56 protein-coding genes and 2 tRNA genes (2 of these 58 cut by a window edge) are annotated in these 54,703 nt (G+C 62.6%); 27 read left to right on the plus strand and 31 right to left on the minus strand.

From position 1 onward, the window contains the following. The 3 genes in view from AB4Z25_RS10040 to AB4Z25_RS10050 are tightly spaced (at most 15 nt apart) and all read right to left on the minus strand, a layout consistent with a single transcriptional unit that may run on beyond the window. Nucleotides 1-892: the 5' portion of a metal ABC transporter solute-binding protein, Zn/Mn family gene (locus AB4Z25_RS10040; protein ID WP_112386440.1), read on the minus strand. 8 nt of this gene lie to the left of the window's left edge; 892 of the gene's 900 nt are visible here — the first part of the coding sequence; the start codon lies at nt 890-892; the stop codon falls past the left edge of the window. Between the two features lie 15 nt (nt 893-907). Beyond that, nucleotides 908-1,780, minus strand: a complete 873-nt coding sequence (locus tag AB4Z25_RS10045; protein ID WP_112386439.1) for a metal ABC transporter permease — start codon at nt 1,778-1,780, stop codon at nt 908-910. Then, the gene (locus tag AB4Z25_RS10050) at nt 1,777-2,517 is read right to left on the minus strand and encodes an ABC transporter ATP-binding protein (protein ID WP_112537355.1); all 741 of its coding nucleotides are present in this window, start codon (nt 2,515-2,517) and stop codon (nt 1,777-1,779) included. The genes AB4Z25_RS10045 and AB4Z25_RS10050 overlap by 4 nt, the downstream gene beginning before the upstream one ends. A 243-nt stretch (nt 2,518-2,760) precedes the next feature. Here AB4Z25_RS10050 and AB4Z25_RS10055 point away from each other — a divergent pair, with 243 nt between their 5' ends. After that, entirely contained in the window at nt 2,761-2,889 is a 129-nt protein-coding gene (locus tag AB4Z25_RS10055; protein WP_442207960.1) for a type II toxin-antitoxin system ParD family antitoxin, read from the plus strand. 338 nt (nt 2,890-3,227) lie between these two features. Here the strand turns inward: AB4Z25_RS10055 and AB4Z25_RS10060 are convergent, their stop codons facing one another. After that, nucleotides 3,228-3,713, minus strand: coding sequence for a peroxiredoxin (locus AB4Z25_RS10060; protein WP_112518223.1), 486 nt, complete (start codon nt 3,711-3,713; stop codon nt 3,228-3,230). A gap of 66 nt (nt 3,714-3,779) precedes the next feature. After that, entirely contained in the window at nt 3,780-4,616 is an 837-nt protein-coding gene (locus AB4Z25_RS10065) for a protein-disulfide reductase DsbD domain-containing protein (protein ID WP_112537173.1), read from the minus strand. Nucleotides 4,617-4,758: 142 nt separating this feature from the next. Between AB4Z25_RS10065 and AB4Z25_RS10070 the strand changes: the two genes are divergently transcribed. The 3 genes from AB4Z25_RS10070 (at nt 4,759) to AB4Z25_RS10080 (ending at nt 6,814) form a co-directional block, all read left to right on the plus strand. Then, on the plus strand, nt 4,759-5,364 hold the full coding sequence (locus tag AB4Z25_RS10070; RefSeq protein ID WP_112386436.1) for a YqgE/AlgH family protein: 606 nt from the start codon (nt 4,759-4,761) through the stop codon (nt 5,362-5,364). An 87-nt stretch (nt 5,365-5,451) separates the two neighbouring features. Then, a complete protein-coding gene (locus AB4Z25_RS10075; protein WP_112386435.1) occupies nt 5,452-5,643 on the plus strand; it encodes a CsbD family protein in 192 nt (63 codons plus the stop codon). 85 nt (nt 5,644-5,728) lie between these two features. Beyond that, the gene (locus tag AB4Z25_RS10080) at nt 5,729-6,814 is read left to right on the plus strand and encodes a putative zinc-binding metallopeptidase (RefSeq protein ID WP_112537174.1); all 1,086 of its coding nucleotides are present in this window, start codon (nt 5,729-5,731) and stop codon (nt 6,812-6,814) included. On the opposite strand, the gene AB4Z25_RS10085 is transcribed toward AB4Z25_RS10080, so the two are convergent. Further along, the gene (locus tag AB4Z25_RS10085) at nt 6,811-7,404 is read right to left on the minus strand and encodes a TetR/AcrR family transcriptional regulator (protein WP_442207961.1); all 594 of its coding nucleotides are present in this window, start codon (nt 7,402-7,404) and stop codon (nt 6,811-6,813) included. The genes AB4Z25_RS10080 and AB4Z25_RS10085 overlap by 4 nt on opposite strands. Before the next feature lie 196 nt (nt 7,405-7,600). Between AB4Z25_RS10085 and AB4Z25_RS10090 the strand changes: the two genes are divergently transcribed. Then, nucleotides 7,601-7,999: a RidA family protein gene (locus AB4Z25_RS10090; protein WP_112518163.1), complete on the plus strand. Its 399-nt coding sequence runs from the start codon at nt 7,601-7,603 to the stop codon at nt 7,997-7,999. A 68-nt stretch (nt 8,000-8,067) separates the two neighbouring features. Here the strand turns inward: AB4Z25_RS10090 and AB4Z25_RS10095 are convergent, their stop codons facing one another. From AB4Z25_RS10095 to thrC, 5 genes are all read right to left on the minus strand, one after another. Then, nucleotides 8,068-9,168 carry a porin gene (locus tag AB4Z25_RS10095; RefSeq protein ID WP_112537176.1) on the minus strand — a complete coding sequence of 367 codons (1,101 nt, stop codon included), beginning with the start codon at nt 9,166-9,168 and terminating at the stop codon, nt 8,068-8,070. A 277-nt stretch (nt 9,169-9,445) separates the two neighbouring features. Continuing rightward, complete coding sequence (locus AB4Z25_RS10100) at nt 9,446-12,358, minus strand: sensor domain-containing phosphodiesterase (RefSeq protein ID WP_112537177.1); 2,913 nt, start codon at nt 12,356-12,358, stop codon at nt 9,446-9,448. Then, a complete protein-coding gene (locus AB4Z25_RS10105) occupies nt 12,355-12,969 on the minus strand; it encodes a GNAT family N-acetyltransferase (protein ID WP_112537178.1) in 615 nt (204 codons plus the stop codon). Before AB4Z25_RS10105 ends, AB4Z25_RS10100 begins: the two co-directional genes overlap by 4 nt. A 28-nt stretch (nt 12,970-12,997) precedes the next feature. Beyond that, entirely contained in the window at nt 12,998-14,296 is a 1,299-nt protein-coding gene (locus AB4Z25_RS10110; protein WP_112537179.1) for a M16 family metallopeptidase, read from the minus strand. A gap of 24 nt (nt 14,297-14,320) precedes the next feature. Then, entirely contained in the window at nt 14,321-15,721 is a 1,401-nt protein-coding gene (gene thrC / locus AB4Z25_RS10115) for a threonine synthase (RefSeq protein WP_442207962.1), read from the minus strand. A 198-nt stretch (nt 15,722-15,919) separates the two neighbouring features. Between thrC and AB4Z25_RS10120 the strand changes: the two genes are divergently transcribed. Both AB4Z25_RS10120 and AB4Z25_RS10125 read left to right on the plus strand, forming a co-directional pair. Further along, nucleotides 15,920-16,618 carry a hypothetical protein gene (locus AB4Z25_RS10120; RefSeq protein ID WP_310293753.1) on the plus strand — a complete coding sequence of 233 codons (699 nt, stop codon included), beginning with the start codon at nt 15,920-15,922 and terminating at the stop codon, nt 16,616-16,618. 60 nt (nt 16,619-16,678) lie between these two features. Beyond that, the gene (locus AB4Z25_RS10125; RefSeq protein WP_112537180.1) at nt 16,679-17,596 is read left to right on the plus strand and encodes a diacylglycerol/lipid kinase family protein; all 918 of its coding nucleotides are present in this window, start codon (nt 16,679-16,681) and stop codon (nt 17,594-17,596) included. On the opposite strand, the gene AB4Z25_RS10130 is transcribed toward AB4Z25_RS10125, so the two are convergent. Further along, nucleotides 17,597-18,286 carry an HAD family hydrolase gene (locus tag AB4Z25_RS10130; RefSeq protein WP_112386425.1) on the minus strand — a complete coding sequence of 230 codons (690 nt, stop codon included), beginning with the start codon at nt 18,284-18,286 and terminating at the stop codon, nt 17,597-17,599. It lies immediately after the preceding gene. A gap of 180 nt (nt 18,287-18,466) precedes the next feature. Here AB4Z25_RS10130 and AB4Z25_RS10135 point away from each other — a divergent pair, with 180 nt between their 5' ends. Further along, the gene (locus AB4Z25_RS10135) at nt 18,467-19,132 is read left to right on the plus strand and encodes a GntR family transcriptional regulator (protein WP_112537181.1); all 666 of its coding nucleotides are present in this window, start codon (nt 18,467-18,469) and stop codon (nt 19,130-19,132) included. A gap of 5 nt (nt 19,133-19,137) precedes the next feature. On the opposite strand, the gene AB4Z25_RS10140 is transcribed toward AB4Z25_RS10135, so the two are convergent. After that, nucleotides 19,138-19,824, minus strand: coding sequence for an ArsR/SmtB family transcription factor (locus AB4Z25_RS10140; protein ID WP_112537182.1), 687 nt, complete (start codon nt 19,822-19,824; stop codon nt 19,138-19,140). A gap of 72 nt (nt 19,825-19,896) precedes the next feature. On the opposite strand from AB4Z25_RS10140, the gene AB4Z25_RS10145 reads away from it, so the two are divergent. The 5 genes from AB4Z25_RS10145 (at nt 19,897) to AB4Z25_RS10165 (ending at nt 24,075) form a co-directional block, all read left to right on the plus strand. Continuing rightward, a complete protein-coding gene (locus AB4Z25_RS10145) occupies nt 19,897-20,226 on the plus strand; it encodes an NIPSNAP family protein (protein WP_112537183.1) in 330 nt (109 codons plus the stop codon). Further along, nucleotides 20,223-20,579: an antibiotic biosynthesis monooxygenase family protein gene (locus AB4Z25_RS10150; protein WP_112537184.1), complete on the plus strand. Its 357-nt coding sequence runs from the start codon at nt 20,223-20,225 to the stop codon at nt 20,577-20,579. The genes AB4Z25_RS10145 and AB4Z25_RS10150 overlap by 4 nt, the downstream gene beginning before the upstream one ends. 203 nt (nt 20,580-20,782) lie before the next feature. Further along, complete coding sequence (locus AB4Z25_RS10155) at nt 20,783-22,156, plus strand: pilus assembly protein TadG-related protein (protein ID WP_112386420.1); 1,374 nt, start codon at nt 20,783-20,785, stop codon at nt 22,154-22,156. Nucleotides 22,157-22,304: 148 nt separating this feature from the next. Continuing rightward, on the plus strand, nt 22,305-23,435 hold the full coding sequence (locus tag AB4Z25_RS10160) for a site-specific DNA-methyltransferase (RefSeq protein WP_112518152.1): 1,131 nt from the start codon (nt 22,305-22,307) through the stop codon (nt 23,433-23,435). Nucleotides 23,436-23,604: 169 nt separating this feature from the next. After that, nucleotides 23,605-24,075, plus strand: a complete 471-nt coding sequence (locus AB4Z25_RS10165; protein WP_112537185.1) for a DUF6790 family protein — start codon at nt 23,605-23,607, stop codon at nt 24,073-24,075. Nucleotides 24,076-24,150: 75 nt separating this feature from the next. Here the strand turns inward: AB4Z25_RS10165 and AB4Z25_RS10170 are convergent, their stop codons facing one another. The 4 genes from AB4Z25_RS10170 to mutY form a co-directional block, all read right to left on the minus strand. Continuing rightward, nucleotides 24,151-25,071 carry a hypothetical protein gene (locus AB4Z25_RS10170; protein WP_112537186.1) on the minus strand — a complete coding sequence of 307 codons (921 nt, stop codon included), beginning with the start codon at nt 25,069-25,071 and terminating at the stop codon, nt 24,151-24,153. 254 nt (nt 25,072-25,325) lie between these two features. After that, nucleotides 25,326-25,691 carry a nuclear transport factor 2 family protein gene (locus AB4Z25_RS10175; RefSeq protein WP_112537187.1) on the minus strand — a complete coding sequence of 122 codons (366 nt, stop codon included), beginning with the start codon at nt 25,689-25,691 and terminating at the stop codon, nt 25,326-25,328. A gap of 2 nt (nt 25,692-25,693) precedes the next feature. Next, nucleotides 25,694-26,302: an HAD family hydrolase gene (locus tag AB4Z25_RS10180; protein WP_112537188.1), complete on the minus strand. Its 609-nt coding sequence runs from the start codon at nt 26,300-26,302 to the stop codon at nt 25,694-25,696. Between the two features lie 3 nt (nt 26,303-26,305). Further along, on the minus strand, nt 26,306-27,397 hold the full coding sequence (gene mutY, locus AB4Z25_RS10185) for an A/G-specific adenine glycosylase (RefSeq protein ID WP_112537189.1): 1,092 nt from the start codon (nt 27,395-27,397) through the stop codon (nt 26,306-26,308). 95 nt (nt 27,398-27,492) lie between these two features. Here mutY and AB4Z25_RS10190 point away from each other — a divergent pair, with 95 nt between their 5' ends. The 5 genes from AB4Z25_RS10190 (at nt 27,493) to ppdK (ending at nt 35,656) form a co-directional block, all read left to right on the plus strand. Continuing rightward, nucleotides 27,493-27,978, plus strand: coding sequence for a DUF721 domain-containing protein (locus tag AB4Z25_RS10190; RefSeq protein ID WP_112537357.1), 486 nt, complete (start codon nt 27,493-27,495; stop codon nt 27,976-27,978). 101 nt (nt 27,979-28,079) lie between these two features. Further along, a complete protein-coding gene (locus AB4Z25_RS10195) occupies nt 28,080-28,202 on the plus strand; it encodes a hypothetical protein (RefSeq protein WP_442207963.1) in 123 nt (40 codons plus the stop codon). Between the two features lie 128 nt (nt 28,203-28,330). After that, complete coding sequence (locus AB4Z25_RS10200) at nt 28,331-29,023, plus strand: DsbA family protein (protein ID WP_112518146.1); 693 nt, start codon at nt 28,331-28,333, stop codon at nt 29,021-29,023. Between the two features lie 90 nt (nt 29,024-29,113). Then, nucleotides 29,114-32,575 (plus strand): chromosome segregation SMC family protein, encoded by a 3,462-nt coding sequence (locus AB4Z25_RS10205; protein WP_112537190.1) that lies wholly within the window; start codon nt 29,114-29,116, stop codon nt 32,573-32,575. A gap of 414 nt (nt 32,576-32,989) precedes the next feature. After that, nucleotides 32,990-35,656: a pyruvate, phosphate dikinase gene (gene ppdK / locus AB4Z25_RS10210; RefSeq protein ID WP_112537191.1), complete on the plus strand. Its 2,667-nt coding sequence runs from the start codon at nt 32,990-32,992 to the stop codon at nt 35,654-35,656. An 8-nt stretch (nt 35,657-35,664) separates the two neighbouring features. Here ppdK and AB4Z25_RS10215 read toward each other — a convergent pair whose 3' ends face one another. After that, the gene (locus AB4Z25_RS10215) at nt 35,665-35,940 is read right to left on the minus strand and encodes a hypothetical protein (RefSeq protein WP_112537192.1); all 276 of its coding nucleotides are present in this window, start codon (nt 35,938-35,940) and stop codon (nt 35,665-35,667) included. Nucleotides 35,941-36,039: 99 nt separating this feature from the next. Then, the gene (locus AB4Z25_RS10220) at nt 36,040-36,429 is read right to left on the minus strand and encodes a hypothetical protein (RefSeq protein ID WP_112537193.1); all 390 of its coding nucleotides are present in this window, start codon (nt 36,427-36,429) and stop codon (nt 36,040-36,042) included. Between the two features lie 256 nt (nt 36,430-36,685). Here AB4Z25_RS10220 and AB4Z25_RS10225 point away from each other — a divergent pair, with 256 nt between their 5' ends. Then, nucleotides 36,686-37,594 (plus strand): DUF1499 domain-containing protein, encoded by a 909-nt coding sequence (locus AB4Z25_RS10225; protein WP_112537194.1) that lies wholly within the window; start codon nt 36,686-36,688, stop codon nt 37,592-37,594. On the opposite strand, the gene AB4Z25_RS10230 is transcribed toward AB4Z25_RS10225, so the two are convergent. From AB4Z25_RS10230 to AB4Z25_RS10245, 4 genes are read right to left on the minus strand one after another with little or no spacing between them, the layout of a single operon-like run. Then, entirely contained in the window at nt 37,546-39,279 is a 1,734-nt protein-coding gene (locus tag AB4Z25_RS10230) for an SDR family oxidoreductase (protein ID WP_112537195.1), read from the minus strand. The two genes, AB4Z25_RS10225 and AB4Z25_RS10230, sit on opposite strands and share 49 nt — an antisense overlap. After that, nucleotides 39,276-39,737 carry a thiol-disulfide oxidoreductase DCC family protein gene (locus tag AB4Z25_RS10235; protein ID WP_442207964.1) on the minus strand — a complete coding sequence of 154 codons (462 nt, stop codon included), beginning with the start codon at nt 39,735-39,737 and terminating at the stop codon, nt 39,276-39,278. Before AB4Z25_RS10235 ends, AB4Z25_RS10230 begins: the two co-directional genes overlap by 4 nt. Then, nucleotides 39,734-40,648 (minus strand): MBL fold metallo-hydrolase, encoded by a 915-nt coding sequence (locus AB4Z25_RS10240; protein WP_112537196.1) that lies wholly within the window; start codon nt 40,646-40,648, stop codon nt 39,734-39,736. Before AB4Z25_RS10240 ends, AB4Z25_RS10235 begins: the two co-directional genes overlap by 4 nt. A 3-nt stretch (nt 40,649-40,651) precedes the next feature. Continuing rightward, on the minus strand, nt 40,652-40,948 hold the full coding sequence (locus AB4Z25_RS10245; RefSeq protein ID WP_112386405.1) for a cupin domain-containing protein: 297 nt from the start codon (nt 40,946-40,948) through the stop codon (nt 40,652-40,654). A 161-nt stretch (nt 40,949-41,109) separates the two neighbouring features. On the opposite strand from AB4Z25_RS10245, the gene AB4Z25_RS10250 reads away from it, so the two are divergent. Next, nucleotides 41,110-41,184 (plus strand) — tRNA-Gln (locus AB4Z25_RS10250). A 160-nt stretch (nt 41,185-41,344) separates the two neighbouring features. On the opposite strand, the gene AB4Z25_RS10255 is transcribed toward AB4Z25_RS10250, so the two are convergent. Further along, on the minus strand, nt 41,345-41,758 hold the full coding sequence (locus AB4Z25_RS10255) for a hypothetical protein (protein WP_112386511.1): 414 nt from the start codon (nt 41,756-41,758) through the stop codon (nt 41,345-41,347). A 271-nt stretch (nt 41,759-42,029) separates the two neighbouring features. On the opposite strand from AB4Z25_RS10255, the gene AB4Z25_RS10260 reads away from it, so the two are divergent. From AB4Z25_RS10260 to AB4Z25_RS10270, 3 genes are all read left to right on the plus strand, one after another. After that, nucleotides 42,030-42,106: transfer RNA gene (locus AB4Z25_RS10260), tRNA-Pro, on the plus strand. Nucleotides 42,107-42,170: 64 nt separating this feature from the next. Beyond that, complete coding sequence (locus AB4Z25_RS10265) at nt 42,171-42,407, plus strand: hypothetical protein (protein ID WP_162698651.1); 237 nt, start codon at nt 42,171-42,173, stop codon at nt 42,405-42,407. Nucleotides 42,408-42,650: 243 nt separating this feature from the next. After that, on the plus strand, nt 42,651-43,685 hold the full coding sequence (locus AB4Z25_RS10270; protein WP_112537198.1) for a LacI family DNA-binding transcriptional regulator: 1,035 nt from the start codon (nt 42,651-42,653) through the stop codon (nt 43,683-43,685). 32 nt (nt 43,686-43,717) lie between these two features. On the opposite strand, the gene cysN is transcribed toward AB4Z25_RS10270, so the two are convergent. The 3 genes from cysN to AB4Z25_RS10285 all read right to left on the minus strand — a co-directional run bounded on the left by cysN (nt 43,718) and on the right by AB4Z25_RS10285 (nt 47,012). After that, entirely contained in the window at nt 43,718-45,199 is a 1,482-nt protein-coding gene (gene cysN, locus AB4Z25_RS10275; protein ID WP_112537199.1) for a sulfate adenylyltransferase subunit CysN, read from the minus strand. Between the two features lies 1 nt (nt 45,200). After that, the gene (cysD, locus tag AB4Z25_RS10280) at nt 45,201-46,154 is read right to left on the minus strand and encodes a sulfate adenylyltransferase subunit CysD (RefSeq protein ID WP_112537200.1); all 954 of its coding nucleotides are present in this window, start codon (nt 46,152-46,154) and stop codon (nt 45,201-45,203) included. 114 nt (nt 46,155-46,268) lie between these two features. Then, nucleotides 46,269-47,012: a phosphoadenylyl-sulfate reductase gene (locus tag AB4Z25_RS10285; protein ID WP_112537201.1), complete on the minus strand. Its 744-nt coding sequence runs from the start codon at nt 47,010-47,012 to the stop codon at nt 46,269-46,271. A gap of 420 nt (nt 47,013-47,432) precedes the next feature. Here AB4Z25_RS10285 and AB4Z25_RS10290 point away from each other — a divergent pair, with 420 nt between their 5' ends. After that, on the plus strand, nt 47,433-47,879 hold the full coding sequence (locus AB4Z25_RS10290; protein ID WP_112537202.1) for an RrF2 family transcriptional regulator: 447 nt from the start codon (nt 47,433-47,435) through the stop codon (nt 47,877-47,879). Here AB4Z25_RS10290 and AB4Z25_RS10295 read toward each other — a convergent pair. Beyond that, entirely contained in the window at nt 47,876-49,225 is a 1,350-nt protein-coding gene (locus AB4Z25_RS10295) for a chloride channel protein (protein ID WP_112537203.1), read from the minus strand. The two genes, AB4Z25_RS10290 and AB4Z25_RS10295, sit on opposite strands and share 4 nt — an antisense overlap. Nucleotides 49,226-49,508: 283 nt before the next feature. Here AB4Z25_RS10295 and AB4Z25_RS10300 point away from each other — a divergent pair, with 283 nt between their 5' ends. Next, a complete protein-coding gene (locus AB4Z25_RS10300) occupies nt 49,509-49,781 on the plus strand; it encodes a YlcI/YnfO family protein (RefSeq protein ID WP_112537204.1) in 273 nt (90 codons plus the stop codon). Then, nucleotides 49,778-50,077, plus strand: coding sequence for a type II toxin-antitoxin system RelE/ParE family toxin (locus AB4Z25_RS10305; RefSeq protein WP_112537205.1), 300 nt, complete (start codon nt 49,778-49,780; stop codon nt 50,075-50,077). Before AB4Z25_RS10300 ends, AB4Z25_RS10305 begins: the two co-directional genes overlap by 4 nt. 6 nt (nt 50,078-50,083) lie before the next feature. Here AB4Z25_RS10305 and betA read toward each other — a convergent pair whose 3' ends face one another. The 3 genes from betA to betI all read right to left on the minus strand — a co-directional run bounded on the left by betA (nt 50,084) and on the right by betI (nt 54,101). After that, nucleotides 50,084-51,736: a choline dehydrogenase gene (gene betA / locus AB4Z25_RS10310; RefSeq protein ID WP_112537206.1), complete on the minus strand. Its 1,653-nt coding sequence runs from the start codon at nt 51,734-51,736 to the stop codon at nt 50,084-50,086. A 221-nt stretch (nt 51,737-51,957) separates the two neighbouring features. Then, nucleotides 51,958-53,421 (minus strand): betaine-aldehyde dehydrogenase, encoded by a 1,464-nt coding sequence (betB, locus tag AB4Z25_RS10315; protein WP_112518131.1) that lies wholly within the window; start codon nt 53,419-53,421, stop codon nt 51,958-51,960. A gap of 2 nt (nt 53,422-53,423) precedes the next feature. Continuing rightward, on the minus strand, nt 53,424-54,101 hold the full coding sequence (gene betI, locus AB4Z25_RS10320; protein WP_112518130.1) for a transcriptional regulator BetI: 678 nt from the start codon (nt 54,099-54,101) through the stop codon (nt 53,424-53,426). Nucleotides 54,102-54,242: 141 nt separating this feature from the next. Between betI and AB4Z25_RS10325 the strand changes: the two genes are divergently transcribed. Continuing rightward, on the plus strand, nt 54,243-54,703 hold the 5' portion of the coding sequence (locus tag AB4Z25_RS10325; RefSeq protein WP_112537207.1) for an HdeD family acid-resistance protein. It continues 91 nt past the right edge of the window; the window shows 461 of its 552 coding nt (coding positions 1-461); it begins with the start codon at nt 54,243-54,245; the stop codon falls past the right edge of the window.

The following is a 54,703-nucleotide window of genomic DNA, read 5'->3' on the forward strand; positions in this document are numbered from 1 at the left end:
ACTTTGCGATCGCCGCGGTGATCTGGTCGACATTGTAGCGGAACATCTTCTCGTAGGTCGGAGCCGGTCCCTTGGCGTCGGAGAGAGACTCGACATAGAGCTCGCCGCCCGGCTCTGCGCCGGTTGCCTTGGCCACCTGCTTGACGAGACGCGGATCGTTGGAGTTCTCGAAGAAATACGTCTTCACATGCTCGGTCTTGATCTGTTCGATCAGCTTGGCAACGTCGGCGGCCGACGCTTCTGTTTCGGTGGAGACGCCGAGCGGTGCCAGGAAGCTCACCTTGTATTCGCGGCCGAAATAGCCGAAGGCGTCGTGGCTGGTCAGCACCTTGCGCCGGTCTTCAGGCATCGCGTCGAACTTCGCATGCGCATAGCTGTTCAGCTCGTCCAGCGTCCTGGTGTAGCGCTCGGCGTTGGCCTTGAAGGCTGCGGCATCGGCAGGATCGGCATCCGAGAGCGCCTTTTCGATGTTCTTTACCCAGATCTTCACGTTGACCGGGCTGTTCCACACATGCGGATCGGTCACGGTCTTGCCGTCCTCTTCCATGGTGCGGGTATCGATACCTTCGGAGACGGTCACCGGCGTACCCTTGTAGCCGGAGGCGGTGATCAGCCGGTCCATCCAGCCTTCCAGGCCCTCGCCGCTGACGAAGGTGACTTGCGCTGCCTTCAGATGCTTGGCATCGGCCGGCGACGGCTCGAATTCATGGGGGTCGCCATTCGGGCCGACCAGACTGGTCACTGTCACATGATCGCCGCCGACCTGTTTGACGACGTCGGCAAGCACGGTGAAGGAGGCAACGGTCTTCAGCGTTTCCGCCGAAGCCGGCATCGCCGAAGCGGCAATCAGCGCGGGCAATGCGGCTGACAGAAGCAGGGTTTTGGATCTCATGATGGTCTCCTTGGTTCAGCCCTTGAGATGTGGGCGGGGAAAATAGCGCCGGGCGAGGCCGGACGGTGCGAAGAAGATCGAAAGCGCGTAGAAGCCCGCCGCCGTCATGATGATCGTCGGCCCCGAGGCGAGTTCGAGATGGTAGGAGGCGACAAGGCCGAGATAGCCGGATGCCGTGGCGCTGACCGCGGCAATGGTCATCATCCGGGGCAGGCTGCGCGACCAGAGCTGCGCGATCGCCGCCGGCAGCATCATCAGCCCGACTGCCATCAGCGTGCCGAGTGCTTGGAAGCTCGCAACGAGATTGAGCACCACAAGCAGCAGAAACAGGAAGTGATAGAGCAAGCCGCGCCCGCCGACGGCGCGCAGATAGCCGGGATCGAAACACTCGGCGACCAGCGGCCGGTAGATGATCGCAAGCGCGAGCAGCGTCACCGACGTGATCGCACCGATTTGCGTCAGGGCAGGGGTGTCGATCGCCAGGATCGTGCCGAACAGCACATGCAGCAGGTCGATATTCGAGCCGCGCAGCGAGACGATGAGCACGCCGAGCGCCAGCGAAATCAGGTAGAAGCTCGCAAAACTGGCATCCTCCTGCAGCACCGTCACGCGGCTGACGACGCCTGAAAGCAGCGCCACCGAAAGCCCGGCGACCAGCCCGCCGATGCCCATCGCCGTGAGCGACAGGGATCCGGCAACGAGATAGCCGATCGCCGCCCCCGGCAGCACCGCATGGCTCATCGCATCGCCGACAAGGCTCATGCGCCGGAGCATCAGGAACACGCCGATCGGCCCGGAGCCGAGGCCGAGGCAGAGGCAGGCGACGAGCGCGCGGCGCATGAAACCGTAATCGGCGAAAGGTGCCAGAAAGATATCGTAGGCGGTCATGCGGCGGGCTCGCAGATCGCGGCGTCTTCGTCCCAGCGCTCGGCCATCGCCCGCGCCGTCATCAGGTTCGCTGCCGACATCACCTCCGGGGTCGGCCCCCAGCCGATCAGCTCGCGGGCGATCAGCATCGTCTCGGGGAAATGTGCCCGAACCTGCTCGAAATCGTGCAACACCGCGATCACCGTCCGCCCGTCGCCATGCCAGCGCGCCACAATGTCGAGAAGGTCCCGGGTGGTGCGCGCGTCGATCGCCGTGAATGGTTCGTCGAGCAGGATAACCTTGGCGTCCTGAAGCAGCAGCCGGGCAAACAGCACGCGCTGGAACTGCCCGGCGGACAGCGCGCCGATATGCCGGTTCTCGAAACCTTCGAGCCCGACGGCCGACAGCGCCTCGAGCGCCTTCTGCAGCTCGTTCGCGGCTACCCGTCCGAAGGCCCCGGCCTGCCGCCAGGCGCCCAGCATCACCGTATCCACAACCGAGATCGGAAAGCGCCGGTTGATATCGGCAGCCTGCGGCAGATAGCCGAAATCGAGCCGCGCCAGCCGGTGACGAATCTGCCCCGCCACCGGCCTGATCTCGCCGATGAGCGCCTTCAGGAGCGTCGATTTACCCGCCCCATTCGGCCCGGCAATCGCCGTCAGGCTGCCCTCGCGAAGGCTGCCGGAAACATGATGCACCGCCGGATGCCGGTCGTAGCTGACCGTCAGGTTATCGAGCTCGATGAGAACGGCACTCACGGCAGGATCACCGCCCAATGGATCGCCAGCCACAGCGCGGCGATCATCAACAAAACGAAACCGGCACGCACGGCAGCGGATTGCCGGAGCAGGTTGGGAAAGGGGCGGGGCATCGAAGTGCTCTCTAAAATGTAATAACGTAACAGTTATGTTATAACGAATATGGCAAAAGCACGGCGGATGCAAGCGGGAGGGCGCGGCGCCAACGACTTTCTATTAGCCTGTCAGAAAGGGAGCTTCGCCATGAAGGTATCGATCGAAAAGCAGTGGGAAGATTTCGTCGAGAGATTGGTTACCGAGGGGCGCTACCGGTCAGCCGAACAGGTCGTCACCGTAGGATTGAGCCTCGTCGCTCAGAGGAAGCGAAGCTGAAAAAGCTGCGCGATGTCATCGAGGCTTCCATCGCAGCAGGCGGAGACATCGGCGACGAAGAGCTAGGTGTTGTGTTGGAAACTCGGATCGCCGACCTGAGGGCTCAAGGGTAACTCCTTCATTCCTGTGCTCGTCACAGGAATCCAGTCACCGCGCGTCGGCGCGGTGGGGAGAGTCTTTCAGCCCAAGGACTTGGGCTGGCTGGATGCCTGTGACAGGCACAGGCATGAGGGATATGTCTTGCCAAGGGACACCCATCCCTACTGTGGGAGCGATAGCGTAATCGGCATCTTCAAAAAAGAAAGCGGCGGAACCAGCCCGCCGCCAACTGAAATAGCTTACAGCTGCTCGATCATCGCAGCCGCGCCCGACACCGTCGCCTGGCCGGGGCTTTCCTCGACGTTCAGCGACTTCACGACACCATCCTCGACAAGCATCGAATAGCGCTTCGAGCGTACGCCGAGGCCACCGGCGGAGAGGTCGGCTTCCAGGCCGAGTGCCTTGGTGAAACCAGCATCCCAGTCTGCCAGGAAGTGGATCTTGCCGAGGCCGCCGGATTGCTGCGCCCAGGCGCCCATCACGTGCCAGTCGTTGACGGCGACCACGGCGATGTCGTCGACGCCCTTGCCGAGAATTGTATCGCGATTTTCGAGATATCCCGGCAGATGGTTCAGCGAGCAGGTGGGGGTGAAGGCGCCGGGAACGGCGAAGAGCACGACCCGCTTGCCCTTGAACAGCTGTTCGGTCGAGGTCTCGACCGGGCCGTCCGATGTCTTTTCCTTGAAGGTGGCGGCCGGAAGGCTGTCGCCGATTGCGATGGTCATGAAACTCTCCTCGTTCGGATGATCAAGCGGCACAGGCCGCAGGCTGGCGGCGACTATAAAAGCCGCTCATTCAAAGGCAAGCGGTGTCTCCATGGCGCGATCGCCGTCGATGACGAGCGCACTCCAGCGCTTGCCCGAAATGCTGTAGTTCTTCGGCAGTTTGCCGATCGCCACGGAGGTCGAGAAGGTCTTGCCGTCGCGCTTGCTCATCAGTTGCTTGGTGAAGACATAGCCGCTTGGCCCGGTAACGATCACCGCCGGCGCCGTGTCGCCGCCGCCGGGCAGCGCGATGTCGAGCCAGAGTTCCTTCATGTCGGGCGAAAGCCTATGCGACACCACCTTGAAATCCGCGGATGCTGCTTCCGGCAGCGATGCCTCGGCCGTCTTCAGCAACGCTTCCTCCTCCGGCCGCGATTGCTTCGCACTCGACAGCGGCAGAGAAAACGCCGCCTGGAAGGGAACGCAGAGATCCTTGCAGATGCCGATGAAGGCAGTGGCCTTGATCTCGGCGGCCTGGTCTGCCGCCTGGAATGTCAGCGGCAGGATGACGGGTGCGTCATAGGCGATGTCGTCCACTTTGCCGTCATTGATATGCTTCGGCACCGGATAGCGCACCTCCGTCAGCGTGATGCCGCTTCCGGGCGCGACGGTGATCTGCGGCGGAATACCGCTGTTTCCGGGCTCCCGCCAATAGGTGATCCAGCCGGCTTTCGGCTCGATCTGGAGGCCGCCATGAACCGTTCCATCACGCTCCGGCGGCAGCGCGATCAGCCGCATGCGGCCGCCCTCGTTGTCGACCCAGGGGCTCATCTCCGCCCATGCGGTTCCTGCCAGGCAGCCTGAGGCTGCGGCATAAAGACAGAGGAGCCGGGCGCTGCCGGATGCGAAAGAAATAATCGTCATGGAACAAAGGTTTATCGAAAACTGCACCAGCCTGCCACAAGGACAGCAGGTCTATTTCTTCATTTTCGGTTGATTGATTTGTGACATTGCCCCATGTTTCCACTGTCGGGGCCTTTTCACCGGTCTGGCAGCAGGAGGAATTATGTCCTTATCGACGCTGAAGAACAGACGGGAACGTGGCTTTTTCGACGGGCAGTTCCTCATTGCCATGCCTGGCATGGAAGACAGGAATTTTGCGCGCACGGTCGTCTATATCTGCGCCCATTCCGACGCCGGAGCCATGGGTTTCGTCATCAACAGGCCGCAGAGCCTGACATTTACTGATGTGCTGCTGCATCTCGACATGATCAAGGACAGCGATTCCATCGTGCTGCCCGATTTCGCGCGCGATTTCCCGATCCAGACCGGCGGCCCGGTCGAGAGCGGCCGCGGTTTCGTGCTGCATTCCGACGATTATCTGAGCGATTCCAGCATCCCGGTCAGCGACGATATCTGCCTGACGGCAACGCTCGATATCGTTCGCGCCATCTCCAAGGGCGGCGGCCCGAAGCGGGCGACTATGCTGCTCGGCTATTCTTCGTGGGGGGCCGGACAGCTCGAGAGCGAAGTCGGAAACAACGGCTGGCTGACCTGCGCCGCCAACGAGACGCTGATCTTCGATCGCGGCCTCGATGACAAATATGAACGTGCTCTTGCGGGCATGGGTGTGACGGCGGCGATGCTTTCCGCCGATGCCGGCCACGCCTGAATTTCTTCGGAACGAAATCTGACAGGCGGCGTTTCCTCTCCGCAAACCCGGGCAAACCTGCCCGGTGCGATTTAGGAGGCATCTCACATGGGTAGCACCAGCGACAAGATTTCCGGCAAGACCAACGAAATTGCAGGCAAGGCCAAGCAGGCCATCGGCAAGGCCACCGACGATCACAGCCTGCAGGCCAAGGGCGCCGTGCAGGAAGGCAAGGGCAAGGCCCAGGTCGCTGCAGGCAAGGCCAAGGACAAGCTGAAGGGCGCCGTCGATCGGCTCTGATCTTTCAACGATTTCAATGACAATGCCTGTTGCGCCTCCGCGCGGCAGGCATTTTTAGTCCGTCCGGTATGCTTGGGGTAGTGCCATGAGGCTTTTCGACTGCGACAATTGCGATCAGGTCGTCCATTTCGACAATCGCCAATGTGTTCGCTGCAATCACCGGCTGGGTTTCCTGCCCGGCGACATGACGATGCATGCGCTGGAGCCGCGTGACGAGACCGCCTGGCAGCTGGTGGCTCGGCCGGAGCGCATCGTCCGCTTCTGCGCCAATGCCGGCCTCGATATCTGCAACTGGCTTGTCGCATCCGACGATCAGAACCCGTTCTGCATCGCCTGCAGGCACAACCGGCTGGTACCGAACACCAACACCCAAGACGGCATCGACCGGTGGCGGCGCATCAGCCAGGCACAGCGCCACCTGTTCTATTCGCTGCTGCGTCTGAACCTGCCACATCCCGACCGCGAGCAGGATCCGCAGGGCGGCCTCGTCTTCGATTTCCTCGAAGACACGGTTCAGTTCGACGGCAATGTCGTTCCGGCGATGACCGGTCACGAGGAGGGGCTGATCGCCATCCGCGCCGCCGAGGCCGATGACGTGACGCGCGAACTCGCCCGTAGCGCCATGGACGAGAATTACCGCACGCTGCTCGGTCACTTCCGGCACGAGACTGGCCACTTCATCTGGAACAAGCTGGTGCGCGACCGCGGCGCCTTCGATGCCTTCCGTGCCACCTTAGGCGACGAGCGTCAGGATTATAGTGCGGCGCTGCAGAGCCACTATGCCAATGGCGCTACTATCGGATGGCAGGAAAGCTATATCAGCGCTTACGCCGCCTCTCACCCATGGGAGGATTTCGCCGAGTGTTTCGCGCACTATCTCCACATCGTCGACACGCTGGAAACGGCGCGCGCCTTCGGCATCGCCATCGATCCGCGTGGTCATGAGGAGATGGCGGCGGAGGTGGACTTTCAGCCCTACCGTGCAAAGAGCGCCGGACAGCTCATCAGCGCCTGGATCCCGCTCAGCGTTGCCATCAATGCCATTCAGCGCAGCATGGGGCAGCCGGATGCCTATCCCTTCGTGCTGTCACCGCCGGTCGTTGCCAAGCTCGAATATCTCCACGCGCTCATCCAGAGCGCCACGGAAGCATCGCAGCGCTTTGCCGCCTAGGCGGTTTTCAGCAACCCGCCGGTCAGCTGGCGGAAGGCATCGACGACATTGGCGAGCACGGTTTCCGGGTCATCCGCTGCGGCAATCCACAGAGCGGCATTGAGGGCGGCGCCGTTGACGAGCCGCGCCGCAGCCTCGGCATTTACGGGCTTCACGGTTCCGTCGTCGATCAGCGCTTGGATCGTCTGCGCGGTCGTGCGCAGGCAGGCATTCTGGTTTTCCCATTGCGAGGGATCGCCGAGAACGGCGGGCCCGTCGAGCAGCATGATCCGCTGGATCTCGGGCTCCAGCGACATCTCGATATAGGCGATGGCCTCGGCCATGAACCCTTCCCAGGGAGTGGCCGCGGCGGCATGCGCCGCGCGCATCCGCACGAGGATTTCGGCATCCATCTGGTCGATCACCGCCTGCAGCAGACCTTTCTTGTCACCGAAATTGTGATAGAGCGCGCCGCGCGTCAGCCCCGCTTCCGCGGTGAGATCATCCATCGACGATCCGGCGTAACCCTTTGCCGCAAAAGCTTTTCTGGCCGCCTGGATCAGCTTCGCCCGGGTCTCTTCCATCATTTCCGCACGGCGTTTTCCAGCCACGGCATTCTCCTCGAAATTAACATACGCAACGTATGCGTATTGACATACGAAATGTATGCCAAATATATGGACATACGGAGCGTATATCAATTGCGCCCCGCATTGTGAAGCGCGGACCTCGCCGGAGAACACGGCAAATGGAACGGGCAGGCGATCGCGTCTGCCCGAGGGTCCGCTATTGTCATCAGGAGTGAACATGACCAAACGCGAAGCAATCTTCCCGGCCGGCCGCCACGCGCTTTACGCCGAACACCGCTATTCCGCAGCGATCCGCTCCGGAGACCTGCTGTTCGTCTCGGGGCAGGTGGGCAGCCGTGCCGACGGCTCGCCGGAGCCCGACTTCGCCCGCCAGGTAGAACTGGCCTTCGAAAACCTGAAGGCCGTCCTGAAGGCTGCGGGAGCGACGCTCGATGACGTCATCGACGTCACGACCTTCCACACCGACCCGCAAAATCAGTTCGAGACAATCATGGCGGTGCGCAACCGCATCATCGGCGAGGCGCCATATCCAAACTGGACTGCCGTCGGCGTCAACTGGCTGGCCGGCTTCGACTTCGAGATCAAGGTGATCGCAAGGGTTCCGCAGGCGGCCTGAGCAGGGGCCTAAAAGCAAGAGACCCGGCATTGTGCCGGATCTCTCATTTCACATCGATGCGGACAGGCTCAGAAATCCCGCTCCAGCCGGACGAAGCCTTCGACATAATGCGAGTCGTCGGTGCCCGGGAAATCGTGATTTTCAGCCACATAGGTCGCAGCCGTATGCAGTGTCAGGTCGTCGACGATCTTGTAGTCGAACGTCACGCCGCCGCGCCACATGCTGCCATTGTGATATTCGTCGTCGGCCTCACGGATCCTACCGCTATACTGCGCCTCCGGCGTTATGGTGAACTTGTCGTTGATCTTCAGCGCATATTGCGCGATCACCGACCATTCGCTTGCCTGGTAATAGGTATTCGGGCCGCTCGAATAGATGCCGGCAAGCTCGAACAGGCCGGGGCCGATTTCCGCTCCTATGCGGGCTGTGACGGAGCCATCCTGCATAGCAGCGTCATAGCCGCCATAGACCTGCCAGGTGAACCCTCCAGCCTTGCCGCCGACCATCGCGTCGATGCCGAGACCTCTCTCGGCTCCGTCGAAGTCCGCAGGGAGTTCATCCAGCGACAGGCCAGCATTGAAGCTGTCGCTGTCATATTCGTAGCGGATCGCATTCCATTTGGTGTCGTTACCGGTCATCAGATCAGATTCACCGGAGAAGTCGTTGTCCCACCAGCTTGCGAAGCGGCCGGCGCGGATACCGGCAAGCTCCAGATAGGCCTCGTCGATGATCGTATTGTCCGTGCCATAGGCGGCGGCATTCGACCAGCCCACAAACTCGGTGGTACGCGTGGCGGGACCGCCGCCGCCATAGTAGTTGGATTCGAGAACGATGCGGCTCGTCAGCGGGCCGTATTCGGTGTCGCTCTTGGCATCGACGCTCACATGGGCGCGGGTGTGACTTTCCCAGTCCTCGCCACCGGCGCCACCCGGCCCGTTGTTCTCATAACCGTCCCCAAAGCCGTAGCCGACTTCGAAGCGCAGATAGCCGCCGATCTTCAGGCAGGTTTCGGTGCCTGGAATGTAGAAGTAGCCTGTTCCGTACGCGTCGCAGACGCGGACATATTCCACGGATTCCGGCTCGGCGGCGACGATGGCGTCGGCAGCTTGAGCGCCGGAAACTGCTGCAAATGCAGCAGCGGAGCCGAGAAGAAGGCTCTTTATGTTCATGCTGTGTCTCCGTTTTGCAGACCGGCACTGTGGCTGGCCCGTATGTGGCGCGAGGCGTGCGGTGCCGCGAGGGGGACGCCGGAGAGGGAACGCGCCGATTGGCAACGGAAACAGTAAGCTCGCGGAGAACGGGCTCGTCAATTATATGCTAAACGCATATGTATAAAAAGTGGCAAAGCGCCACAAACGTGACGCCTTTGCCACATCGTCCTGTCACAATCTGCAATCGGAAGAATGGCCTGCGCGGGATCGTTTCCCGCATAGGCAATGGAGCGGCTTACGCCCGCTTCGTCAGCGGAAACCGTTCCTTCAGGAGCCGCAGCACCGATTCCGCCGGCATCGGGGGGCCGAAGAGGTAGCTCTGGCCGTAGCTGCAGCCCATCTTCGCAAGCTCGATCGCATCCTCGTTGGACTCGATGCCTTCGGCCACGACCTTCATGTCCAGTTCGCGGGCCATGTTGATCACCGAGCGCAGGATGGTGGCCTTCTTGTCGGTATTGTCGCGCACCAGCGCCTTGTCGAGCTTGATGGTGTCGAACGGGAAGCGCGTCAGGTAGGAGAGGGAGGAATACCCCGTGCCGAAGTCGTCGAGCGCCAGGCCGAGGCCCGCCTCTTTCAGCTTCTGCAGCACCAGGCGCGCCTGTTCCGGGTTCTCCATCACCATCGATTCCGTCAGCTCCAGCTTCAGGCGCGAGGGTTCGCAATGGGTCTTGGCTAGCACCGAGCGCACATCGTCATAGAGCTCGTTGTTGAGCAGCTGCACGCTGGAGAGATTGATCGACACGAAGATCGGCAATTCGCCGGTCTGGTTCTGCCAGCCCATCAGGTCGTTGGTCGCCTGTTCCAGCGCAAACAGCCCGAGCGGGCCGATGATGTCGGAGGCTTCCGCGATCGGGATGAACTCGGATGGCGGGATATTGCCGCGCTTCGGATGCTCCCAGCGCATCAGCGCCTCGAAACCGGCGATCTCGACATCCTCGAGCCGGGCGATCGGCTGATAGACCATCGACAGTTCCTTGCGCTCGATGGCGCGGCGCAGATCCGATTCCAGCTGCAGCCGGTCGGCCCCGAAATCGCGGAATGCCGGGCGGAAAGGCTCGACGCGATTGCCGCCGGCGCGCTTGGCGCGGTACATGGCCAACTCGGCGTCGCTCAGCATGCCGGCCGCATTCTCCTGCTGGTCGACCCAGGAGGAAAGGCCTATCGACGCGGTCAGGACGATCTCGCGATTGGCAAAGTTGATCGGCACCATGATCGCCTTGCTGATCGCATCGGCGAAATCGGCGATCTTCGCCGGATCGCGCTCGGAGACCAGGATCAGGCCGAACTGGTCGCCCGCCAGACGCGCCAGCGTGTCCTGCGCCTTCAACAGACGGCGCAGGCGCCGCGTCAGCGCGATCAGGATATTGTCGCCCGCGGCAACGCCGAGTGCATCGTTGACCAGCTTGTAGCGGTCGATATCGATCACCATCACCGTCGGGCGCAGCGTATCGCCCGAAGGCGCCAGCGCCAGCACCGATTGCAGGCGGTCGATGAACAGCTGGCGGTTCGGCAGGCCGGTGAGGTTGTCGTGCAGCGCGTCGTGCAGCAGCCGCTCGATGGAATTCTTCTGCTCCGTCACATCGACGATCGTGCCGACGCAGCGGATGATTTCGCCGTTGGAGCCGAGCACCGGCCGGGCGCGGATCAGCAGCCAGTGAAAATGGCCGTCCTCGGCGCGGATGCGGAATTCGTGGTTCAGGCGGCCGCGGCGATGTTCGAGCAGCACGTCGAGCGTGGCGCGGAAGCGGTCGCGGTCGTCAGGATGCAGCCGCGGCAGCCAGTTGCGCGCCGCGCCATGCATCGTTCCGGGCGACAGGCCAAGCTTCACGGAAACATCGGGAATGGTGACGACGCGGTCGCGCGCCACGTCCCAGTCCCAGACCATGTCGCCGGAGCCGGTCAGCGCCAGCGACTGGCGTTCGAGATCGGAAAACAGACCCTGCTGGAAAGCGCCGCCCGCAAAGGCGTGCTGCATCACGGTGAAGCCGATCAGCAGCACGATCAGCACCAGACCGCCGCCAAGCGCCGGCTGGATGATGTCGTTGTCGAGCCGGCCGGTGATCGTCAGCCATGCCCCGAATATCCACACCAGGATCAGCGCCCAGGCGGGCACCAGCAGAATGGCGCGATCATAGCGGTTGAGGCCGAGATAGACGATCAGCACCAGGCCCATCGTCGCTGTCAGCGCGAAGGAGAGGCGGGCGATGCCGGCGGCAATCGACGGGTCGTAGATCGCCACGCCGAAGAGCAGGGCAAGGCCGAGCACCCAGGCGAGCGTCGCGTAGCCGAGATGCGTATGCCAGCGGTTGAGGTTCAGGTAGGTGAACAGGAAGATGACGAAACTCGAGGCCAGCGCCACTTCCGCGCAGGCGCGCCATATTCGCTGGTCGGCCGAGGCGATGCTGATCAGCTTGCCGAGGAAGCCGAAATCGACGCAGATATAGCCGAGTACCGCCCAGGCGAGTGCTGCCGTTGCCGGCAGCATCGAGGTTCCCTTGACGACGAACAGGATGGTCAGGAACACGGCGAGCAGGCCGGCAATACCGAGCACGATGCCGCGGTAGAGCGTGAAGGCGTTGATGGTGTCCTTGTAAGCGTCCGGTTCCCAGAGATAGATCTGCGGCAGGTCGGGGCTTGCAAGCTCGGCGACGAAGGTGATGACGGCGCCGGGGTTCAACGTGATGCGGAAGACGTCAGCCTCGTCGCTCGGCTGCCGGTCGAGCGCGAAGCCCTCGCTCGGCGTGATCGCCATGATGCGCTGCGAGCCGAGATCCGGCCAGAAAAGCTTGGAATTTACCAGGCGGAAATGCGGGGCGACGATGACGCGCTCCAGCTGTTCTTCCGAAACGTTGGCGAGCGCGAAAACAGCCCAGTCGCCCTGGTGGTTGTCGGAGCTGGCACGTACCTCAATACGGCGCCGGATGCCATCGGCACCGGCTGCGGTGGACACCTGGAAGGCTTCGCCCTGGTTGGCGTAAATCTCGGTGGTCTTGGTGAGGTCGAGCGCCGTGTCGTCGCGCGAAATCTTCACCGGTTCAGCCGCCTGTGCGGTACCGGCGGCCAGCGCAAGCACCGACAGGAAGAGAGCTGCGATCACCGCGATCAATCGGCCGGACGGTGATGTGTGCAGCATGCGGTTCGTGGTCATCGGCTGTCGGTTTTCCTGCCTGTATCCGTATCGGTGGCGATCAGTGAAAACATCACATGGTCATGCCACTGACCGTTGATTTTCAAGTATCCGCGCAGATAGCCTTCCCGCTGAAACCCGGCTTTCTCAAGCAGGCGAATGCTCCGTGCGTTGTCTGGAATACAGGCTGCTTCGATACGGTGCAACTCAAGCCCTGCGAAGATATAGGGTATAACCAACTGAAGTGCGGCGAACATATGGCCCTGACCGGCGTGTTTCTCGCCCATCCAGTAGCCGATCATGCAGCTCTGCGCCGCCCCGCGGCGGATGTAGCCGATGGTGATGCCGCCGAGCAGTTCCATGTTCGGTTTGGAAAACAGAAAGAGCGGGATCGCCTGTCCGGAGGCATATTCCTGCTTGCCGCGGATGACGCGGGCGCGAAAGGCGCCCTCCGTCAGTTCGTCACGCCGCCAGGTCGGCTCCCAGGGTTCCAGAAACTTGCGGCTTTCGGAACGCAGCTTGTGCCACTGGTTGAAATCCTGATAGCGCGGCAGCCGCAACGCATAGCGGCTGTTCTCCAGCTCGACTGCTTCCGGCTGCCGCGACAGGAACCGAAATACCGATTTGGGCATCGATCACTCCCGGCGGGCTGAAAGCGGTCTAGCGGCTTGCCTGTTTGGATTGCGGCACATGGGCGGAGAGCGAAGCAGTGATGTCTTCCATCGGCGCAAGCTGCTCCAGCGGGCCGATCGCCGACAGCGTCGGAACGGTGTCGAAGAACAGCCGTCCGGCGAGATCGGTCAGACGCTCGACGGTGATGCCCTCGAGACGCTCCATCATCTCCGGATTGGAGATCGGACGGCCATAGAGCATCATCTGCCGGGCAATCTGGCCGGCGCGGGCGGCCGGGCTTTCCTGACCCATCAAAAGCTGGGCGCGGATCTGGGCGCGGGCGCGTTCGATTTCCTTCTGCTCGATCGAACCGGCAGACTTGTGCAGCTCGTCGATGATCACAGGCACCAGCTCCGGCAGGTTCTCGCCGCCGGTCGCGGCATGGATGCCGAAGATGCCGGTGTCGGAAAAGCCCCAGTGGAAGGCATAGATCGAGTAGCAGAGGCCGCGAATTTCGCGCACTTCCTGGAACAGCCGGGACGACATGCCGCCGCCAAGAATGTTGGCGAGGATCTGCGAACAGTAGAAGTCGCGGGCGTGATAGGCCTTGCCTTCGAAGCCGAGCAGGATCTGCGCATCCATGAGATCGCGGGTCTCGCGGATATTGCCGCCGATATAGCGCGCGGGCTCCATGACGGGCGTCGCGATCGGCGCTGTCGGCAGGCCGGCGAAGCGCTGTTCCACCATCTTCACGAACTCGTCGTGATCGACGGCACCGGCTGCGACCACGAACATCCGGTCGGTCGTGTAGTTGCGGCCGAGATAGGTGCGGATCTGCTGTGGCGAGAATGAAACGACCGTCTCCGGCGTGCCGAGAATGGCGCGGCCGAGCGTCTGGTCCTTGTAGGCGGTCTCCGAAAACTTGTCGAAAACCACGTCATCGGGCGTGTCGTTGGCGGCGTTGATTTCCTGCAGGATGACCTGCTTTTCGCGCTCCAGCTCATCTTCCTCGAACGCCGATTCCGTCAGGATGTCGGCGAGGATATCGATGGCGAGCGGCACGTGGTCCTTGAGAACGCGGGCATAGTAGGAGGTCGTTTCGGTCGAGGTTGCGGCATTTACTTCGCCGCCGACATCCTCGATTTCCTCTGCGATATCGCGTGCCGAGCGGCGCGCGGTTCCCTTGAAAGCCATGTGTTCGAGCAGGTGGGCAATGCCATGCTCGTCTTCCGTTTCGTTGCGCGAACCTGATTTGATCCAGACCCCGAGCGCGGCACTTTCAAGGTGCGGCATGGTCTGTGTCACTACTGTCAGCCCGGATTTGAGCCGGGTGCACTCAACTGTCATTGGCTATCTTTCTGCGCTGCCGAATTACGTCCGGGCATGCTTGCCGATAAAGCTTTCAACGGCCTTAAGTTCCGGATCGATGACTTGGAAGCGCTCCTCCTTAAGCATCAGATCAGCAAGCCACGTCGGGAGCGCCGGGTCAATACCGGAGGCCGATTTTACGGCCGCCGGGAACTTAGCCGGGTGGGCGGTGGCAAGCGTCACCATCGGCGTATTCGGCTTCTCGTGCTTGGCGGCAACGAAGACGCCGATCGCCGAATGCGGATCGAGCAGATAGCCCGTCTCGGCAAGCGTTTCCTTGATCGTCTGCGACACCTGCTTCTCGCTGGCGCGGCCGGCGCGGAAGTCCTTCTTGATGGCGGCGAGCGCCTTCGGGGCGATCTCGAAACCGTTCGATTGCTTCAGGCTGTCCATGGCGTGGCGCACCTTGGAAGCGTCACGGTCATAGGCCTCGAACAGCAGCCGTTCGAAGTTGGAGGAGATCTGGATATCCATGGACGGAGAGGTGGTCGCCTTGACCTCCTTCATGTCGTAGCGGCCGGTCTTCATCGTCCGCGCCAGGATGTCGTTCTCGTTGGTGGCGATCACCAGCTTGCCGATCGGCAGGCCCATCTTCTTGGCGGCATAGCCCGCGAAGATATCCCCGAAATTCCCCGTCGGTACGGTGAACGAAATCTTCCGGTCCGGTCCGCCGAGCGCGACCGAGGTGGTGAAGTAATAGACGATCTGAGCCATGATGCGGGCCCAGTTGATCGAGTTGACGCCCGACAGCTTGACCTTGTCGCGGAAGGCGCCGTCATTGAACATCGCCTTCACCAGATTCTGGCAGTCGTCGAAATTGCCGTTGACGGCAAGCGCATGCACGTTCGGCGATGTCGAGGTCGTCATCTGCCGCTGCTGCACCGGTGACACCTTGCCATGCGGGAAGAGGATGAAGATGTCGGTGCGCTCGCGTCCCGCAAAGGCGTCGATCGCCGCGCCGCCGGTATCGCCGGAGGTGGCGCCGACGATCGTCGCGCGCTCGCCGCGCTTTTCCAGCGCATAGTCCATCAGGCGGGCGAGCAGCTGCATCGCCACGTCCTTGAAGGCCAGCGTCGTGCCGTGGAAGAGCTCCATGACGAAGCTGTTCGGGCCGGTCTGCACCAGCGGCGCGATCGCCGGATGGCGGAAGGTGCCATAGGCCTCGTCGATCATCGCCCGGAAGGTTTCGGCCGGAATTTCGCCATTGGTGAAGGGCGAGAGAATCGTGAACGCGATATCCTGATAGCTCTTGCCGCGCAGCGCCCGGATGTCCTTCTTGGAGAACTGCGGCCATTGACGCGGAACGTAGAGACCGCCATCGCGGGCAAGACCCGTCAGAAGCGCATCGCAAAAGCCGAGAGAAGGGGCCTCGCCGCGGGTCGAGATATAGTCCACGTTCTTCATCCTTGACGTTATGGCCGGAAGCGATCCGGAGAAGGAAAGCAAGCGCCTGAAATGCTGCGAGCCGAAATGTGCATCAAAACGGCGCTTACCCAATCGATTTTTGTTTGCGCCGCTGATATAGACCATCGCAAACTGTGACGAAAGGCCTTGCAAACGCGACTTCGGGCCTGCCAAAAAACTTTGTAAGAGGGTGGAATAATCGTGTTCGGCAAAGTCCCGCGTCTCATCGCTTCCGCATCGTTGGCCGCTCTTCTCGCAGGCTGCAGCTCGCTTGGCATGGGCGGCGACAGCAAGCCGGCAGAGGCTTCCGCGCAGACCGGTGGCACCGCGCAGATCATGCCGATGGCACCGCAGAATCCATCTTCGACAGACAAGCCGATCGGCACCGCCACCAATGCGTCAGGTGCCGTGCAGCCGGTCGTTCAGGGCGCTTGCCCGCAGATCTACATGCGCGATCAGGATGCGATCTTCCGCACCTATGCCAAGGGCGGCAAGAAGGCTGTCGTCAACAGCGCCGCAGGCCAGCAGGATGCGCAGCCGACGGATCAGATCGTCTATCAGGCCGCATTCGGCGACTATACGCGCCAGTGCACGCTGAACGACCAGAACCTGACGATGACCATCGTTGCGCAGGTTCGCGTACTCGCCGGTCCGGCAGGCGGCCCTGGTACCGTGTCGCTGCCGATTCGCATTAGCGCTGTCGACAGCCAGGGTGCAATCAACAGCGAGACCGTGCCCTTCACCGCGCAGATACCGGCTGGCCAGACGTCGACGCAGGTCCTGTTCCGCCACGACGGCTTCAAGCTGCCGGTGGGTTCGGGTTCGCTGGTTCGCGTCAATATCGGCTTCGATCAGGGCAACGCCCCGAAGACCAAGAAGAAAGCCAAGAGCTCCTAACAGGCCGCTTGTTTCGCTTCTTCCGTCATGCTTCTGTCATGGCGGGAGAGATTATTCGCGATGAAAATCGGCATCGTTCTCAATCCGGCGTCTGGAAGGCGGGGCAGGCGGGTGTTCTGGTCCGCGTTGCGGCGTGCGCTCGAAGCCCGCTCGGCCGATATCAGCCTGCGTGAAACCAAGGGCTTCGGCGATGCTGGGCGCCATGGGCGGGAACTCGCCGAAGACGGCTGCGATCTAGTGCTGGCCGTCGGTGGCGATGGCACGGTCGGCGAGGTCGCAGGCGGTATCCTCACATCAAGGCGTCCGGGCGCGGTCTTCTCCTTCATTCCGACGGGCACTGGCTGCGATTTCGCCCGCAATTTCGCCATCCCCCGTGAACCCTCGAAGATTGCCGAACATCTGTTGACTGCACCGGTGCGCTCGGTCGATGCCGGGCTGCTGACCTGCAAAAACGAAGACGGCGTGAGCTGCACCCGGCATTTCATCAATATCGCCAGCTTCGGCGTTTCGGGAAAGATCGTCAGCGCCGTCAACGAAGCGCGGCGAGGCAGGCGGCTGCCGGGGCCGATGGTGTTCTTCTATCACAGCCTCATGCAGATCCTGCGCTACAAGCCCTGCAGTATCCGGCTGCGGCTCGATGGCGAGGATGTCTATGACGGGCCGATCACCGCCGTTGCGGTCGCCAACGGTGCCTGGTTCGGCGGCGGCATGAAGGTGGCGCCCGGCGCCGATGTTTCCGACGGGCTCTTCGATGTGGTGATCATCAGGGGTGCCGCGAGGCTGCGCGTGCTGACGCTGATGAACAGCATCTACAGCGGCAAGCATGTGAAAAGCCCGCTGGTCAGCATCCACCGGGCGCGTCTGGTCGAGGTCTGGCCGGCCGGCGAGGCGGCACCTGTCGATAGCGACGGCGAAGCGCCGGGGCATATCCCGGCACGTTTCGAGATACTGCCTGGCGCCGTCAACCTGCTCGTCTGATCAGAGCGCGCCTTCCCATTCGGAAAGTGCGGCAACGACACCCGGAAGATCGCTCATCCGCGAGATCACTGTTTCCGCACCTGCATCCGTCAGATGGTCGGCATGCGAGGGATAGCTGTGCGACGCACCGGTAAAGCCGATGACGCGCATACCGGCACTGCGGGCCGCATGGACGCCATGAACGGAGTCCTCGACGACAACGGTGCGCGACGGCGAAACGCCCATCTTCTCCGCGCCATGCAGGAAAATGTCCGGCTTCGGCTTGGTGCGGTCGGGGCCAAGGTCCTTGGCGGAAAAGATGTTCGGCGCAAACAGCGGCTTGAGGCCGACCTTGCCGAGCATCATGTCGAGGCGTGCAGAGCTCGAATTGGAGCAGATGCAGCGCTGCAGATCGAGCTTGGCGATAGCAGCGGCGACACCGGCGATCGCCTCGACATCCTGCTGGAGCTTGAGATCGAGCAGCTTCTCGGACTTGTCGAGCAGCGAGGCCGAAAGCGGGATGCTGGCATCACGCTCGACCTGTAGAAGAATGTTCTTCCAGGTCAGGCCTGCGAAGCGCTCGGCCATCTCTTCCGGGCTGATCGGGTAACCGGCCTCGGTGAGAAGGGCGGATTCGACTTGCGCCGCGATGATTTCGGAATCGACCAGAACGCCGTCACAGTCGAAGATAATGAGGTCGAAGCCCTGCATGTTCGTCCAGCCTTGTTGGGGATGGCGGCGGTTTACACGATGGCGTTCCAAAGCTCAACGGGGGCGTTGACATGGCAGCGATGCGCGCTGTGGGCGGCTTGTCGCCGCCGAATGCCATTTGCGCCGGAAGGCACCGCAGGATAGCCTCGCCAAGCCGATTCCCGCGCATTACTGGACAGCATGGCCAAGGAACCCGAAGACACGATCGCAAGCCGCATCAGCCGCATCCTGGCGGAGCGTATCGTGCATGGCGAACTGGCCGCCGGCGTCAGGCTCCGGCAGGACCATATCGCCGAGGAATTCGGCACCAGCCATGTGCCGGTGCGCGAAGCCTTCCGCCGCCTCGAAGCGCAGGGGCTGGCGATTAGCGAGCCGCGCCGCGGTGTGCGCGTTGCCTCCTTCGATCTGGAAGAGGTACGCGAAGTCGCCGAAATGCGCGCGGCTCTTGAGGTTCTGGCGCTCCGCCACGCCGCCAAGCATTTGACATCGGCGATCCTCGATGCCGCCGAGCAGGCGACCAGGGATGGCGATGCGGCGGCCGACGTGCATGCCTGGGAAGAGGCGAACCGCCGCTTCCACCGGCTGATCCTCGCGCCCTGCAACATGAACCGCCTGTTGGCGGCGATCGACGATCTGCATGCGGCAAGCGCCCGGTTCCTGTTCTCGGCCTGGCGTTCCGGCTGGGAAAAGCGCACCGACCACGATCACCGCGCCATCCTGCTGGCGCTACGCCAGGGCCGCATCGATGAGGCGGCGGTCGTCCTGCAGAAACATGTGCAATGGATCGGCCGTTCTCCCTCGGCGCGCAAGCCCGGCGAGCCGGAAGCCTTCGCCATCGTCGGCTGATTGGCTCAGGCCTCGACCGGAAAGAGCTGCAGAAACTGCCGCTCGCCTTCGGGCGAAAAGATCACGGAGCGGCTTTCGGCCGTGCGCCGCGCCCAGCCCTTGTCGAAGAAGTTGGACAGCAGCGCCTTGCCGAGGCTGCCCGCCAGATGCGCGCGTCTCTCGCTCCAGTCGAGACACGAGCGGCAGAGCGGACGGCGCGAGGATTTCAGGCCGTGCAGGTCTATGCCGATGCACTGGAACCGGTCCTCGCCCTTTGCCGTCACCGCCAGTCCATCGCCGATGGCCTCGATCGCCCCGGAGGCGACGAGGCTGTCCAGCATCCGCACGCCATAATCGCCGGCCAGATGGTCGTAGCAGATGCGTGCCTTGCGCAGCGCCGGTTCCTTTGGTCCCGGCTGGTGGCGCAGATGCCCACGCCCGGCGGCAAAGCCCATGATGCTTTCAAGCAATTTGCCGACGCCGTCATCGGCAAGCGTGAAATAGCGATGGCGCCCCTGCTTGCGCTGCGAAAGCAGGCTGCCGGTCTCAAGCTTGGCAAGATGCGCGCTTGCCGTCTGCAGCGTGATGCCGCCGGCGGCCGCAAGCTCCGTCGCCGTCAGCGCCTTCCCGCCCATCAGCGCCGTCAGCATGTTGGCGCGGGCGGGATCGCCGATGAGCGAGCCGATTTGTGCGATGTCTGGTCCTTCTTTCATACTTCGATCGTAACCGAAGCATGCCGGTGCCGCAACATGGCAAAACTCTTCTCACAACAACAGGAGAAAGAGATGCTCACCTGCTTCATCCGCTACGAGATCGACCCGTTCAAGAAGGAAGCCTTCGCCGAATATGCCCGCACCTGGGGGCAGGCGATCCCGCAGAACGGCGCCGATCTGATCGGCTATTTCGCCCCCCATGAGGGTTCGCTGACGACGGCTTACGGCGTCTACAATATCGAAAGCCTTGCCGCCTACGAAGCCTATCGCGCCAGGCTCGCCGCCGATCCGCGCGGCCGCGAGAACTATGAATTCGCCAAGCGCGAGCGCTTCATCCTCCGGGAGGACCGCATCTTCCTGAAAAATGTTTCGGCACCCCATGCCAGGCTGGTGCAGCCATGATCGCCGTCATCTTCGAGGTCGTGCCGTTTCTCGGCGAACGCCACAAATATCTCGATCTGGCGGGAGAGCTGCGCGCCGAGCTGGAGAGCATGGATGGCTTCATCTCCATCGAGCGCTTCGAAAGCCTGACGATGCGCGGCAAGATCCTGTCTCTGTCCTTCTGGCGCGATGAGGAGGCCGTCAAGGGCTGGCGCAATCGCGAAGCGCACCGCAACGCCCAGGCCGCCGGCCGCAACGGCGTCTTTGCCGATTACCGCCTGCGCATCGGCCACATTGTCCGCGATTACGGCATGTTCGAGCGCGACGAGGCGCCGGATGACAGCCGCAAGTTCCACGACACCGCCGGGGCTTGAAAGGGCCAAGACAACGAAGGCGTGCCGGCGAAAATTCCGGCATGCCACCAGTGATAGAATAAAATTGAAATATCACTTCTATCTAAAGTATTTATCGCCTTTCTATTTCAGTCACGAAGCCGTGAAAACGCTTCCATGCTTACTCTATATTATCGAATGGTGTGCATAACGGCACTATATTTTAGCTCCGAGGCATACTCAAAATGCGTTCTTTACGTCCCTTTCTCAAGGACCGGCGTGGCAATTTCGGTGTCATGACGGCAATCCTGATGGTGCCGCTGCTCGGCGCTGCAGGTCTTGCTGTCGACTACAGCGACCAGAGCGAGCTTCGGACCGAACTGATGGAGGCAGCCGATGCTGCAGCCCTCGGCGCCATCTCCCCGCAGTCGTCAGGCTACAAGGCGATCCAGTCGATGACCGGCGACGGTGAGGTCAGCATTGCCGAGCAGGATGCGCAACAGATGTTCATGGCGCAGCGCTCAAGCGGCCTTAGCCAGACTGCCGGCTCGCTGCCTATCAACGTCTCGATCAAGGTCGCCAAGCAAAGCGGCGTCGTCACCTCCACCGTCAATTTCGGCACGCAGGCGCCGACCACGTTCATGAAGATTCTGGGCATCAATTCCATGCCTGTCAGCGGCACGGCGACCGCCTCCAGCGGCGGCATGTCAAGCGCCAGCTACACCGACTTCTACCTGCTGCTCGACAATACCCCGTCGATGGGCATCGGCGCGACGCAGGCCGATATCGACGCGCTTGTAAAGGCGACCGCAAATGCCCCGGATGCCGCGGGCCGCAACTGTGCCTTCGCCTGCCATATGGTCTGGGGCAGCGGCGTCGAAAACACGGACAGCAATTATCTCATTGCCCGCGCCAACGATATAACGCTGCGGATTGACGTGGTCACCGAGGCGGTCAAGGGGCTGATGGACGATGCGGCCGGGGAAACCCAGCCGAACCAGTACCGCTTCGCCGCCTATACGTTCGGCGCCGCGGCCTCTGAAACGGCGCCCTATTACGGTATCCAGCGGATCGCAACCCTGACCGGCGATCTCTCGACCATGCGCAACGCCATTGGCCAGATCAACCTGATGACGACGCAGCATCATCAGTTCAACGAGGATGCGCTGACGAGTTTCGACACGGCGCTGACCAGCATCGGCAAGGAAATCAAGACCGATGGCGGCACCGGCGCCAGCACCGGCGACCGCCAGGAAGTGGTGTTCTTCGTGACCGACGGCCTGGGCGACAGCCGCAAAAGCAGCTGCACCGGCGGCTCCTGGTGGTCCAACCCCGATCGCTGTCTGCAGCCGATCGACCCGAAACTCTGCTCGGCGCTGAAGGATCGCGGCATCAAGGTCGCCGTGCTCTACACCACCTACCTGCCGATCCCCACCGACCCGATCTGGAACCAGGCGATCAATCCGGTCTTTGCCAAGAATATCGGACCGAATCTGAAAGCCTGCGCCACCGAGGGGCTGTTTTTCGAGGTCAAACCCACCGACGACATGGCCGCCTCGATGTCGGCCTTGTTCAGCAAGGCGGCGAGTGCCACGAGCGGCCTCAGGCTGACGAATTGAGGGGAGGCGGGCCAGGTGCCCGCCTTTTCATTTTCTGCGTGTATAGTTCGATAATTTCCCGAAATCGCTCACCGCTTCAGGCTTTGGTAACCAAACTGGGTAACCATAACGGTCAGTTAAAAGCGTAAGTGTATGAGCGAGTAACATAATGGCGTCTGTCTTTCCGCTTGCCGATCTTAAGACCTCCGTTAAGCCGGATTCCTGGATCGACACGATCATCAAGGGTGATTGTGTCGCGGCCCTCGAGGCCCTGCCGACCAATTCCGTCGATGTGATCTTTGCCGACCCGCCCTATAACTTGCAGCTCGGCGGCACGCTGCATCGACCCGACCAGTCGCTGGTCGATGCCGTCGATGACGAGTGGGACCAGTTCGCGTCCTTCGAGGCGTATGATGCCTTCACGCGCGCATGGCTGCTCGCCTGCCGCCGCGTTCTGAAGCCGACGGGCACCATCTGGGTCATCGGTTCCTATCACAACATCTTCCGCGTCGGCGCCACGCTGCAGGATCTGAATTTCTGGATCCTCAACGACATCGTCTGGCGCAAGACCAACCCGATGCCCAACTTCAAGGGCCGCCGGTTCCAGAACGCCCATGAGACGATGATCTGGGCAAGCCCGGACGCCAAGGCCAAGGGCTACACCTTCAACTACGATGCGCTGAAAGCATCGAACGACGACGTGCAGATGCGCTCCGATTGGCTGTTCCCGATCTGCAGCGGTGGCGAGCGCCTGAAGGGCGACGACGGCAAGAAGGTTCATCCGACCCAGAAGCCGGAAGCACTGCTCGCCCGCGTCATCATGGCCTCCTCGAAGCCCGGCGACGTGATCCTCGATCCGTTCTTCGGTTCGGGCACGACGGGCGCCGTCGCCAAGCGCCTCGGCCGCCACTTCGTCGGCATCGAGCGCGAGCAGGATTACATCGATGCGGCGTCCGCCCGCATCGCCGCCGTCGAGCCGCTCGGCAAGGCGGAGCTGACTGTCATGACCGGCAAGAAGCAGGAAGTGCGCGTCGCCTTCAACGTTCTCGTCGAAAGCGGTCTGATCAAGCCCGGCCAGGTGCTCTACGATGCACGCCGCCGCTACAGCGCGATCGTCCGCGCCGATGGAACCGTGGCCTCCGGCGGCGACGCCGGCTCCATTCATCGCCTGGGCGCAAAGGTCCAGGGCCTTGATGCATGCAACGGATGGACCTTCTGGCATTTCGAAGACGGGCAGACCCTGCGCCCGATCGACGATCTCCGGGCCGTCATCCGCAGTGATCTGGCGAAGGCCGAATAACGTAAGCCTCTACCGATCAAGACTACCTTCTTCCGGTGTTTGTACCTCCAGTTACGGAAGAAGGCTCATGGCGCCCGGGATCAACACCCCGGGCGCCTTTCTTTTGATCTTGCTAACTTGCCGCGTCCCATCGTTAACTGGCAGCCAATGCGTGATCTTGGGGGCTGTCATGTATTTCGCAACAGTGCTTTTGTTGATGCTGGTATTGCCCGTCGTTTCCGTGATTTCGGAAGCGGTCTTCGCCGGCAATGCCGATCTGCTTTTTCTCGTCGGCAGGTGGTTCGTGTTCTGGGGTGTCGGCCTGCGCCTTCTGCTCGCTGGTCTCAAGCAGGTCGCCCAGCCGTCCTTTACGGCCGAAAAGATCTTCGGCGTCACTGACGAGAAAGCATTTCCACTGGTCCAGGAGATTGGCTTCGGCAATCTGTCGATCGGATTGCTGGGTGCAGCGAGCCTTTTCCAGCCGAACTGGGTAGTGCCGGCTGCACTGGTCGGCTGCATTTTCTTCGGTCTGGCTGGGCTGAAACACCTTACGCAGCCGTCGAGGAACAGAAACGAGACCGTCGCCATGCTCTCCGACATCGGCATCTCTGCCGTGCTTGCCATCTATCTCGCCGCCCACGTCCTGACTTTCGCAGCGTAGAAACGCTTCGCGTAAGGCAAACAGAAAAACGCCCGGAACGTATCCGGGCGTCTAGTTTGATCGCAGGTCGGGCTGTCAGCGCCTCAGAAGCGCCTCGCGCTCTTCATCGTCGTCCCGCTGGCGTCCACCGATCGCGGCAGACACACTGGCGATGAAGGCGCCGACGAGCAGCGACATGGCGCCGATCAGCGCAACACCCGATGCCGTCTTGCGGGCCGTATCGGCAGCCTTCTGCGCCGCTACCTTCGCATCGTCGATCCGCTTCAGCACGCCATCGACGCGGGTCTTCGCGTCGGCTTCGGAAAGCCCGGTGCGCGAGGCAACCACTTGGTCGAGATAGGCACGATCGTCGGCAGAGATTTCGCCCTGTGCGGCACCGCTGACCAGCACGCGGGAAATCTGGGCGCTGACGGCTTCGTTGCTCTGGTTCTCAGGCGCAGCTCTGCCATCAGCCGGGCGCAGCAGCGCATCGGTGAAGTAGGATGTCGAGAAGCCGCCCGTATTGTCTGAACCGGACACTGCAGCCGCTGCTCCCGCGCCACCCACTGCCGCTGTCGCTCCAACCGCACTCGCGGTCGCACTGGCACCGGCACTGACGAGCGAGGATACCGCCGAGCCCAGCAGGCCGATAACAACAAGCGTGGCCAGCGCCCAGGCCAGAAAGCCATGCGCCGTGTCGCGAAAGAATACCTCATAGGTGTGAACGCCGACCCACTTTGAGCGAAGCCGGCCGGTGATATAGCCGCCGAGCGCCGACGACGCCCATTGCACGACGATCAGCCACACGGCCGCCGTCGCCCCGATCGTCGCCAGCGAGCTGCTGCCGTTGGCGAAGGGCGAAATCATCGTCAGCCCAAGTCCGGAGCCGATCAGCATGAAGATCAGGGTAATCGCCGTTGCGGCCAGCGTGCCGGCGAGAATCGGTCCCCAGCTGACGGCCGAGGACGACGATTCCTGCGGAGCGCCGGTAACGACGCTCGATACGGGTTGCGACATCGTGATCTCCTAGTGCCAGAACAGAAGGATGATCAGGATCAGCGGAATCGGAACCCCGAGAAACCAAAGCAAAATACCTCTACCCATCCTATTCCTCCTGCCGGCTCTGCCGGGCTGCTGATTGATGCCTGCCGCAAGTGATGCGGCTGAGATCAAAACAACCGGAAAAGAAGAATGTTCCTGAAGTCTTTCAGCTAGTTGTGCGATTTGCAGAAATTGTTGCGCAAAGGGCGGCATCGCTGCCGCCCTTCTGGTCAGAATGCCTGATAATCGGTTACCTGCACATGCGCGACGCGGCCATCCTCGTTGAAGGTGATGGTTTCCTCGCCTTCGCGGATCAGCGGCTTGCCTGTGCCGCTATGCGTTGCCCGGACCGACCAGACCGCGCGCCCGGCCCGCGGACTTACCTTTTCCACCAGCGTGTCGATCGCCGTCTGATCCGGGTAATCGTCGAAATACTTGCGGAACGCCGTCATGATCTGTTGGCGTCCGGCAAGGCTGCCGACGCCGTTCGAGACGTAGGTCGCGTCATCGGCGAAATAGTTCTCGATCGTCTGGAAATCGAGCGCATTGATCGCGCCATGGAAAAGCTTGATCTCTTCGACCGGATCGAATGCCATGATCAGATCTCCACACCATGCGCTCTGAGATCGGCGCGCAGCTTCTCCGCACCGGTGAAATGCACGGCCTGCCAGCCGGCTTTCCGGGCACCTTCGACATTGGCGACGGTGTCGTCGATGAAGATGGATGTTGCCGGATCGAGGCCGAAGCTGTCGGCATGCATCTCGTAGATCGCCATATCCGGCTTGATCAGCTTCACATCGCCCGAGACGGTGACGCCGCGCGTCTTCGTCAGGAAGGGATAGCGAACCTGCGCCTCGCGAAACGTGTCGGAAGCGAAATTCGTCAGCATCGTCACGTCATGGCCGCGCGCGATCAGCTCTTCCATCACGACGACGCTGTCGTCATAGGCATGCGGCACCATCTCGTGCCAGTATTTGCGGAAGTGCCGGATCTGCTCTTCGCGCTCCGGATGCGCGTCGATCAGCAGCGCCTCGGCTTCTTCCCAGCTGCGGCCGCGGTCCTGTTCGATGTTCCAGTCATGGGTGCAGACATTGTCGAAGAACCACTTGCGCTCTCCGGCATCGGGGATCAGCCGCTGATAGGGCAGGCTCGGATCGTAGTGGATCAGCACTTTACCGATATCGAAGACAATATGATTGATGGGCATCTATCATTCCTTGACTGATTTGAACGCGAGAGGAATAGCCGCTGCGATCGCTTTTTTCATGATCGTCGGCAGCGCCTGGGCTTCAAGATTTGTAACCGGTTCCCACCATCCGTCATTGATTTCAACGGGATCGGCGATCGCCACACGGTAGATCTGCAGCCTGAGTTCGAAATGGGTGAAGACGTGGATGACGGTGCCGCAGGGCTGCCACGCCGCCGGGAAGGGCGCGGCATCCGTGCCCGTCTCCCCGTCGATACGCGCCGTCCACCCCGTTGTCGGAACCTCCGTCATGCCTCCGAGCAGTCCGCTTTCGATCCGCCGCCGCAGCAGGATCTCGCCCTCTCCGGTGACCGCGACGAATGCCGCACCGTGCCGCACCGGCTTCTCTTTCTTCGCAGCCTTCACCGGAAACAGCTCAGGATCGTACAGGCGCAATGCCTCGCACGATCCGTTGAATGGACAGAGCGAACAGGCAGGGCGTTTCGGCGTGCAGATCGTGGCGCCCAGATCCATCATCGCCTGGGCGAAATCGCCGGGCCGGTCGGCGGGCGTCAGCAGCGCCACTTTCTGCTTCATCAGCGGCTTGCCTGCGGGCAGCGGTGTTGAAATGGCATAGAGCCTGGAAATCACCCGCTCGACATTGCCATCCATCACCGCCGCCTGCCGGTTGAAGGCGATGGCCGCGACGGCCGCCGCCGTATAGTCGCCGATCCCGGGCAGCGATTTCAGGCCCTCTTCGCTATCCGGGAAGATGCCGCCATGCCCGGCAGCCACCGCTTCGGCGCATTTCTTCAGATTGCGGGCGCGGGCGTAATAGCCAAGGCCCGCCCAGGCCGCCATGACATCGTCGCTCGGCGCTGCTGCCAGATCGTTGACCGTTGGCCAGCGCGCCAGGAAATTGGCGAAATAGGGCTTTACCGCCTGCACCGTCGTCTGCTGCAGCATGACCTCGGACAACCAGATGCGATAGGGATCGGCCTTGACGCCGCGCGCCGCCATCGGCGGCGAGATGCGCCAGGGCAGATCGCGATGGTGGCGGTCGTACCATTCGAGCAGGGGCTTTGCGCTGGGCGCGATCAATGTCTTTGAAGTCATCGTTTACCGGAGGCAGGGGAGTGGCCTATAATTGGCGAAGCATTGCCGCGGATCAAGGCGGCCCTGCCGATTGGCGGCAGCATCAGAAGGTTTCGATGAGTTATCCACGCAAAGGTGAGAAGCAGATCTCCGAACTGGCGAACGGCCTGATCGATCCGGTGCTCGCCAAGCGCGCCGGCATCAACACCGCGCTGCTCGGTTCGTGGGACGAGATCGCCGGTGAGGATTTCGCCGATTGCACGCGGCCCGAAAAGATCGCCTGGGCCCGCGGCGGCGAGGACGGCACCTGCAAGCCCGGCGTCTTGACGATCGCCTGCGAGGGTGCTCGCGCGCTCTTCCTCACCCACGCCCAGGGCGAACTGATCCAGCGTATCAACAGCTTCTTCGGCTTCTCCGCCGTCCACCAGATCCGCATCGTCCAGAAGCCCGTCTCGCAGGCCAGCAAACGCTCCCGCACCCCGCCACCGCTGAAAGGCGAGGCGGCCCGCAAGCTCGAAGGCATGCTGGAAGGCATCGAGGGCGACAAGCTGCGCGAGGCGGTCAAGCGGCTGGGCACGGCGGTGCTGGGGAAGCGGCGGTAGGCTTGCGATTTGGACGGCCTCTCGATTTGGTTTCAGGCGAGGAGTGGGCGATGTCTAGGGACAAGGCGATTGATTGTGATTGTGAGGCATCGGAATAGACGATGCGCCGGAGCATCCAGGAGTCGATCAATGACTCGGGTATCGATATCGACGCCGAAACCGTCTTCGATCGCCTCGAGCAGCATCATGCGAAGCGGATTTCCGCTTCTGATCAGGTCAGATGAAGAACAATTCATCCCTTAGCCTTTGCAAGGTCACAATTCTTTGAAGAAAGTTGGCGAAGCGTGCCTTGTTCGCGGCCTTTAGCCGTTATATCGCACATTCAGCCGCTACTCTTGCTTATGGGGAATCCATGCACATCTCTGAAATGCAAATGACGAAACGCCAGCTCCTGAGCGGTGTCGCCGCTGCAGGCGCGACTTTGGCGCTCTCCACGGCAGCGCAGGCGGCGGTCGAAATTCCGCAGCCGGAAGGCGATGTCGACATGGAAGCGGTGCTGAAGCCCGGCGAACTGCCGGAAATGGCGCTCGGTCCGGAAGATGCCAAGGTCAAGATCGTCGAATATATGTCGATGACCTGCCCGCATTGCGCCCACTTCCACAACACCACCTTCGACGAGATCAAGAAGAAGTATGTCGAGACCGGCAAGGTCCGCTTCATCATCCGCGAATTCCCGTTCGATCCGGCCGCTGCAGCCGCCTTCATGCTGGCCCGCTGCAACGCTTCCGATCCGACGAAGCTCAGCACGCCGGAACAGTATTTCCCGATGGTGTCGATGCTCTTCAAGCAGCAGGAAACCTGGGCCGCAGCCGACGATCGCCGCGCAGCCCTTCTGCAGATGTCCAAACTTGCTGGATTTAGTGAGGATAGCTTTACGAAGTGCTTGACGAACCAGAAGCTTCTGGATGAAGTGAACGCTACGCGGGAAAGGGGCTCCAAGGAGTTCGGCGTCAACGCTACGCCTACTTTCCTGATCAACGGCAAGCGTTACGCTGGGGACATGACGGTTGACTCCATGTCGGCACTTATCGACAGCCTGCTCTGAACCGTACCGTTCTAATCTGACGGGCGGCCCTCTCGGGCTGCCCGTCTTTTATTTTGCGCCTCTTCTTTTCCCCGTCGGGGAGAGGGCCGCATGAAGTTCAACAAGCTGCGCCTTGTCGGCTTCAAATCCTTCGTCGAACCGGCTGAATTCATCATCGAGCGCGGGCTGACCGGCGTCGTCGGTCCGAATGGCTGCGGCAAGTCCAATCTCGTGGAAGCCCTCCGCTGGGTGATGGGCGAGAACTCCTACAAGAACATGCGCGCATCCGGCATGGATGACGTGATCTTCTCGGGCTCCGGCAACCGCCCGGCGCGCAACACCGCCGAAGTCGCCCTCTATCTCGACAATGCCGATCGCACCGCGCCTGCCGCCTTCAACGACAGCGACGAAATCCAGGTGACGCGCCGCATCGAGCGCGAGCAGGGATCGGTCTACCGCATCAACGGCAAGGAGAGCCGCGCCAAGGACGTGCAGCTCCTGTTTGCCGATGCCTCGACCGGCGCCCGGTCGCCGTCGATGGTCGGGCAGGGTCGTATCGGCGAGCTGATCTCGGCAAAGCCCCAGGCCCGCCGCCAGCTGCTGGAAGAAGCGGCCGGCATCTCCGGCCTGCATTCGCGCCGCCACGAAGCCGAGCTTCGCCTGCGCGCCGCCGAAGGCAATCTTGAGCGTCTCGACGACGTCACCTCGCAGCTCGAAAGCCAGATCGAAAGCCTCAAGCGTCAGGCCCGTCAGGCCAACCGCTTCAAGACGCTGTCTGCCGATATCCGCGCCCGCGAAGCCATGCTGCTGCATATCCGCTGGGTGCAGGCCAAGGAGACCGAAGCCGAGGCCGACAGTGCGCTGAACCAGGCAACCGTCGTCGTCGCCGAAAAAGCGCAGATGCAGATGGGGGCGGCAAAGACGCAAGGGATCGCCAGCCTGAAGCTGCCGGAACTGCGCGAGGGGGAAGCCCGGGTCGCCGCCGCGCTGCAGCGCCTGCAGATCGCCAAGACGCAGCTGGAAGAAGACGCCAACCGCATCCTGCGCCGCCGCGACGAGCTGACCCGCCGTCTGGCCCAGCTTGCCGAGGACATCCGCCGCGAAGAGCGGCTGGTCTCCGACAATGCCGAAATCCTCGCCCGGCTCGATGCCGAAGAGGCCGAGATCAACGAAATCCTCGCCGATTCTGGCCGCCATGCAGAGGAGCTGCGGGAAGCCTTCGAGGAAGCGGCGGCCAAGCTTGCCGATAGCGAACGCATCTTCACATCGGTGACCGCCGAGCGCGCTGAAGCGGCTGCCGGCCGCAACCAGCTGGAACGCGCCATCCGCGATCTCACGGATCGCAAGATGCGCCTGGAACGGCAGATGGACGAGGCCAACCGCGAGCTGACGGCGATCGCCGAGAAGGTCTCGGCTCTGCCGGATCCGGAAGAGAAGCGCGCCATGGTCGAGGCAGGCGAGATTGCCCTTGCCGAAGCCGAGGCAGGCATCCAGGCCGTCGAGCAGGCGCTTGCCGAAGCCCGGCGTACCGAAGCGCTGTCGCGCGCGCCTGTCGATGAGGCGCGCTCTAAATTGAACGGCCTGGAAACCGAGGCCCGCACCATCCAGCGGATGCTGGCTGCCGGTGCCGCGGCGGGCGAGTTCCCGCCGGTTGCCGAAGAGCTGCGCGTCGATCGCGGCTTCGAAACGGCGCTCGGCGCCGCGCTTGGTGACGATCTGGAATCCCCACTCGATCCGAAGGCTCCCGCGCACTGGTCGGAGAATGGCGACGGATCGGTCGATCCGGCACTGCCGTCAGGCGCTGTCCCGCTGTTGAACCATGTGCGGGCGCCATCGGCACTTACCCGCCGCCTGAAGCAGATCGGCCTTGTCGCCGCGGCCGATGCCCATCGCATGGTGCGCGAGTTGAAGCCCGGCCAGCGGCTTGTGACCCGTGAGGGTGCCGTCTATCGCTGGGATGGCCATGTCACCGGTGCCGATGCACCGAGTGCTGCAGCACTCCGGCTCGCCCAGAAGAACCGCCTGACCGAGCTCGAAAACGAAGTCTCGATCGCCCGCGATGTGCTTGCCGAAGCCGAAGAGCAGCTTGCCGTTGCCGCTGAAGCGATCCGCGGCGAGGAGCGCCGGCTGAACGACGCCCGCGACATGAGCCGCCTGTCCGCCCGTCATCTGGCCGAGGCGCGCGAGGCGCTGGCGGCGGCCGAGCGGGCCTCCGGTGATCTCGTCCGCCGCCGCGACGTGGTGGCCGAGGCCGTCAGCCAGCTGCAGTCGCAGCAGGAAGACATCGCCATCCAGGAAGAGAATGCCCGCATCGAGCTCGAGGATGCGCCGGATCTGACGGCGATCGATGAGCGCCTACGCCTGCAGCAGATGGAAGTCGCGACCGATCGCGGTCTCGCTGCCGAAGCCCGCGCCCGCCACGACAGCCTGAACCGTGAAAACGATGCGCGCCAGCGCCGCATCGTCGCCATCGGCCAGGAGCGCGAGACCTGGCGCCAGCGCGCCTCAAGCGCCGAAGACCACATCGCCACGCTGCGCGACCGCGAAGAGGAAGCGCGCGACGAGGCCTCCGAACTCGAGATGGCGCCGGATGAATTCGACGACAAGCGCCGCGCGCTGCTGACCGAACTGCAGAAGGCCGACGAGGCCCGCCGCGCTGCCGCCGATCTTCTGGCCGCCGCCGAACTCGTCCAGCGTGACGCGGACCACAAGGCTGCCACCGCACTGTCCGAACTTGCCGAAAGCCGGGAACGCCGTGGCCGTGCCGAGGAGCGCCTGGTTTCCGCCCGCGAAAAGCGGCAGGAAAGCGAGGGCCGCATCCGCGAGGCGCTGAATGTCGCGCCGCACGAAGCCTTCCGCCTGACCGGCCTTCAGCCGATGCAGTCGATCCCCGATCCGCGCGAAGTCGAGCGTGACCTGGAGCGGCTGAAGATCGAGCGCGAGCGCTTAGGCGCCGTTAACCTGCGCGCCGAGGAAGAGCAGAAGGAGCTCAGCGACAAGCTCGAAGCCCTGATCAAGGAGCGCGACGACGTCATCGACGCGATCCGCAAGCTGCGCGGCGCGATCCAGAGCCTCAACCGCGAAGGCCGCGAACGCCTGATCGCCGCCTTCGATGTCGTCAACGCCCAGTTCCAGCGGCTCTTCACCCATCTCTTCGGCGGCGGTACCGCCGAGCTGCAGCTGATCGAATCCGACGACCCCCTGGAAGCCGGCCTCGAAATCCTCGCCCGCCCGCCCGGCAAGAAGCCGCAGACCATGACGCTGCTCTCCGGCGGCGAGCAGGCGCTGACGGCGATGGCACTGATCTTTGCGGTCTTCCTCACCAATCCGGCGCCGATCTGCGTGCTCGACGAAGTGGATGCGCCGCTCGACGATCACAACGTCGAGCGCTATTGCAACCTGATGGATGAAATGGCGGCTTCGACCGAAACTCGATTCGTGATCATCACTCACAATCCGATCACGATGGCCCGCATGAATCGCCTCTTTGGTGTAACGATGGCCGAACAGGGTGTCTCGCAGCTTGTATCCGTCGACCTGCAGACTGCTGAGCGTCTGCGCGAAACCGCTTGAAAACAAAGGCGTTTCGAGAAAACCCCAAAAAAGTTAGGGTCTTGCTCATGCGTTAACCCAATTGGGTGATGCTTTCCCCTTGTTTTTGCATTAGAAGTTGTCCTTAGCGAATGAGGAGATCGCCGAAAAACGATCTCTGTCGCGCATGTTGGATAATGCTGACAACTCCGGGACGAGGGCAAAACCGGGCTTGATGGCATAGGTGGACCCCCCGTCCAGTTTTCCTGGCTGGACGGAAATAAGGCTTTGCGGGACCGTTGTTGCAGTCCCGCAAAGCTTTTTTTATGCGTTCCCCACATTCAAACGGTTTGATGTGCTGCATTGATTGTGCGGTGCAACATTTTGCCGTATTTGTCGATTTTCATTTCCGGACCAAGGGATTAAGGTGGTCCCGGAGAATGAGGCGGGGGAAATATGTCCAAGCTGGTCTATACGTTCGGAAACGGGCAGGCGGAAGGCCGTGCGCGTGATCGTGACGTGCTGGGCGGCAAGGGTGCCAACCTTGCCGAAATGTGCGCGCTGGGGCTGCCGGTCCCGCCCGGTCTGACGATCGTCGCCGATGCCTGCGCCACCTATTACAAGAATTCCCGCAAGCTCGACGATGACCTGAAGACACAGATCCGCGCCGGCGTGGAAGGCATTGAAAAGGCCACCGGCCGCCGTTTTGGCGCCACTGATCATCCGTTGCTTCTCTCCGTGCGCTCCGGCGCCCGCGTATCGATGCCGGGCATGATGGACACTGTCCTCAACCTTGGCCTCAACGACGAGACGGTGCAGGCGCTCGGCCATGATGCCGGCGACGCCCGTTTTGCCTGGGATAGCTATCGCCGCTTCATCCAGATGTATGCCGATGTCGTCATGGGCCTCGACAATGAGGTCTTCGAGGAAATCCTCGAAGACGAGAAGGCGCGGCTCGGCCACGAATACGATACCGAGCTTTCGGCCGGCGACTGGCAGCATGTCGTCTCGCTCTACAAGGACATGATCGAGGAAGAGCTTGGCGAAGCCTTCCCGCAGGAGCCGGAAGTCCAGCTCTGGGGCGCTGTCGGCGCTGTCTTCGCCAGTTGGATGAGCGCCCGTGCCGTCACCTACCGCATGCTGCACAATATCCCCGAAGTATGGGGCACGGCGATCAACATTCAGGCCATGGTCTTCGGCAATCTCGGCAATGCGTCTGCCACCGGCGTCGCCTTCACCCGCAATCCCTCGACCGGCGAGAAGTCCTTCTATGGCGAGTTCCTGGTCAATGCCCAGGGCGAGGATGTCGTCGCCGGTATCCGAACGCCGCAGAGCATCACCGAGGATGGACGCCTGAACTCGGGTTCCGAGCGCCCGTCGCTCGAGAAGCTGATGCCGGAGGCTTTTGCCGAGCTCACCCGTATCTGTTCCGAGCTCGAAGCCCATTACCGCGACATGCAGGACATCGAGTTCACAATCGAGCGCGGCAAGCTCTGGATGCTGCAGACGCGGTCCGGCAAGCGTTCGACACGCGCCGCCATGCGGATCGCCGTCGATATGGTAGACGAAAAGCTGATCACCGAGGAGGAAGCGGTGCTGCGCATCGAGCCCTCGACGCTCGATCAGCTGCTGCACCCGACGATCGATCCGCGCGTTCAGCGCCAGGTGATCGGCAGCGGCCTGCCGGCTTCGCCCGGGGCTGCGACCGGGGCGATCGTCTTCACCGCCGAAGAGGCAGTGGCAGCCGAGGAGGAGGGGCGCAAGGTCATCCTGCTGCGCGTCGAGACCAGCCCTGAAGATATTCACGGCATGCACGCCGCCGAAGGCATACTGACGACGCGCGGCGGCATGACCAGCCACGCGGCTGTCGTCGCCCGCGGCATGGGCATCCCCTGCGTCGTCGGCGCCGGCACCATGCGCATCGATCTGCGCAACGAACGCCTGATCGGCGTCGGCGTGACACTGAAGAAGGGCGACATCATCACCATCGACGGTTCGGCCGGCCAGGTGCTGAAGGGCGAAGTGCCGATGATCCAGCCGGAACTGTCGGGCGATTTCGGCCGCATCATGGGTTGGGCCGACCGCGTCCGCCGCATGACCGTGCGCACCAATGCCGACACCCCGGCCGATGCCCGCGCGGCCCGCTCCTTTGGCGCCGAAGGCATAGGGCTCTGCCGTACCGAGCACATGTTCTTCGAAGGCGACCGTATCCATGTGATGCGCGAGATGATCCTTGCCGAAGACGAGAAGGGCCGTCGCGTGGCGCTCGACAAGCTGCTGCCGATGCAGCGGCTGGATTTCACCAGTCTGTTCAACGTCATGCACGGCCTTCCGGTCACCATCCGCCTGCTCGATCCGCCGCTGCACGAATTCCTGCCGAAGACGGATGAGGAAATCGCCGATGTGGCGGCGGCCATGGGCATGGAGCCCCTGGCGCTTCGCCAGCGCGTCGATGCGCTGCACGAATTCAATCCGATGCTCGGCCACCGCGGCTGCCGTCTCGCCATCTCCTATCCCGAAATCGTCGAGATGCAGGCCCGCGCCATCTTCGAGGCGGCGATCGCTGCGGCCCACGAAACCGGCGCCGCCGTCGTTCCCGAAATCATGGTGCCGCTCGTCGGCCTCCGCTCGGAGCTCGATTACGTCAAGGAGCGGATTGATACGATCGCCAAGGCGGTCATGGCGGAAGCGGATATCAGGATCGACTACCTGGTCGGCACGATGATCGAACTACCGCGCGCGGCTCTACGGGCGCACACCATCGCCGAAGCCGCCGAATTCTTCTCCTTCGGCACCAACGACCTGACGCAGACCACCTTCGGCATCTCACGCGACGATGCCTCGGCCTTCATCCCGACCTACCAGCGCAAGGGCATCATCGAGCATGACCCCTTCATCTCGCTGGATTTCGATGGTGTCGGCGAGCTGATCAGCATCGCCGCCGAGCGCGGCAGGCGCACCCGCAACGATATGAAGCTCGGCATCTGCGGCGAACATGGCGGCGATCCCGCCTCGATCCATTTCTGCGAACGGATCGGCCTCGATTATGTCTCCTGCTCGCCCTTCCGCGTGCCGATCGCCCGGCTGGCGGCCGCGCAGGCGGCCATCAACGGCGGCCGCTAAGACCGGTACTAGCGGCGATAGTAGTAACGCGGATAGTAGCGCGGCCCGGCCATGAAGTTGTCGAAGTTTTCGTCGGCCTGGATACGGAAGGCGCGGGCATCGGCACGCCGGTCGAGATCGATGCGCTGCAGGCAGGTGGCGAAACCGCTGGTGCCGGGTTTGAAACCGTAGCTCAGGCACTGCCGCTCGTCGGCGGCGCGCCGCTCCTCAGGCGTCATCGTCTGGCAGGCCGAAAGGCCGATCGCCAGCGCCGCGAGCGTGAAGGGAAGGGCGGAAAAACGCATGGTACAGTCTCCGGTGCGGAAAGCGGTGCTGCGGACATGAGGCGATTTGCCGGGCCGCGTCAACTCCACATCGATCCGCAACGGAAAACGCGCGGTGCATCAGATTCGTTCCAGAACCTCGATGAAGGCATCGGCGAACCGCACCAGATGCACGGTCTCGTCGTCCGGCGCCTGCATGCGAATCTCGATGCCGTCGCGATCGAGAACGGCAAGCACCACGCGCATGTCGGAGCCGGACGTCGGAACGCGCAGCACCGCGATACGGCGGCAATCGTCGATCAGTCCGGCAGCCGGAAGGTCGAACAGGAATTCGCCGCCGGCCTTTCCGGCAGCCGTCCGCACCGCTTCGCAGAAGCCTGCCTCGCCGCCGGTATAGCCTTCCAGCGAGAGCTCCAGTTCCAGAAGCTCCATCGGCAGGAAAGGCTCGGATGTATCGATGGCACCCAGCGCCGGCGCCTTATGTCGTTCTGTCATTTCCGGTGAAAGCATGGCTCTTCTCCTGAAACGCGCATGCCTCGCTGACGAAACATGCCCACAACCTCCCAATCGGCAGAAAAACCCGCCAGAATGGCCTTTTTACGGCATATCAGATATTGCTCATGCAGGCCATCTCCGCCTTTTGGTGGATTGAGGCCTCCCGCAAGAGACAACAGTTTCAAAATCTAGGCGAATCTTGCCATAAACAAGGTGCGGGTGCTTCGTGCGCCCGCGCCGGGCGTGTGCCCGCCTGTAACTGGTAAGTTTGATGGCCATCCGTTTCGACCGCCCCGTTTCCAGTTCGGCCCGCTTCGCGCGGCGTTTCGGGGCGTTTGCGCTGGTGCTTTGGGCTGCCGTGCTTCTGGCGCACCGCTTCGGCGGGCTGGCGACGCCCTATATGGTGCTGCTCGTTCTGGTGTCGACGGGATTTGCGCTGCTCGCCTTCCTGCTGGCTTTCGCGGGCTTGAGAAGCCTCTGGATATCGGGTGCCGAAGGCGGCCTCGATGCCATGAAGGCCATCATTTTCGCCGCCGCCCCGCTGGCTTTCGGCGGCCTGGCAGCCGAGCGCTATTTCACCCTCCCTGCTATCTACGACGTCTCGACCGATCTCGTTTCGGCGCCGGAATGGCTGTCGCCGCCGCATGCCGACCAGATCTGGATGAAGCGAAGCACGGAGATCGCCGATACCGATCGCGAAAAGCAGCTGGAAGCCTATCCCGAACTGACCGGCCGCCGCTATGAGGGCGCCATCGACCGCGTTCTCGATGCGGTGAAGAAGGTCGCGCGCCAGAACGGCATCACCATCACCAAGAGCAAGGGTGAAAGCGAACCGGCCCGCGATCTGGAAGATGCCCCGGCCAAGCCGCCACAGCCGAATGGCGATGCAGTCGCCGAGGCCCCGGACCAGGTGCCGGTGCCGACGCCGCGCCCCTTTGATGATGACGTCGCCAAACTGATCCGCGGCGCCAATGGCGTGACGCTGCAGGGCGAACGCCGCACGCTGATCCTCGGCCTGCGCTTCGATATCGTCATCCGCCTGCGCGAAGAAGCCGAAACCACCTTCGTCGATATCCGGGTCGCCTCGCGCTATGGCCAGAACGACCTCGGTTTCAGCGCCGGGATCGCCGATCAGTTTCTCGAAGCGCTCGATGTCGAGCTGCTCGGCATCGCCGGCTGATCCGGCTCGAGCCAGCCGGTATAGCGGACGATCAAACCCGTCAGCCGCCCGCCGATCTCGACGTGGAAATGGAAGCGCCCGTCACGCTGCTCTTCGAATGTATTGCCGTCGGGCGCCAGAAACAGCGGTAGCGGCAGACCGAAAATCCGCCAGCCGCGGATGAGGAGCCGCAGCCGCTCGCCCTCGGGCACCAGCGCGATAAACACACGGACCGGCCCGAAATCCTCCGCCAGCAGATGCGCGTGTCGTCCCGACGCTTCCGATTGACGGCTGCGGAAACGTCGGCCGTCGAAGTTCCGCGTCCACGTCTCCCGCCCGTGCTCTGCCTTGAACGTCACGCTGACAGGGATATCGTCAGCGGCACGCGGAAAGCCGATGATTGCCGCGACGAGGCCGGCAAGCAGGCCGCTCCCGCGCTCCACTCGCGCCTGGCCGCAAACACGCAGCTCGCCATCGTTTAACGCATGCATCGCCGCCACCGCCGGCGGCAGCATCCCCCATGCTTCATCGCCCAACACCCGCTGATAGAGCGAAAGGCGCCGATCGCCAGCACGCTGCCGCCGGATGCCTGTGCGGATCGCCAGGGGCCGAAACCCATCCTCGAAGGCGCCAAGCGGAAGCTCCGCTATCGCCGCCCGCGCCCCGCTGCCCGGCCGCTTCCCGTCTGTCAGCGCGCGCAAGAGCCCGGCTGCACCCATTGCCGGAATGAAGGGACCATCATCGCCTTCGGCAACCAGATGCCAGGTGGCGGCAAGCGCTTGCCTGTCGTGTCCCAATCCTTCCAGGCGCACGAACATGCCGCCGCGTGCTTCGCCGGATGCAAGGCTGCGGCTCGCGGCATGGATCAGCGGCGCAAATGGCGCAAGCGACGGCAGCAGCCGGTAGCGAACGAGGCGGGCGGCAAACATCAGGAGTGATTGCAGCCATCGCGGCTCCGCGCCAGCGCCGGTGAAGGCCTCCTGCAAATGGCGAAACCGCTGTGGCAGAAGCGAAAGATCCGGCGTATCGGCCAGCAGAAAGCGGCGCCAGCGGAGCGGAACGCAGCCGGGCGGCGCGATCACCATGCCTGGTCCTCCGGCAAGCCCCGTACTCTCTGCCGGGATGCCGCCCCGCGTGACCTTGACCGGCTTTCCGGCATAGCTGGCGATCGCCCTGATGACGTTGAGCCCGATCGCGGCGCGCGGCGAGGGTGCAATTCCGCTGCTGACCTTGTGGACCTCGGCGAATTCGATCGCGAGCTTTTCGGCGGCCGCAAAGGAGAGCGCCGGAAAGCTGCTGAGCCCGGAAAGCACGAAGACGCCGCGCGCCTTCGCCTCGTCGTCGAGCGCGTCGATGCCGCTGACGAAATCGCGGCTGTCTGAAACATCGATGTAGTCGATCCCGAGCGCTATCGCCGCGCGGGCGACCCGATAGCGATCCTCGCCCATGTCCTGAAACGGTCCCGAGAGATCGGCGACGACCGCGGGCCTGAGCAACGCAAGCTGGGCCCGCACATCGCCATCGCGGTCGAAGACCACGCCCTTTGCACCTCCCTCGAGCCCGGCGGCAAACGTCTCGGCCTTCTCCGCCGACCGCCCGCCGACAAGCAGATGGAAGCGAGGATCGCCGGCCAGCAAGCGTGCCAGCCGGCTGCCGAACGCGCCGTAGCCGCCGATGATCAGCACGCGAAGCCCGCTTGTACTCATCCGAGAAAGCGGCTCCTGACCTCTGGCGTCGGCACAAAGCAACTGTCGCTGCGGCCTGCGATCCGCAGCCGGTTGCGGGCGATGAATTCGTAGAGCCGGTCGGCAAGCGGCCGCGGCAGTATGCGCAGCAGAGAGACGAGGGACCATGGGAAGCCAAGCCCAGCAATCATCCGGATTGATCCCTCGGACTTGAAATAGGCGCGTCCGCCGTCGATGAAGATGTTGGTCTCGTAGTCGCGGGCATCGAGCCCATAGTGGCGGTAAAGCGCCTCGCCGAGTGGTGATTGTGCGGTCAGGAAGCGGTAGCGCCCGGTTCTGTCGCGTTTCAGTGCGAATTTCACCCAGCCGGAACAGAAGATGCATTCGCCGTCAAAGATAATGACGGGCGCGTCATCGGCAAAGGCCGGAACGCTGTCATCCATGCGGTAGCTGTAGGCTTCCTGCCCGTTTGTCATCATCCCGCCGCCCAATATTCGCCCATCAGTGCAGGTGGTCCGTGGGTCTTCACCTTGCCGCGCTCCACCAGATCCTCGATATGCGCCAGCACCGAAAGGCCGGCCGCTCCATGCAGCCGCGGATCGGTATCGCGATAGATCGCCTTGACCATGTCGGGGATACGCCGGTCGCCGCCCTTGATGCGTTCCAGGATCGCCCGCTCCCGCATCCGCCGGTGCGTTTTCAGCGCGCGCAGGAATGTCAGCGGATGCTTCACCGGCCCGCCATGGCCGGGCAGCAGCAGATGGTCGCGCCTTGCAATCAGCTTGTCGAGCGACGCCATGTAATCACGCATCGAGCCGTCGGGCGGTGCAACGATAGACGTCGCCCATGCCATGACATGATCGCCTGAAAACAGAATCTCCGTGCCCTCAAGCGCGAAGGCCGCATGGTTCGCGGCATGCCCGGGCGTCAGCACGGCGCGGAGTGCAAATCCTTCGCCTTCGATCACGTCGCCATCCGAAAGCGCGATATCGGGCACGAAGCCGGTGTCCGAGCTCTCTGCAAAGGGATTGATCTCGCCGGCATGCAGCGGCCGCGAGGCACGGTGTGGGCCTTCGCCCGCCGTCAGCGCCCCGGTTGCGGCTTTCAGCCTGGCGGCAAGCGGCGAGTGGTCGCGATGTGTATGGGTGATCAGGATATGTGAGACGCGGCGCCCGGAAAGGGCTGCCATCAGCGCCTCGAAATGCGCATCGCCCTCGGGCCCCGGATCGATGACCGCAACAGAGGATCCGGCGCCGACGATATAGCTGTTGGTGCCGTGAAATGTGAAGGGGCTCGGATTGTTCACCGTCAGCCGCTGGATGCCGGGCGCCACCGTCACCGGCACGCCATGGGAAGGCACGAATGTCAGGTCGAAACGCGGGCTCGGCATGGCTTACTTGTATTCGATCTCGATGAAGGACATCGGCTCGTCGCCGGCGTTGACGACATTGTGCTCTGTCCCCGCTTCGCGCCGGTAGGCCGCACCCTTGGCAATATCGACGCGGCGGCTCTCGGCCCCTTCCTCGATCAGAAACCGGCAATCGGTCATCGGCACCACGACATATCCGTAACCATGCGTATGCACGCCGGTATCCGCGCCCGGCTCGAAATCCCAGCGGGTGATCCGCACCACGGCGTCATCGAGCAGCAGCGTTGCGAGGGCAGGCGGGCGGGCACGGTACTGGCTCATCACTACTCCAGAAAGGCGTTCTCGTCTGATCAAAGACCTATCATGCCTCCCGCCGCATCGCACAGAAATATGCGGCTGCGCCGAACTTAGTGATTGTGACGAGGCGGCACCTTTGCTAATCAGGCCTCGCTTCGGCACAGCGGTTTCCGCTCAATGCCTGGTGGGGCGTCGCCAAGCGGTAAGGCACCGGTTTTTGGTACCGGCATTCCCAGGTTCGAATCCTGGCGCCCCAGCCACTATCTCTTCAGCGTCTTTGCATAGGATGCCAGAACGCGTTCATTCGCGTCGCTCGGCTTTTCCGCGCGACGTATTCATTTCCTCCACGCGACACATATCCACAAACGAAAACAGGCGGCCTCTCGACCGCCTGCCATAAATCTCGAACGCTGAGTCCGATCAGCCAGCCGGCTGGGCCGGGGCCAGGAATTCGGCGCAATAGGACTTGCCGCTTTCGCCCGGGATATCGTTGACCGTGCGGATGTTGCGGATTGTGTAGTCGGAATTGGTGGTGATTTCGGCCTGGCAGCGCAGGTAGAGCGTGCGGGCAGGGGCCGTCTGCTTGCCGCGCTTGCCGTTTTCGCCTTCGGCATATTTTGCTGGAACGCGCACGGTCTTGTAGCCGCCCTTCCAGGTGTAGACGACGGAGGAGCCATTTTCGGCGTCGCTGAGCGGCGGGCCGTAGGCGGCAAAGAACTTGCCGGCCGACTGGCCGTTCCAGCGTGCGGAAACGGGATCGCCGGCAGAAGGAATGGTCGTGCAGCCGGCAAGCGCAATGGCAAGCCCGGCCGCGGCAAAGGTGCGGAGTTTCATATGTATCGTCCCTGAATTGTCGCGCATTCGACGGCGGGAATCGCTGCAATGGAGCGGTTTCCGCTTGTCCCGGAAAGCGCTTTAGCGCGGAACCCGGCAAAAGAAAATTGCCCCGCCTTCGCGTTTGCGAAATTTGCTGCAGGTGTGTCTTTTTGTTGCAGGTTCGCAAGGCCTTGCGGGTGCCGCGCAAGGTGCTGCTGAATGCGTCAGTTTTTTGAAATTTGGCGCTTGCGCAATAACAGGCGCCGTTCTATAGAGGCGCCGCTGGTCACGGAGTGTAGCGCAGTCTGGTAGCGCACCACGTTCGGGACGTGGGGGTCGCAAGTTCGAATCTTGCCACTCCGACCAGCCGAAAAGCCCGCGCAAGTGGGCTTTTTTCTTTTGCGGCATCGCAGGTGCATAGACGATGAAAATGGATGGCGAGACATCGGTCGAGACGCTGGGCGAGCGCGCCTGCATCGACAGCAATGGCCTGCCGGTCAGGCTTTACGAGCGCCGCCATCTGATCGTCACGAATACCGCCGCCGGTATGCGCCGCTATCCCGGCGCCCGCTTCTGGTGCACGGGCGAGGGCGCTGCGGTGCGTCTCATCGACAGCTCGATGTTCGAAGTCGTCGATAGCGGCGAGCTGCTGGTCGTCATGGAATAGCGCGCCGCGCTCGTTCCCTCGAAACGCCGGATGACAAAAGGCTATTTTGCAGTCAATTTCCGCCTGCGGTGATCCGTCATAGGATATCCCGCGTAGAAGCATTTCAGCGCGAATTCCGCCTGCCCGGTTTTGCTACACCTTTCGTCGCAAAACGGAGAAGGGTTAGTGGACTCTAATTTAATTTCTCTTCACAAAGGTATGGCGAGTCGAAGGGGAGGCAGGTTCGCAGCGTGTAATGCCGGAATGGGGAATGCAGTGCCTGGTAGGGACAGTAAGCGCTTTGCGCATGTGAGATTGAGTGACGTTGCCAAGAAGGTGGGGGTCAGCCCTATCACCATTTCCCGGGCACTCCGCAATCCCGAAATCGTTTCCGAAGATTTGCGCCAGCTTATCCTGCGCACCGTCGATGAAATGGGCTACGTGCCCAACCTGGCCGCCCGGGCGCTTGCCAGCCGCCACAGCGGCGTTGTCGGCGTCATTACGCCTGCGCTTCATCAGCACGCCTTTACCGATATCATGACCGGCATCGAGGATCGCCTGCGGGCGACGGATCTGCGCGTGCAATATGCCAATACGCTCTATGATCCCGATCAGGAAGTGAGCCAGCTGAAATCTTTCCTGGCGCAGAAACCGGCGGGTATCATTGTTGCCGGTGCAGAATATTACGATGCCCTGGCGCCGCTGCTCAGCGCCGCCGCCTGTCCGGTTGCTCATATCGTCGATGTCAGCCAGAAGGCGGAGGGACTGGTGGCGGCTGTCGATCACTACGAGGCCGGCGCCGCCGCCACCCGCATGCTTCTGTCGAAGAATTACCGCCGCATCGCCTTTGTCGGATGCCGCCGCGATACCCGTCCGCGCCGCCGTTTCGAAGGCTATGCGGATGTGATGCGCCAGGCCGGGTATTTCGACGAGGCGCTCGTTGCAAGCTGCCTCGGGATGAACGGCATTGGCGCTGGACGCGAACTCTTCAGCAATCTGGTGGAAGCTGCACCCGATGTGGATGCGGTGTTCTGCCAGAACGACGATCTTGCCGTTGGTGCGCTTCTTGAATGCTGGACCCGCGGCCTGCGCGTTCCCGACGATATCGGCATCTGCGGCTTCAACGATCTCGACTACGCAGTCCACTGCGAGCCGGCGCTGACGACCGTCAGCATTCCGCGCTATCAGATGGGCCATCGCGTTGCCGATATGCTGCTGAATGCGGTCCGTGAGGAGGAGCCCGGCACCGCCCATATCGACTTCGGCTTCCAGGTCATCGAGCGCGGCTCGACCCGGTAAAGCAAAGGGGCCTTTCGGCCCCTTTTTTCGTCTCAGATATCGCTGGCGGCGTTCTTCCAGAGATCGGCGGCTTCCGCTGCCGTCATCCGCTGCACATGCGCCTCGTCACGGCGGCTGGCGAAGAGCTCGCTTGCCATGATCTGCTCGGCGAGATCGGCCGGAAGCGAGAGGATGACGCGAGCCTCGTTGCCATGCAGGCCGCTGACATCGCTGCGCTTGCCGCTGACCATGCCGCCGGCGATCGTGTTGTTGGTCTCCGGATCGATCAGGATGAACGATCCGGATGCGCGGTTCTGCTCATAGGGGTCGAAGATCGCTGCTTCGTCGAAGATCAGCCGCACCTTGCCGATGGCGTTCATGTAGAGACGCTCGGCCGGAGCCCAGGCGCCGCTCTTCAGCTCCAGCTGGGCGATCGGCTGCACCTGAACACGCTGGCGGCGGCTGCCGCTTTTCAGCCAGTAACGCTTGCCCGACTCGATACCCTCGGGCTGCAGCGCCACGATCTGGGCGTCAAAGTTCACGCCGGTCTGCGGCTGTGCGTCGATCGAGACGATCATGTCGCCGCGGGCAACGTCCACCTGGCGGTCGAGCACCAGCGTGATCGCATCGCCGGCAACGGCCGCATTGCGCACCAGATCGAAGGTGACGATCTTGGAGACATTGGCGACCATGCCCGACGGCAGGATCATGACGCTGTCACCCGGCTTCACCGAGCCGCCGGCGACCGTGCCCTGATAGCCGCGGAAGCTTTCACCGGGGCGCGAGACGCGCTGTACGGAGAAGCGGAAGCCGGTCGACTGGCCGGAGCGGACGCTTGCCAGTTCCAGCGTCTCGACCAGCGTCGGGCCGTTATACCAGGGCATTGCGGCCTGGCCGGAATAGACGACGTTCTCGCCCTTCAGCGCCGACATCGGGATCGCGGTGATCTGCTTGACGCCGAGCGACAGCGCGAATTCCTTGAATTCGTGGACGATCTTGTCGAAACCGGCCCGGTCGTAATTCGTCAGGTCGATCTTGTTGATGGCCAGCACGAACTGCCGGATCCCCATCAGCGAGGCGATCGTCGCGTGGCGGCGGGTCTGCTCGAGAATGCCAGCGCGGGCATCGACCAGCAGAACGGCGAGATCGGCGGTCGAGGCGCCGGTTGCCATGTTGCGGGTATACTGCTCGTGGCCGGGGGTGTCCGCAACGATGAAGGAGCGCTTGTCGGTCGAGAAATAGCGATAGGCAACATCGATGGTGATGCCCTGTTCGCGCTCGGCCTGCAGGCCATCCAGTAGCAATGCGAAGTCGGGCAGGCCGAGATCGTTCTGCTTGCCGGTGGAATCGCGCTGCAGCGTTGCCGCCTGGTCTTCCTTGACTGCCTTGGTGTCCCAAAGCAGGCGGCCGATCAGCGTCGACTTTCCGTCATCGACAGAGCCGCAGGTGATGAGGCGCAACGGCCGCGTATCGCGCACGGCCGCAACAGGCTCGGCTGCGGGGGCGACGGCGTTGGCGAGGTTTGCTGCGGTCATCTCAGAAATATCCTTCACGCTTCTTCTTTTCCATGGAGCCGGACTGATCCCGGTCGATGGCGCGGCCCTGGCGTTCGGAAACCGTGGCGATCTCCAGCTCCGCGATGATGTCTTCAAGGGTGGTGGCCGTCGAGCGGATCGCGCCCGTCAGCGGGAAGCAGCCGAGCGTGCGGAAACGGATCGAATCCTCCTGCTTGACTTCGCCGGGCAAAAGCTCGAGCCGCGGATCGGTCGCATCGATCATCATGCCGTCGCGCTCGACGAACGGGCGCCTGGCGGCGAAATAGAGCGGCACGATCGGGATCTGCTCGGCCTGGATGTAGCGCCAGATATCGACTTCGGTCCAGTTCGACAGCGGGAAGGCGCGAACGCTTTCGCCCTGGCGGATCTGGCCGTTATAGATGTTCCAGAGCTCGGGGCGTTGGTTGCGCGGATCCCAGCGGTGGTCGGGCGTACGGAACGAGTAGATGCGTTCCTTGGCGCGGCTGGCTTCCTCGTCGCGGCGCGCGCCGCCGAAGGCAGCGTCGAACTTGCCGGCGTCGAGCGCATTGCGCAGCGCTTCCGTCTTCATGATGTCGGTATAGCGGGCCGAGCCATAGGTGAACGGCGTGATGTTTTCGGCCGCACCGCGCGGATTGATGTGCTCGATCAGGTCGAGATCATATTCCTTCACGATCTTGTCGCGGAAGGTGATCATCTCCGCGAACTTCCAGCCGGTGTTGACGTGCAGCAGCGGGAAGGGGACGCGGCCCGGATAGAAGGCCTTGCGCGCCAGATGCAGCAGGACGGACGAGTCCTTGCCGATCGAATAGAGCATGACGGGGCGTTCGAACTCGGCGGCGACCTCACGGAAGATATGGATCGCTTCGTTTTCCAGTGCCTTCAGATGCGGATCGAGCGGCGGCTTTCTGCTCTGCGGATTGCTGAGTTCCGTATCCTGACGGGTATCGGGCATGTGTTACTCCAGACTTCTCACTCATTGCCGGACGGGAGGTTGCCGCAATGAAATCTCGTGACACCTGGCTTCCGGTTGGCGGCGGTGGCCGCATCTGATCCGGAAACCGGCAGGTTATTGTTGGGCCGGGATCGCCGATGCTTCCTCGGCAACATGCAACCCGCATTCGCGCTTCTCATCCTGTTCCCACCACCAACGGCCGGCGCGCTCGGGCTCGCCGGGCTTGATGGCGCGGGTGCAGGGCTCGCAGCCTATCGATGGGTAGCCACGGGCATGCAGAGGGTTCACCGGCACGCTGTTATCGGCGACATAGGCCTTGATCACGTCGATATCCCAGTCGGCCAGCGGATTGACCTTCAGGAGATGGCGCTCGGCGTCATATTCGGCAAAGGGCGTATCGGCGCGATTGCTCGATTGGCCGCGGCGCAGGCCGGTGATCCAGATGGTTGCCCCATTGAGTGCGCGCGCAAGCGGCTTCAGCTTGCGCACGCCACAACAGGCATGCCTGGCTTCGACGCTCTCGTAGAAGCCGTTCAGGCCGTATTTCGCCGCATAGGCGTCGATATCGGCCTGTTCGGGCTCGTAGCGGGAAATCTTGATATCGTACTGGCTTTCGGTCTCGTCGATCAGCGAAAGCGTTTCCGGAAAGAGGCGTCCGGTCTGCAGCGTCACGACGTCGATCGGCAGGCGGTGATTGCCGATTTCGGCGGTGATCACCTGGTCCTCGATGCCGAGCGAGGTCGTGAAGACCACGCGGCCGCCGAGACCGGCGACAAAGGCCAGCCTTCCGGCGAGGTCGAGAGATGCGAGCTTCGCATTCAGCGCCTCGGCCTCTTCGATTGTATGGATAACAGTCATGGCAATCCTGTCCTCAAGTTGGCCGGAGTATCGCAGCAACAGGATGGGTCGGACAGAAAAAGGGATTTCGAAAGCAGCATAAGCAGGAGCAAATATCTCTCCTAAGCTGCCGCAATGCAGAAAAGCAGCCGCCCCGGCGTCAAAACTCCGTCGGGCAACTCAATCTCTAGTGATTTAGTAGAGTTACACGCCGCCTGTCAATTCGAAATCTGAAGTGATGCGCGAAAACGTGCGAAAGGCGCAATTTTGACGTAGAATTACGCCCATTGGCCGAGGTTCAAAAACAAGGCCAAAATGCTTGTATCTCAAGGCTTTTGCCGGCACGTTCAAATTCCGTTCATGCTGGCTGTGCCATAGGGGAAAAGCAAAGCTTGAAAAGCGGCAGGGCTCAAGGGCCGCTGGTGTGTGTGACGGTCTAAAATGATTACGCAGAAAGCAAAATATGCGCTCCGGGCGCTGACGGTGCTGGCCGAGGCCGACGCCCGCGAACCGGTGATGATCTCGGACATTGCTGCACAGCAGAAAATCCCGAAAAAGTTCCTTGAGCAGATCCTTCTCGACCTGAAACACCAGGGCATCGTCGCCAGCCGCCGCGGCAAGGCAGGCGGCTATCTGCTCTTGAAGCCCGCCGACATGATCACCTTCGGCGAGATCCTGCGCATCATCGACGGCCCGATCGCGCCGCTCCCCTGCCTGTCGATCACCGCCTACCGCAAATGCGACGACTGCGACGGCGAACAAAACTGCGAAATCCGCCACGTCTTCGCCAAGGTCGCCGACGCCACCCGCAAGGTGTTGTTCTCGACAACGATCGCCGACGCCGTCGCCCCCGCCAAGGGTGCTGAAGTCACGCGGCTTCTCGCTTAGCCAGCAACCTCTTCCTTCTCGATCGCCCGCCGCGCCCGGATGGCTGCGGCGATGAACACGCGTGACAGGCCGTGATAAAGCGGTTCGCGCGAGAGAATGCGTGATGTCACGTAGCCGATCATCGATACCGCCATGATCGGGATGACGGCCTGGTGGTCGCCGGTCATTTCGAGAATGATGACGAAGGCTGTCATCGGCGCCTGCACGACGCCGGCGAAATATCCGGCCATGCCGAGGATCGCCGCCAGCGCGATGCTGGTGCCGAGAGCCGATCCGACCGTGCTGCCGAAACCGGCGCCGACCGCAAGCGACGGCGCGAAGATGCCGCCGGGAATCCCTGAAAGCATCGACAGGAAGCTGGCGGCCAGTTTCTCGACGAAGAACAGCAGCGGCAGCGCATGTCCCTCGACGGCGCCGCGGGCCTGCTCGTAGCCGGTGCCGAAGGTGGTGCCGCCGGAGAGGATGCCGATCACGGCGATCGCCAGTCCGCAGGTGCCGGCCAGCACGAGCATGCGCTTCAAGGGTTGCGGTTGCGCCCAGCGGCGGATCTTCTGGCCGAAATGCAGGGCAAAGCCGCTGAAGGCAGCACCCAGCGCCCCGCCGCCGATGCCGCAGACGAGCACGAGGCCCCAGTCGCGCAATTGCGTTGGCGCAACAGAGGCTTCGCCGAAATAGTTGTAGCTGCCCGCCAGCCCGAGGGCCGCGAGACCGGAGAGGATGACGGCGGTCAGCACCAGCCCGTTGGCCCGCGCTTCATAGGTGCGGCTCATCTCCTCGATGGCAAAGACGATACCGGCAAGCGGCGTGTTGAAAGCGGCTGCAATGCCTGCCGCCGAACCCGCGAGGATCAGCCCGCGCGCCTGCGCCATACCGCCGAAGCGGGCAACCGCAAGCATGATCGATGCACCCACCTGTACCGTCGGCCCCTCGCGGCCGATCGAGGCGCCGGAAAACAGCCCGAGTACTGTCAGCACGATCTTGCCGAAGGCAATCCGGAGCGACAGCAGCCGCGTCCGGTCGTCCTCTTCGCGCAGATGCCGGGCGGCTATCGCCTGCGGAATGCCGCTGCCCTGCGAATTCGGAAACAGCGTGGCCGCCAGATAGGCCGACAGCATGAAGATGGCGGGCGTCAGGGCGAGCGGCAGCAGGAAGGCCCATTCACCCGAGGATGTCAGGCTGCCGAACGCCTTCTGCGCCAGATCGGCGAGCTTGGCGAAGCCGACGCTGATCACCCCGATCGCCAGGGCGCCGCACCAGAACACCAGCCGCGGCCGCCAGAGCGAAAAGGATCCCCAGAACACTCGGGAACGGCGGAGCAGCTTGGAATTGCGATAGGAGGCGGGCATGGGGGACTCTGGCACGTGATGGGGGCTTAATCTTCTAGTCTCAATCGGCGCGAAAGATCACCCCTTGTTTCAACATTTGGTGAAATACCGTCCGGAGCCCGGGCGCCGCGCCACTTGCCCCTTGACGCAACAGGGTAGGGCCCGTGATAGCCAATTTTTGCTTCGGTCTCCTCGTCGCCGGAATTGCGAGTCCTTCCGCAGTGCGATCGGTCGGTTTCCTCCAGTTGATTCTGAACTTTAAGTTTGGCATCATGCATCGCAAATGCAACGCATGGAGAAACCCATGAAAACCGCAACATTGCCGTCCCTGCGCGTCGATCCCGAATTGCGCGCAGCCGCCGAAAGCGTGCTGAGGGAAGGGGAGACGCTGTCGGCGCTGATGGAAGATTCGCTGCGGCGTCAGGTTAATTTCCGCAGGACGCAGGCGGAATTCATCGCGCGCGGCCTGTTTTCGCGTGAGGAATCAAAGCGCACCGGCATCTATCACGATGCGGATGACGTTCACGCCAGGCTCAAGGCAAAGCTTGAAGCGGCGGTGGCCAAAGACAAGCAATGACGTACCGTCTGCGTTACTCCGATCACGCACTTCACGACATAGACCGGCTTTACGATTACCTGCTCGTCCACGACCGCGAGATCGCAAGACGAGCATACGAGGCAATCATAAAGGCAGCGGAAGTTCTGCGCGAATTTCCGTTCACGGGCCGCAAGCTCTCAAGCGAGGACAGTCTTCTTCGGGAAATGCTCGTGCCATTCGGTTCGTCGGGTTACGTCATGCTCTTCGAAATCGAAGACGCCGAGACGGTGACCATTCTGGCCATCCGCCACCAGCGCGAAGACGACTACCACTAACCCCTATTACCTGTCGCTCACCGCCCAGCGCGGGTTCACCCACGGCTCCTGGTTCGACCGCGGCAGCGGCTGCTTGCCGAGAATATGATCGGCTGCCTTCTCCCCGGTCATGATCGACGGGCCGTTGAGGTTGCCGTAGGTCACGTGGGGGAAGATCGAGCTGTCGGCGACGCGCAGGCCATCGACGCCGATGACGCGGGTTTCGGCGTCGACGACGGCCATCGGGTCGTCCTTGGCGCCCATCTTGCAGGTGCCGCAGGGGTGGTAGGCGCTTTCCAGGTGCTCGCGCAGGAAGGCGTCGATCTCGTCGTCGGTCTGTACGCTCTCGCCCGGCTGGATCTCCGGGCCGCGATACTGGTCAAAGGCCTGCTGGCCGAAGATCTCGCGGGTCAGGCGCACGCAATGGCGGAACTTTTCCCAGTCCTCGGCATGGCTCATATAGTTGAACTGGATGACCGGGTCGGCCTTCGGATCGGACGAGCGCAGCGTCACGTTACCGCGCGACTTGGAGAGATTGTAGCCGACATGCACCTGGAAACCGTGGCTCTTGGCCGCTGCCTTGCCGTCATAGCTGATGGCCACAGGAAGGAAGTGATACTGGATATCGGGCTGCTTGACGCCCGGGCCTGAGCGCAGGAAGGCGCAGGCCTCGAACTGGTTGGAGGTGCCCAACCCTGATTTGGTGAACATCCACTGCGCACCGGCAACCCCCTGCCAGAACCACGGCAGCCAGGAATAGAGCGACACCGGCTTGGTCGAGACCTGCTGGAAATAGAATTCCATGTGGTCCTGCAGATTGGCGCCGACGCCGGGGCGGTCGGCCTTCACCTCGATGCCCATCTCCTGCAAATGCGCGCCGGGGCCGATGCCGGAGAGCATCAGCAGCTTCGGCGAATTGAAGGAGGAGGCCGAGACGATCACTTCGCGGTTCGCCTTGATCACCTCGACAGCGTTACCGCGCTCGATCTCGACGCCGGTGGCCCGGCCGTTCTCGATCACCACCTTGCGGGCGAGACCATAGATGAGCTTGACGTTCGGCCGCTTCAGCGCCGGCTTCAGATAGGCTGATGCAGCCGACCAGCGGCGGCCCTGGAAGATCGTCTGTTCCATCAGCCCGAAGCCTTCCTGCTTCGAGCCGTTGTAATCCTCCGTCGTCTCGAACCCTGCCTGCTTGCCGGCCTCGACGAAGGCCTGGAACAGCGGGTTGCGGAACACGCCGCGCTGCACATGCAGCGGCCCGTCGGTGCCGCGCCAGCCTTCCTCGCCGCCATGGCTGTGTTCCATGCGCTTGAAGTAGGGGAGAACGTCGGCATAGGCCCATCCGCGAGCGCCAAGCTCTTCCCAGCGGTTATAGTCCTCGGCGTGGCCGCGGACATAGACCATGCCGTTGATCGAGGAGGAACCGCCGATCACCTTGCCGCGCGGCGCGGTGATGCGCCGGTTGTTGAGGTTGGGTTCCGGCTCGGAGAGATAACCCCAGTTATAGCGCTTCATGCTCATTGGCCAGGCAAGGGCTGCCGGCATCTGGATGAACGGCCCGAAATCCGATCCGCCGGCCTCGATGACGATGACGGAATTCTTACCGTCTTCGGAGAGACGGTAGGCGAGGGCGGAACCTGCCGAGCCGGAGCCGATGATGACGAAATCTGCTTGCTGCATCTCAATATGCTCCAGCTGCAATATTCAGGTTGTGCCGTGGCCGCCCCCTCTGGCCTGCCGGCCATCTCCCCCACGGGTGGGGAGATTGGCTGGGCGCGGCCGCTCGCTCGACCTCTCACGCTTGGCGGGGAGCCAAATACCTGCGGATCTCCCCCCGTGTGGGGGAGATGGCCGGCAGGCCAGAGGGGGGCGAACTTGCTCAGGGGCTAGCGGTTAATGTCTCAATAAGGCGCCTGCACCGGCCCCATGCCGACATAGACGGTCTTCAGTTCGGAATAGTGCTCCAGCGCCGCTGCCGAGTTTTCACGGCCGAAGCCGGATTGCTTGGAGCCGCCGAAGGGGATTTCGACCGGGCAGAGGTTGTAGGTGTTGATCCACAATGTGCCGGCTTCCAGTTGGTCGACGACGCGGTGGGCGCGGGTCATGTCAGCGGTGAACACGCCGCCGGAGAGGCCGAACTCGGTGGCATTGGCGCGGGCGAGTACCTCGGCCTCGTCGTCGAAATCGAGCACGCACATGACAGGCCCGAAGATTTCCTCGCGGGCGATCGTCATGCCGTCGGTGACATCGGCAAACACCGTCGGCTGCACGTAGTAGCCTTCGCCCGCGACATTGTTCGGAATGCCGCCGCCGGTGAGCAGCGTCGCGCCCTCGGCCTTGCCCTTCTCGATATAGTCGAGCACTTTCTCCCGCTGCGCCCAGGAGACCATCGGCCCGAACTGCGTGGCCTCGTCCATCGGGTCGCCGATCGCAATCGCCTCGGTGCGGCTCTTCAGGCGCGCCAGGAATTCGCCCTTGATCTTCTTCTGCACGAAGACGCGCGTGCCGTTCGAGCAGACCTGGCCGGTGGAATAGAAATTGCCGAGCATGGCGCCGCCGATTGCGCTGTCGATATCGGCGTCGTCGAAGACGATGATCGGCGACTTGCCGCCGAGTTCCATCGTCACATGCTTCAGATGGCTGGCCGCCGATGCCGCGACCTTGCGGCCCGTCGGCACAGAGCCGGTGAGCGAAACCTTGGCAACGTCGGGGTGATTGACCAGCAGCGGGCCGGTGTCGCGGTCGCCCTGGATCACGTTGTAGAGACCCTTGGGAAGCCCGGCTTCCAGCAGGATTTCGGCGATCTTCAGCGCGCCGAGCGGGGTGTTCTCCGATGGCTTGAAGACCATCGCGTTACCGGCGATCAGCGCCGGTGCGCCCTTCCAGCAGGCGATCTGCTGCGGATAGTTCCAGGCGCCGATACCGACACAGACGCCGAGCGGCACGCGCTTGGTATAGGCAAAGTCGCCGCCGAGCGGGATATAGGAGCCGTTCAGCGCTGTCGCCGCAATGCCGCCGAAGAACTCGAAGCTGTCGGCGCCCGAGGTCGGGTCGGCGACGATGGTTTCCTGGATCGGCTTGCCGGTATCGAGCGTCTCGAGTTCGGAGAGTTCGCGGTTGCGCTCGCGCATGATCTCGGCCGCCCGCTTCAGGATACGGCCGCGCGCCGTCGGGCTCATCGCCGCCCATTCCGGCTGGGCGCGCTTGGCAGCGGCGATCGCCTTCTCGACGATCGCAGGCGTTGCCGCATGCAGCCGGGCGATGACTTCGCCGGTCGCCGGATAGATGCTCTCGATCACGCTGCCCGCGTCATCCTCGACATATTCGCCGTCGATGAAATGCGATGCTTTCGGCTGGGCTTTCATGGTCACTTGTCCTTGGGCTCGTGGTGTTCGTCCCTTCTCCCCTCGGGGAGAAGGTGGCTCGCAGGGCTCAGGTGCAAAAGTTGCACCGGGGATGAGGGGGCGGCGGTCGCCAGCAGCGCGTTCACATAATCCTCCGTCAGCCCGATCGAAGCCTCGATACTGATCGGTGCCGATTTCAGACTTTGGCGGATATAGAGCCCGTCGATCATCGCCGCAGCGCCTTCGGCGATGCGTTCTGCGGCATCGGCAGGGCAGAGGGGCTTCAGGTTGGCGAGCAGGTTGGAGCGCAGCCGCCGCGCATAGATGACGAGGAAGCGGCGCGTCTCCTCCGAACTCTGCGCCTCGGCGTAGAAGGCGAGCCAGGCGGCAATCGTCTCGGGCGCGAACTGATCGGCCTGGAAGCTGACGCGGATCACCGCGGAGAGCTTTTCGCGCGGCGTAGCGGCCGCCTTCAGCGCTGTCACCGCGTCGTTGCGCAACTGGCGTAGAAGCGAGCGGACCGTCTCGATCAGCAGCTGTTCCTTGCTGCCGAAATAGTGGTGGGCAAGGGCTGGGGACACGCCAGCCTGCCGGGCGATTTCGGACATGGTGACGGTCAGCGAGCCGTGATCCCCGATCACGCGCAGCGCGGCATCGACAAGCGCCTTGCGGCGCACGGGTTCCATTCCGACCTTCGGCATGATGTCCAGCTTTCCAGATTGGCAGCACCTTATTTTTGATTGACTGACCAATCAATAAAAATCTTTCGTGGTCTCGTCTTGAGCGTCAGGCCTTTCCGGATTGCAATGCTGCAGCATATCAACCGGAACAGGAGGTGCGTCATGGCAAGCGTCTTGGGAATGCCGTCTTCGTCCCTGCAGCCGAAATGGATGTGGTTCGCCGGGCTCGGCGTGTTGCTGATGATCTGCGGCGTCATCGCCTTCGTAAACCTGTTCGTCGCCACCGTCGCCTCGGTTTATTATGTCGGCATGCTGATGCTGGCAGGCGGCATCGTCTATCTCGCCCATACCTTTCAGGTGCGGGGCTGGGATCACATTCTCTTCTGGGTTCTGAGTGGCCTACTCTATGTGCTGGCCGGCGTCTTCGCCTTCATCAACCCGATCCTGGCCTCGGCGGCGCTGACGCTGTTTCTTGCCGTCGCCCTGATCATCGCCGGGGTCTTCCGCGTCTTCATCGGCCGCCGAATGAAACCGGTGAAGGGCTGGGGCTGGATCGTCGCCAGCGGCGTCGTCACCGCGCTTGCCGGCTTCGTCATTGCGCTTGGCTGGCCGGTCAACAGCCT

Origin of the sequence: Rhizobium sp. RAF36 (assembly GCF_052114105.1) — a bacterium.
Taxonomy (GTDB): domain Bacteria; phylum Pseudomonadota; class Alphaproteobacteria; order Rhizobiales; family Rhizobiaceae; genus Rhizobium.

Coding starts and splice junctions, on each gene's coding strand:
- AB4Z25_RS10170 (WP_112537186.1), bottom strand. CDS start 25,071: ATGTCGCAACCCGTATCGAGCGTCGTTACCGGCGCTCCGCAGGAATCG.
- AB4Z25_RS10245 (WP_112386405.1), bottom strand. CDS start 40,948: ATGAGCCAGTACCGTGCCCGCCCGCCTGCCCTCGCAACGCTGCTGCTC.
- AB4Z25_RS10190 (WP_112537357.1), top strand. CDS start 27,493: ATGAGTTATCCACGCAAAGGTGAGAAGCAGATCTCCGAACTGGCGAAC.
- AB4Z25_RS10305 (WP_112537205.1), top strand. CDS start 49,778: ATGACGTACCGTCTGCGTTACTCCGATCACGCACTTCACGACATAGAC.
- AB4Z25_RS10065 (WP_112537173.1), bottom strand. CDS start 4,616: ATGACGATTATTTCTTTCGCATCCGGCAGCGCCCGGCTCCTCTGTCTT.
- AB4Z25_RS10165 (WP_112537185.1), top strand. CDS start 23,605: ATGTATTTCGCAACAGTGCTTTTGTTGATGCTGGTATTGCCCGTCGTT.
- ppdK (WP_112537191.1), top strand. CDS start 32,990: ATGTCCAAGCTGGTCTATACGTTCGGAAACGGGCAGGCGGAAGGCCGT.
- AB4Z25_RS10220 (WP_112537193.1), bottom strand. CDS start 36,429: ATGCTTTCACCGGAAATGACAGAACGACATAAGGCGCCGGCGCTGGGT.
- AB4Z25_RS10160 (WP_112518152.1), top strand. CDS start 22,305: ATGGCGTCTGTCTTTCCGCTTGCCGATCTTAAGACCTCCGTTAAGCCG.
- cysD (WP_112537200.1), bottom strand. CDS start 46,154: ATGCCCGATACCCGTCAGGATACGGAACTCAGCAATCCGCAGAGCAGA.
- AB4Z25_RS10125 (WP_112537180.1), top strand. CDS start 16,679: ATGAAAATCGGCATCGTTCTCAATCCGGCGTCTGGAAGGCGGGGCAGG.
- AB4Z25_RS10230 (WP_112537195.1), bottom strand. CDS start 39,279: ATGAGTACAAGCGGGCTTCGCGTGCTGATCATCGGCGGCTACGGCGCG.
- thrC (WP_442207962.1), bottom strand. CDS start 15,721: ATGAAGAACGTGGACTATATCTCGACCCGCGGCGAGGCCCCTTCTCTC.
- mutY (WP_112537189.1), bottom strand. CDS start 27,397: ATGACTTCAAAGACATTGATCGCGCCCAGCGCAAAGCCCCTGCTCGAA.
- AB4Z25_RS10090 (WP_112518163.1), top strand. CDS start 7,601: ATGACCAAACGCGAAGCAATCTTCCCGGCCGGCCGCCACGCGCTTTAC.
- AB4Z25_RS10300 (WP_112537204.1), top strand. CDS start 49,509: ATGAAAACCGCAACATTGCCGTCCCTGCGCGTCGATCCCGAATTGCGC.
- AB4Z25_RS10080 (WP_112537174.1), top strand. CDS start 5,729: ATGAGGCTTTTCGACTGCGACAATTGCGATCAGGTCGTCCATTTCGAC.
- AB4Z25_RS10205 (WP_112537190.1), top strand. CDS start 29,114: ATGAAGTTCAACAAGCTGCGCCTTGTCGGCTTCAAATCCTTCGTCGAA.
- AB4Z25_RS10055 (WP_442207960.1), top strand. CDS start 2,761: ATGAAGGTATCGATCGAAAAGCAGTGGGAAGATTTCGTCGAGAGATTG.
- AB4Z25_RS10145 (WP_112537183.1), top strand. CDS start 19,897: ATGCTCACCTGCTTCATCCGCTACGAGATCGACCCGTTCAAGAAGGAA.
- AB4Z25_RS10225 (WP_112537194.1), top strand. CDS start 36,686: ATGGCCATCCGTTTCGACCGCCCCGTTTCCAGTTCGGCCCGCTTCGCG.
- cysN (WP_112537199.1), bottom strand. CDS start 45,199: ATGACCGCAGCAAACCTCGCCAACGCCGTCGCCCCCGCAGCCGAGCCT.
- AB4Z25_RS10095 (WP_112537176.1), bottom strand. CDS start 9,168: ATGAACATAAAGAGCCTTCTTCTCGGCTCCGCTGCTGCATTTGCAGCA.
- AB4Z25_RS10100 (WP_112537177.1), bottom strand. CDS start 12,358: ATGACCACGAACCGCATGCTGCACACATCACCGTCCGGCCGATTGATC.
- AB4Z25_RS10240 (WP_112537196.1), bottom strand. CDS start 40,648: ATGCCGAGCCCGCGTTTCGACCTGACATTCGTGCCTTCCCATGGCGTG.
- AB4Z25_RS10265 (WP_162698651.1), top strand. CDS start 42,171: ATGGATGGCGAGACATCGGTCGAGACGCTGGGCGAGCGCGCCTGCATC.
- AB4Z25_RS10180 (WP_112537188.1), bottom strand. CDS start 26,302: ATGCCCATCAATCATATTGTCTTCGATATCGGTAAAGTGCTGATCCAC.
- betA (WP_112537206.1), bottom strand. CDS start 51,736: ATGCAGCAAGCAGATTTCGTCATCATCGGCTCCGGCTCGGCAGGTTCC.
- AB4Z25_RS10110 (WP_112537179.1), bottom strand. CDS start 14,296: ATGACAGTTGAGTGCACCCGGCTCAAATCCGGGCTGACAGTAGTGACA.
- AB4Z25_RS10255 (WP_112386511.1), bottom strand. CDS start 41,758: ATGAAACTCCGCACCTTTGCCGCGGCCGGGCTTGCCATTGCGCTTGCC.
- AB4Z25_RS10175 (WP_112537187.1), bottom strand. CDS start 25,691: ATGGCATTCGATCCGGTCGAAGAGATCAAGCTTTTCCATGGCGCGATC.
- AB4Z25_RS10215 (WP_112537192.1), bottom strand. CDS start 35,940: ATGCGTTTTTCCGCCCTTCCCTTCACGCTCGCGGCGCTGGCGATCGGC.
- AB4Z25_RS10195 (WP_442207963.1), top strand. CDS start 28,080: ATGCGCCGGAGCATCCAGGAGTCGATCAATGACTCGGGTATCGATATC.
- AB4Z25_RS10200 (WP_112518146.1), top strand. CDS start 28,331: ATGCACATCTCTGAAATGCAAATGACGAAACGCCAGCTCCTGAGCGGT.
- AB4Z25_RS10155 (WP_112386420.1), top strand. CDS start 20,783: ATGCGTTCTTTACGTCCCTTTCTCAAGGACCGGCGTGGCAATTTCGGT.
- AB4Z25_RS10105 (WP_112537178.1), bottom strand. CDS start 12,969: ATGCCCAAATCGGTATTTCGGTTCCTGTCGCGGCAGCCGGAAGCAGTC.
- AB4Z25_RS10140 (WP_112537182.1), bottom strand. CDS start 19,824: ATGAAAGAAGGACCAGACATCGCACAAATCGGCTCGCTCATCGGCGAT.
- AB4Z25_RS10270 (WP_112537198.1), top strand. CDS start 42,651: ATGGGGAATGCAGTGCCTGGTAGGGACAGTAAGCGCTTTGCGCATGTG.
- betI (WP_112518130.1), bottom strand. CDS start 54,101: ATGCCGAAGGTCGGAATGGAACCCGTGCGCCGCAAGGCGCTTGTCGAT.
- AB4Z25_RS10060 (WP_112518223.1), bottom strand. CDS start 3,713: ATGACCATCGCAATCGGCGACAGCCTTCCGGCCGCCACCTTCAAGGAA.
- AB4Z25_RS10075 (WP_112386435.1), top strand. CDS start 5,452: ATGGGTAGCACCAGCGACAAGATTTCCGGCAAGACCAACGAAATTGCA.
- betB (WP_112518131.1), bottom strand. CDS start 53,421: ATGAAAGCCCAGCCGAAAGCATCGCATTTCATCGACGGCGAATATGTC.
- AB4Z25_RS10285 (WP_112537201.1), bottom strand. CDS start 47,012: ATGACTGTTATCCATACAATCGAAGAGGCCGAGGCGCTGAATGCGAAG.
- AB4Z25_RS10130 (WP_112386425.1), bottom strand. CDS start 18,286: ATGCAGGGCTTCGACCTCATTATCTTCGACTGTGACGGCGTTCTGGTC.
- AB4Z25_RS10135 (WP_112537181.1), top strand. CDS start 18,467: ATGGCCAAGGAACCCGAAGACACGATCGCAAGCCGCATCAGCCGCATC.
- AB4Z25_RS10235 (WP_442207964.1), bottom strand. CDS start 39,737: ATGATGACAAACGGGCAGGAAGCCTACAGCTACCGCATGGATGACAGC.
- AB4Z25_RS10295 (WP_112537203.1), bottom strand. CDS start 49,225: ATGCCCGCCTCCTATCGCAATTCCAAGCTGCTCCGCCGTTCCCGAGTG.
- AB4Z25_RS10045 (WP_112386439.1), bottom strand. CDS start 1,780: ATGACCGCCTACGATATCTTTCTGGCACCTTTCGCCGATTACGGTTTC.
- AB4Z25_RS10290 (WP_112537202.1), top strand. CDS start 47,433: ATGATTACGCAGAAAGCAAAATATGCGCTCCGGGCGCTGACGGTGCTG.
- AB4Z25_RS10070 (WP_112386436.1), top strand. CDS start 4,759: ATGTCCTTATCGACGCTGAAGAACAGACGGGAACGTGGCTTTTTCGAC.
- AB4Z25_RS10150 (WP_112537184.1), top strand. CDS start 20,223: ATGATCGCCGTCATCTTCGAGGTCGTGCCGTTTCTCGGCGAACGCCAC.